Consider the following 56,529-nt stretch of genomic DNA (forward strand, 5'->3'; position numbering starts at 1 on the left):
GTTCAAGGAGGCAAAGCTGGTCTGTTTCATCACACTTCCGTCTTCACGCAATGCTGCACGGCCATCATGCCTCATGATCAGGAATAAATCAGAGGTTCCTTAAGGACGATATCTCTTTTTGGATTTGTCACCTTTTCGCGGGCGAACAGATCTTTTGCACGACGGCAACATTTTCTGGCTCTCACGTTGCTTAGATCGCGCATGCACGCATGCGGCTATCTAGTGCCCAATACGGGGCTCGTGAATGGCAAGCTGCCATAGTGCGTTGCGGTTCGATGCCATGGCCGGTGCCGTACGTTTGTGGCGGCAGCGTGGGTGTCAGGAGGTTAAGGGGGGCGGTTGTCCTCGACGCCGCCGATAATCCGGTTGGCTTCCATCGCGTCCTTTTGAAGCAGAACGTGCTCGGCGCGTAATTTGCGTCGTTCATTGATTGCAGTGATTGCGCCGCAGCCAGGAGAGTTTCAAAAGATCAGCAACTTGCGCCTAGGAGCAGTGACATCAACTCTTGGATGAAGGCTTCTGCATCTGCTTGCTGGCATCTGCTGCCATCTCCGGCGCCGCCGGGACTTTCTTGCCGTTACCGGGCTTGGTCCACACCGCGACATAGTCCACCACCATGGAATGTCCGGGTTCGGTCTGGGGTGTTGGTGTCGGCTTCCAGCCGGCCATCACGAATGAAAATCCGCCGCCCATGGCGACGTCGAGCAACATGAAGTAGCCGTGCTGCTGGGTGAGTGCGCGCCATGTTTCGGCGGGCAATTGGTTTTCTGCAACCTGGTTGACGAGCTGGCCATCCACGAACCAGCGCATCCGTTCCGGCATGACGCTGCGGTTCCATTCGAATGTGAAGGTATGGGGTCCTGCCGTGCAGGCTTCGTGCGGGCAGGGCAGACGTGCGCCGATGCCGATCGGCTCGCCGCAGGGGCCGCCCGGATTGACGCCACAATGCAGGATGCCCCACGCCGCATCGAGTCCGTTGACGCTTTCCATGATGTCGAACTCACCGGCTTGCGGCCACATCCTGTTGGTACGGAAATCGCTGCCCAGCGCCCAGAATGCCGGCCAGTAGCCGAGTGCGCGATCGCCGGTGACATCGGGCATCTGGATGCGTGCTTCCATGCGTAGCATGCCGCCATTGGGCGCGGTGAAGTCGTCGCGTACTGTCTCGATGCGTCCGGAGGTCCATTCCCCACTGGCGTCGCGTAATGGCGTGATCAGCAGATGGCCTTGGCCGTCCAGGCGGATATTGGCTGGATGGTTGGTGTAGTCCTCGATTTCCGAAGTACCCCAGTTGACCGGACCGTTCGGATAGGAGTGACCGGTATCGATGCGCCAGTTGGCTGCCGAAGGAAGCGAACCTGCCGGACCGGCAAATGAATCGCTCCATTGCAATGTCCATCCGGGCGGCGAGGGGATGTCGATGGCGGCGGCCGTGCTGGCATAGCCTGCCAGGCCCGCACCGATGGAAAACGCTGCAACGAGAAAGGGGCGGGAAAGAGATGTGATCGGCATAGACAACTGAGTGATGACGGTAGGGCGGATACGCGGCGTGCGCTCCGGTAGGCCATTACGGCTTTCGCCGGAGTGACGGTTCAGACATGAGGGATACGCGTGCCCCTTTGTTCTGTTTTTAATGTCTTCGGCTTCCAGAAGCAAATCTGTAGAACAGGTCTCACTGCTGCAAGATATCAGTAAGTGGCGGCTGCTTGGCATTCGGCAGGGAGACATCGAGTAATTTGGCGATCGTCGGCGCCACGCTCAGGTTGCTGATCGCATCCAATTTGACGCCGCGACGAATATGCGCGCCTGAGGCAATAAACAGCGCCTGCATATCCGGATCGGTATGCAGGTAGCCATGCGCGCCTCTCGCTGGTGTCACATCCTCTACAAGCGGTTCTTCGGTACCACCCACAAAGGCATAGCCGGGCTTGGCAGCCAGATACAAATCCGGTGCTTGCGTGGACGTACCGGGTGAAGGAATGCCGAGCGTTTGTGCATCTGTCCCCGTATAGGCCGCTGCGACCCCAGGAAGCGTTTCGAAATAAGCTTTCAGCTTGGATACCAACGCAGCCCGTTGCGTCGGATTGCGGTGATGAATATACAGCGAGGCTTCTCCACCTTCGGGCTGAACCCATACATCACCGCGATAACTTCCCTTTTCCTTGCGCAGCAATCCTTCGCGCACGAGCGCTACGTTGGGCCGGATCACATGCGTGTAATCGGTAAAGCCGTGATCGGAAGCGATGATGAAGGTGATGCGATCCAGCAGGTTTGCCTTGCGTGCGGCCTCGATCAGTCGCGCGATGCAGGCATCCGCATCGGCGAAGGCAGCATAAGCAGCAGGCGAAAGTGCGCCATAGGCGTGCTGCAGCGTATCGGTCTGCAATAAATGGAACAAAAGGAGATTGGGCGTGTGCCGGGTCAGGATATCGATGGCGCCGTCCGTCCATAGCTGGTCGCGCCAAGCCGGGCTGCTATCTTCAAATGTAGCGAGCTGGTCTTGCGTGACGAGTCCCTGGGCAATCAGGTCTTTGGCGATGGGACCTGTCGGTTCGGGTCGTTCGGCGAATGTCCAGCGTACGTGCTCGGCGTCGTAAATCGCTACCCAATCCACTTGGCCTGTGCTCATGCCTTTTTCGGCAAGTGCGTCATACAGCGTGCGCGCATGCACGAGCTCGGATTTCGGCGTCCAGGGCTTCACTTCCACCGCGCTGCCGTCGGATGGAAAAGTGATCAGCCCATTGGCCATGACTTGATGTACGCGAGCACTCACGCCGGTGATCAAAGCGGTGTGATTGGGCCAGGTTACGGTTGGATTGATCGGCTCCATGGCTTGCGCGTAGGCGCCATCGGCTTGCAGCTTGCGCAATGTGGGCATGGGCAATCGCGGGTCCTTTAGCGCCCGCGCAGGAAAGCCGTCAATGGTGATCAGCACTACGATGGGACCATGCGTCGCTGCCGTGCCGTTATTCGAAGGTTGCGGAGCCTGGCCATGAGCAAGGCCGCTCAAGCCGGCCGCAAGCGCAAATGCAAGAACAAAGCGATATCGCATGAATCACCATGAGCGGAGCAAACACGGCGATTCTAGCGGACAGGCGTATCGGGCATCGCAACGGTGATCAGGGCTGTATCACGGTTTCCCGGCGCAACACGCGGTCGCCACGGACCGTGTAGCTCACTTGATAGCGGCCGGGGCGCAGATAAAGCTCGCTCCAGGGCATGTCCTGTACGCCGCTATACACCGCCATCGGACCGGTCACGGCCAGTGGCGGCTGATCGAGCAGTACGCGGTCTGCCGGAATGGCATCTGGTCCTTCGTTGCTGTAATGCGCTTCGACCAGGCACGGATACTGGGCTTCGCAGTTGTCTGCGGTGACCAGATGCGGGTGGCGCAGCCCACCCAGGCTCAGCCAGGTAGGACGTCCGCGTTCGAGTTTTTCGAGCGGGAAAAATACGCTCACGCTGTAACCCGTTTTGAGTGCCCACGGCTGGCCCGCTGGTGTCACGAAGACGATGGGTGTGTCCGGATGCAAGCGTTTCATCACTTCCGTGTAATAGGGATGATCCTGCGCGGTCGATGGGTGCGGGTACATCATGATTTGTTCGACGGAGAGCATCGGCAGATGAGTGAGCTGATACAGGTGCTCGGCCATGGATTTCCCACCGAGATAGGCACCCGTCGTCAGAATATGTCCGTAGCCTGCCTGCACCACCAGCCGAGCTTGCGGATCGTGGGCGAATACGCGTTCGTACAGTTGCCGTGCCTGTTCGGTCTCGCGTGCGTCCGCGCCCTGAGTATCGTCGGAGGCTTCATAGGCAATCACTTTGAAGCCGAGTTTCAGTGCTGTGCGCACTGTTTCAGCATAGATCGGCTCCTCGGTGTAGAAGCCGCTGTCCTGTGTGGGATAACCGCGCTGCTGCAAGGCCGTATCGCTCTGCACCAGTGTTTCGGCCGCAAAATAACGGAAGCCTTCCGCGTACAGTGGGGCCAGCATTTGCACAATGAGACTGCGCGTGAGCACTACGTTGTGCGCTTCGTTGAAAAGCACGATGCGATAGTGGCGGGCCAGGTCGGGAATGGCTTCGACGGCAGGGCGGGCGGCATAGTCGCCGCCCGCTAGTGGCGAAGGCTTGTCATCGGCGCTGGGGGGCTGGGCGATCGAGAAGCTCCTTACGGCCGCCGGATAGTCGCCGATGAAGCTTTGATACCAGCTGACATACTGTCCAAAGATCAGGCGAAATGCCGGCGAGTTGTCGCGCGCATAAGCTGCACGCATCGCCATGTACTGAGCCAGTAATCCCTTATGCACCCGAACGTTGGCCATGATCTGATCGGACTTGGCCAGGGCCGCCGCCTGCTGTGCCTGCCATGTCGCCGCCGACTGCGCGCAGATGAGCGGCGCCGCGCTGAGCAACAGCCCAGCCACGCATCCCATTGCAACAGTGGTGCGCCATCTCTGCATGGGTTGTTACGGCATGTCGTGCTTCCGTATCCTCCATCGATTCGCCACGTTGTTATGGGATGCCGGCGCGGGATGGGTGTCCAGAGCCATTTTTGCGCGGGCGACTATGACCATTTCGAGATCTTGCTGCCTCGACGGGGCCTCGACACCACGCTGTGTCCCGGCACTGCATGCCTAAAAAAGCATGGGGCTCGCTCGCCGCGCCTCACGCTCTCTGGGCCGATCCTGATCAACGTCATCATGTCGCACGGGATGGCGGCAGGCTGACTCCGCCATCGTACAACGTGGAGTTTTGTGTATTTCGGCCACCTCGCGACGGTCCGATAATCGTTGTTCTTGGTTCGATAGTTCAGGAAACCGACTCATGAAATCACGTGCTGCCGTCGCTTTCGTCCCGGGCAAACCGCTGGAAATTGTCGAGATAGACGTGGCGCCGCCTCGCCAGGGCGAGGTGTTAGTGAAAATCACGCACACGGGCGTCTGTCACACGGATGCCTTCACCTTGTCCGGGGAAGATCCCGAAGGTGTTTTTCCAGCCGTATTGGGGCATGAGGGCGGCGGCATCGTGGTTGAGGTAGGCGAGGGCGTCACCACGCTTCGGCCGGGCGATCACGTCATTCCGCTCTATACAGCGGAATGCGGCAAGTGCAAATTCTGCCTGTCCGGCAAAACCAACCTGTGCCAGGCGGTGCGCGCCACCCAGGGCAAGGGCCTCATGCCAGACGGCAGCACGCGCTTTTCCTATCAGGGCGAGCCGATCTATCACTACATGGGCACCAGCACCTTCAGCGAATACACCGTCGTGCCGGAGATTTCGCTGGCCAAGATCGATCCGCAAGCCCCGCTGGAAAAAGTGTGCCTGCTCGGTTGCGGTGTCACTACCGGCATCGGTGCGGTGCACAACACAGCGAAAGTAGAGGCGGGCGCCACCGTGGCGGTATTTGGCCTGGGCGGCATCGGCTTGGCGGTGATCCAGGGCGCCGCGCAGGCGAAGGCTTCACGCATCCTGGCAGTCGACATCAATGCCGACAAGTTCCAGCTGGCACGCGAGATGGGCGCGACTCACTGCATCAATCCCAAGGATTACGACAAGCCCATCCAGGAAGTCATCGTCGAGATGACGGACGGTGGTGTCGATTACAGCTTCGAATGCATTGGCAATGTCGACGTGATGCGTGCCGCGCTGGAGTGCTGCCACAAAGGTTGGGGTGAGAGCATCATCATTGGCGTGGCCGGCGCCGGCAAAGAAATTCGCACGCGTCCGTTCCAGCTGGTTACCGGGCGCGTGTGGCGCGGGAGTGCCTTTGGCGGCGTGAAAGGCCGCAGCCAGTTGCCGGGCATGGTGCAACAAGCCATGCGCGGTGAAATCCGGCTCGATCCGTTCATCACACACACGCTTCCGCTGGAACGCATCAACGAAGCCTTCGACCTGATGCATGAAGGCAAATCCATTCGCACTGTCATTCACTTCTGACTGGAAGGAACATGACTATGGAACGCATCGAACATCGCGCTTGTTTCGGTGGTTGGCAGGATGTTTACCGCCACTCTTCCCGGGCTGTGGATGGCGAGATGCGTTTCGCGATCTATTTGCCGCCACAGGCCGAGCTGCAAAGCGTGCCGGTGCTGTACTGGCTTTCCGGATTGACCTGCACCGAACAGAACTTCATCACCAAGGCTGGCGCTCAGCGCTATGCCGCTGAGCATGGCATGGCGATCGTTGCATGCGATACCAGTCCACGCGGCGAAGCGGTGGCCGACGATCCCGCTTACGATCTCGGCCAGGGCGCGGGCTTTTATCTCAACGCCACCCAGTCGCCGTGGTCGAAGCACTACCGCATGTACGACTACGTCGTGCATGAATTGCCGGCCGTGGTGGAACAGTATTTTCCGGTGACGGCTGCCCGTGCCATCAGCGGGCACTCCATGGGCGGACATGGTGCGCTGACCATTGCATTGAAGAATCCAGGGCGTTACGCAAGCGTATCGGCGTTTTCTCCCATCGTTGCGCCATCGCAAGTGCCGTGGGGCGAGAAGGCATTTTCGGCCTACCTGGGCCATGACCGCGAAACATGGCGCGCGTACGATGCGACCGAACTGGTCAAGACTGCCAACGAAAAAATTCCCTTGCTGATCGATCAGGGCGACGCGGACGAGTTCCTGCAGAACCAGCTTCAACCGGAGCGGCTGAAAGTCGCTGCCGAATCCATGGGACATCCGCTCACATTGCGCATGCAGCCGGGTTACGACCACAGCTATTACTTCATCGCCAGTTTTATCGGCGAACATATGGCCTATCACGCGGCAGCCCTGCGTCCATAAGGTGCGGCCGTTCCTCGCGCATCTATGACGGAGCGACAGCTCATAGGCGCAAGCGACGCGCGGCGAGGGCTTTTTCGGCCAAGGCATTGAAGCGGAATCTGCCGGCCGAACATAACGGGATTATCTCGCGTCCGGGATGATGCGCCGCGCCTTACCGGTCCAGCATGCATTCGCTACCATGACCTGAGGTGGTAACCAGGGGATCGTGGGGATGCGAGCAAGGCAGGTAGGGTATTGGGCTGCGATAGTGATGCTGTTGGCACAGGGGAGCATCGACGTTGCGCAGGCAGCGACTTCCGAACAGGCGCGCTGGCGAGCCGAAGCACAAGCCGTCACCATCACGCGCGACGACTGGGGCATTGCCCACGTGCATGGCAAAACCGATGCGGATGCGGTATTCGGCATGGCTTACGCGCAAGCCGAGGACGATTTCAATCGCGTCGAAACCAATTATCTCAATGCCATGGGATGCTTGGCTGAAGCCGAAGGCGAGTCCGCGATCTGGCGCGATCTACGCATGAAGTTGTTCATCGATCCGGCCGATCTGAAGCGCGATTACGCGAACAGCCCGGCATGGTTGCAGGCATTGATGAATGCCTGGGCCGATGGTTTGAATGCCTATCTCGCCTCGCATCCGCAAGTCCATCCGCGCGTCATCCATCATTTCGAGCCGTGGATGGCGTTGAGCTTCAGCGAGGGCAGCATCGGTGGCGATATCGAACGCGTATCGCTGGATGGTTTGCGAGCTTTCTATGGACATGACGACTCGACTGTAGCGAGCATCGATACGCCGCCGAGCTGGGTGGAGCCATCCGGTTCCAACGGTATCGCGATAGCACCCAAGCTCACTGTCGACGGTCATGCATTGCTGCTGATCAACCCCCACACTTCATTCTACTTCCGTTCGGAATTGCAGATGTCGAGCGATGCGGGGCTTGATGCCTATGGTGCAGTGACGTGGGGGCAGTTCTTCATCTATCAGGGTTTCAATAAGCATATCGGTTGGATGCATACGTCCACCACCGCCGACGCGGTGGACGAATTTGCTGAAACCATCGTGCATAAGGACGGCAAGCTTTATTACCGCTACGGCGATACGTTGCGCCCCGTCGCCGTGAAGCGCATTACGGTTCCTTACCGCAAGCCGGACGGCTCGATGGCCGAACGCACGTTCACTGTTTATGCCACGCATCACGGCCCTATCGTGCGTGCCTTGGATGGCAAGTGGATCGCCATGGCTTTAATGAATAAGCCGATGGAAGCGCTGGAACAAAGCTGGTTGCGCACCAAGGCCACCGACTACGCGAGCTACATGAAAGTGGCAGAGTTGAAAGCCAATTCATCCAACAACACGATCTTCGCGGACGACAAAGGTGAGATCGCTTATCTGCATCCGCAGTTCATCCCCTTGCGCGATGATCGGTTCGATTACACCAAGCCGGTGGATGGCAGTAACCCCGCTACCGATTGGAAAGGCTTGTATCCGCTCGACAAGCTGCCGCACGTGTTGAATCCGCCGAACGGCTGGGTCATGAATACCAATGATTGGCCGTATTCCGCAGCCGGCCCGTACAGTCCCAAGCGGCAGGATTTCCCGCGCTACATGGATACCGTCGGCGAAAACCCGCGCGGCATCCACGCCACCATGCTGCTCACCGACAAGAAAGATTTCACGCTGGACTCATTGATCAATCTGGCCTTCGATTCCTATCTGCCGGAATTCGCGCGGCAGATTCCGATTCTTGTCAGTGACTATGACGCCTTGCCGGCCAGCGATCCGCTGAAGCGAAAACTGGCAGGGCAGATCGCCATGCTGCGCCACTGGAACTACCGCTGGGGCATTACCTCCATGCCGACCACACTGGCGGTGTTCTGGGGCGACATCCTGTGGGACAAGATGGACAAGGCCGACAATGCCGAAGGAGTATCGGTGTACGACATGATGGCGTCGAAAGCCGGTGCGAAGGCGCGGTTGCAGGCGCTGGTCGACGCTTCCGACCGCTTGCAGAAAGATTTCGGGAGCTGGGGCATACCGTGGGGTGAAGTGAATCGCTTCCAGCGTCTCACCAGCGACATCGTGCAACCCTTCAACGATGCCAAGCCAAGCATCCCGGTGCCGTTCACGTCGTCGCGCTGGGGCTCGCTGGCATCTTTCGGCGCGCATCGCTGGCCCGGTACGAAGCATTATTACGGCACCAGTGGCAACAGTTTTGTGGCGGTGGTCGAGTTCGGCAATCGCGTGCGCGCACGCGCCATCACCGCCGGCGGCGAAAGCGGCCACGTCGATTCACCGCATTTCGACGACGAAGCCGAGCGCTACACCACCGGCGATTTGCGCAAGGTCTATTTCTGGCCCGATGAACTGAAAGGCCACGTAGAGAGCGTTTACCACCCCGCGATTTAGCCGTGCCGGCAAACAAAACGGCTGCATAGATGGAAGCAGCCGTTCCAGGTGCATTGCGACAGTAATGCGCGGCGAAAACAGAGAGGCCTCGAAATTGCCCCTAAGCGTTCCCGCAGAAACCCGATGAAGCGTTGCGCCTTTGCCGCAGGCAGGCGGGTTTCCGCATGGTCGAGGGTGACCATCGGCCAGCCCGATGCGGGGGTGATTCAATATGTTGCCTTCTTGACATCGTTGCTGGGCCGATTTGCCAGGATGGCACTCGCGATAATCTGAAAGAGATGCTCGGCCCGTGGGGCAAATGAGGGTTGGTCGACCGCCCAGCCGATAGCCGTTATCAGGGCGAACAGGTCGTCCCCATTCATATCGGCGCGCGCCGTTCCTTCGCGCTGAGCACGGAGCAGCAGTCGCGCACCTGCTGAATGCACCGCTGCGCACGACGTATAAAGAGCGGAGTCCGGGTTCGTGTGGGCGGCCGCCATCATGGCGACAACGCCTCTATAGCTTTGGGCGAATGCCACCAATTCCCGAAACCAGGACAGAAGTGCTTCGTCAGCCGGAGTCGACGTTTCGAGTTCGTCTGCCTTCTGCGTCAGTGCGTCCAGATGGGTACACAGCAACGCTTCGAACAGGGTTTCTCGCGTCGGGAAATGGCGAAGCAGGGTGGCCAACCCGACGCCGGCCCGGCGGGCAATATCGCGCATCGACGCGTTGGCACCATGCTCGGTGACGACGTCCCGCGCGACCGTGAGAATTTGGCCGCGATTTTTTTTTGCGTCGGCTCGCATAGGAAACCTTGACAAGCGGATCAGCGATCCACATTATATGGATCAGTGGTTCGGATGCTGTAAATCAGAATCTGGATCGGTGATCCATATGATACAGCGCCTTTGTACCAAGGGAACAGAGGCGCCGTCCGACACGACGAAAGGAGAAGTTATGGGAAAGCTTGAGGGCAAGGTTGCAGTCATCACGGGTGGCGCTACCGGCATTGGCCGCGCCGCAGCAAAGCGCTTCATCGAGGAGGGAGCCTTCGTCTTCATCTTCGGCCGCCGGCAGGAAGCGCTCGACGCCGCTGTGGCCGACCTCGGGCCCAACGCCCGCGCGATGAAGGGCTCGGTCGCGAATGAGGCCGACCTCGACCGACTCTACGCGGCGGTGAAGGCCGAGCGCGGAAGCCTCGACATCGTCTTCGCCAACGCCGGGGCGGGAAGTCCGCTTCCGCTTGGCCAGATCACTGCCGAGCACATTGACGAAACCTTCGACACCAATGTGAAGGGCACGATCTTCACGGTCCAGAAGGCACTGCCGCTGATGAGCCCGGGCGGTTCGATCATCCTGACCGGATCAAGCGCCGGCACCACGGGTGCCCCAGGATTCACTGCCTATAGCGCGAGCAAGGCGGCCGTGCGCAACCTCGCGCGGACCTGGGCGGAGGACCTGAAGGGCACCGGCATCCGGGTCAACGTGTTGTCACCCGGGGCGACAGCGACCGAACTCGCCAAGGAAGCGCTGGGCGAGGAAGGCCAGAAAGCCTTCGCCGCAATGACTCCGCTCCAGCGCATGGCCGATCCGGCCGAGATCGGGGCGGTGGCCGCCTTTCTCGCGTCGCCGGACAGCAGCTTCATGACCGCCAGCGAAGTCGCCGTTGATGGCGGCCTGGCGCAACTCTGAGGAGAAAATCAAATGGCACAATCACTGAAGGGCAAGACTGCTCTCGTTACCGGGGCATCACGGGGCATTGGCCGCGCCATCGCCGAACGTCTTGCAAAGGACGGTGCGATGGTCGCGCTGACCTACAACGCCAGTAAATCCGGCGCGGACGAGGCGGTCGCGGCCATCGAGCAAGCGGGAGGCACGGCATTCGCGATCCATGCGGATCTCGTAGACCCGGCAACCATCCCGGCCTTGTTCGAAAAACTCGACGACGCGTTCATCCGGCGCAACGGAAGCAGGACCCTCGACATTCTGGTCAACAACGCCGGCAATTCCGGCTGGCTCGGCTTCAAGGACGCGACGCCAGACAGTTGGGACACCCTGATGGCGGTCTACGCCCGCGCGCCCTTCTTTATCGTCCAGGCCGCTTTGGATCGTCTCGCCGATGATGGACGCATCATCAATATCTCCTCCGCTGCCGCTACGAAGCCCGTGACAGCCGCACCCGTCTACTCGATGGCCAAAGCGGCCATCAACAACTTGACCCATGCGCTCGCGTCCGAGCTGGGGCCGCGCGGCATCACCGCGAATGCCGTAGCGCCAGGCTACACGCGAACGGATGCGAACGCTGATTTTCGGAAGGATCCCGAACTCGTCAAGGCGGCCGAGTCCCAAATCGCGCTGGGCCGCTTTGGCGAGCCTTCGGAAATCGCCGCCGTCGTGGCGTTCCTGGCCTCCGATGAAGGCCATTGGGTGACCGGCCAAACGATCGAAGCGAGTGGCGGCTACAAACTCTGACCTCGCCGAGAAAGAAGGAGAAACATATGAGTTACGCCATCATTGGCTTCGGCGAGATAGGTCACGCACTTGCCAAGGCGTTTGCCCGCAACGGCATCGAAGTGGCCGTTGCAACCACGCGCGACCCGAAAAGCTTTGCAGCCGATGCGGCCGCGATCGGGCCCACGATCATTCCCAAAACCCTGGCCGAAGCCGTCAACGCGGACGTCATCTTTCTGGCTGTCCGTTTCGAGTCGCACCCGGAGGTCGCAAAAGCGCTGCCCGACTGGAAGGGCAAGACCATCATCGACGCGATGAACACGCAGGCCCCGCTTGGTGAACTGGACGGTCTCGCGTCCTCTGCCTTCGTCGCGAAGGTGTTCACCGGAGCCAGGTTGGTGAAAGGCTTCAACCATCTGATCGCTGCCGTGCTGGGTCAGGACCCGGCCGTACACGGTGGCAGGAGAGTCGTGTTCCTGGCGAGCGACGATGATGGCGCCGCGGCGGAGGTTGGTGCGCTGGCGGAAAAACTCGGTTTCGCGCCGATCCAGCTTGGCGGGCTTTCGGACGGTGGATTGCTTGTGCACGCGCGCGGAAAAAGCTGGGGACACCTGATCTTCAAGGACTTGGTCAAGTTCGACTAACGAATCCTGATCGCAAATTTCGATGCGATCCTGCCTAAAGATCCGATCTCCAGGGGCTGATGGGAGCCATCAGCGGGAAAGCCGGAGCAAGTTTCGGAAAGCACCGAGATAGGTTGAACTCACCCTACTCATTAGATAAACCTGCTGTGTCGGGTGGTGACGTAGTCCGGTGAAGTACGGTGCCGGAGTCATCGTGAAACGGAAAAAGCGCATCGGCCTCGCAGCCGGTGCGCTTTGTTGTGCATCACGCGTGAGTTCAATGTCCCAAGAAGTGCTGGCCCTGTTTGAGCACGACACCACAAGCCTTGGTGGCAATCTTCGACTTCAGATCGCTATTGCCGCCGCCTACGCTATTCAGATCCGTCGTCTTGCCATGACTGCCTTTGAGCAGGCCGCTGGCACCGCTGAGGTAGTCGCTGTTGCTGGAGCCGCCCTTGGTCTTGCCGAGCAGCTTGCCGGCAATGCCGGATGCACCTGACTCGCCGCCGAGGTAATTGTTCTTCATGCAGTACTCCAGCAAACCGGCGACATTGCCCATGCTGCCCGAGGTCATCGAGCTGCTGCCGGGCAACATGCCGCCCAGTTTGCCGCCAAGCTTGCCGAAGTCCTGCGCTGTCGCCGTGCCGCATGCAAATCCCAGTACCAGTGCAGCTATCACCACTGCCTTACCTGCCGTTCGTGTCCTCATAAACACAGCCCTCCGTTTGCCTTCACGCATTCAATACCGAAGCTTGTTAGCAAAACGTCAGTGCTGCCACGTGGCAGAGAAGGCAGCCGTGGTTCAAAGCTGGCTCATGCCGCCATCGACGATGATTTCCGTGCCGACGATAAATGCCGACTCGGGCGCAGACAGGTGCAGCACCGTCGAGGCAAGTTCCTCGGCTGTACCAAAACGGCCCAGCGGAACTTGCGCCTGAATCTGTGCTGCCATCGTAGCCAGCGTTTCAGCGTCCATGCCGAGCTTGCCGTAAAGCGGCGTGCTGATCGGGCCGGGGCTCACTACATTCACACGCACCCCGCGCGGCAATAATTCCGCCGATAGCGTTTTCGCCAGGGAGATCAGCGCTGCCTTGCTGGCGGCATACACGGAAGAACCGGGCATGCCGATATGCGCGTTGATCGAACCGTTGATGACGATGGAAGCACCAGTGTTCAAATAAGGAAGGAGTGCCTGGATCTGGAAATAGGCCCCTTTTACGTTGATATCGAAGCTCTGGTTCCAGAGTGCTTCATCCACGTCGGCAAACGGCGCAAAGCGGGCGACGCCTGCATTGATGAACACCGCATCGAGAGTGAGCTTGCGACTATTCAATGCCTCCGCCAGCGCCTTGGCATCGATGAGCGAGCCGGCGTCGTTGCACAAGGCAATGGCCTGCGGGCCTAAGGTTGCCTTGGCCTGCTCCAGGGTCTGCGTGTCGCGGCCGGTGATAATGACCTGCGCTCCTTCTGCCGCATAGGCTTTGGCGGCACTCAGGCCAATGCCGCTGTTGCCGCCGGTAACCAGTACGGTCTTGCCAGTAAAGCGATTCATGATGTGCTCCGATGATGTCGGGTTGGGATGACGTCATCTTGAGCGCGTGGCCACGCCTTGCCGTACCATGTTTTCGACGCACTCGTTCGAAGGGGTCGAACATGTTGTCCGATGATGAATGGGCCTTGCTGGAGGCGATCCGCGCCAGCGGAAGCCTGACCCGCGCCGCCGCGAAACTGGGCAAGGCACCATCTACCGTTTCGCATGCGGCCCGCCAACTCGAAGCCCGCTTCGATGCCCTTTTGTTCGACCGACGCCGTTATCGCCTTCAACTCACACCTGCCGGTCAATTGCTGGCCGACGAAGCGGCTCGCCTGATGCAGGATGTGTCGCGCATGACACGTCGCGTAAAGCAGATTGCCAGCGGCTGGGAAGACCGCCTCAACATCGTCACCGATGAAATCATGGAATACGAAATCCTGATACCGGTGATCCGTGCCTTCGATGCGCTGCATTCCGGCGTTGCCCTGCGCATCACGCATGAAGTGCTCGGCGGCACGTGGGAGGCACTGCGCGATGGTCGCGCCGATCTTGTCATCGGAGCGACCAATGAGCCGCCGACCATGCCCAAGCTGCGCTGGTTCGAACTGGGTGTGATGGAGTGGGTCTTTGCCATATCGCCACGGCATCCGCTCGCCAAGGTAAAAGAACCCTTGCAACAGGAACAGCTGCGTACCTATCGCTCGGTAGCCGTGGCGGATTCCTCGCGCAGCATGCACATGCGCGGCTACGGTGTGCTTGGCGGCCAGCCGACCTTGGCGGTGCCCAGCATGCGCGCAAAAATTCTCTCGCAACGTGATGGATTGGGCATCGGCTGGCTGCCCCGGCAGCGCATAGCGACCCTGCTCAAGCGGGGCGAATTGATTGAAAAGCGCGTGGCTGATGCGCGTGAACCCAACGTGCTATACGTCGCGTGGCGCGGTGATCACCAAGGGCGTGCGCTCGACTGGTGGCTGGAACAGTTGCACCAGCCGCGTTTAGCCAGACGGCTGGTGCAGGGAATTGACGTGCCGGCATAAAGCCGATGCCTCGCTGAGGAATCGGTCCGCTTATGCCTCGCTCCACGGGCGGCGCGGGTGCGACGAGGCAAGATGCAAGCGATTGTGGATGTCCTTCACGCCGTCAACGCTATCGACGCATTGTTCGATACGATGTCGAAGCATCGCATCTGCCACGTTGCCTTCGATGGTGACGATGCCATCCACGACGTGCAGTGAGATATGGGGTGCATCGATATCGGAACGGCTATCGAGGGCCTGATAAATATCTTCGCGCACGCGTTCGTCCGCAGGTGTCGCGCGGCGTGTTACGTGCTTGCCAAAGCCGGGAATCTTTTCCTGCTCGAAAAATTCCGGCGAGGTTTCGGCTTGTTCGGCAGCAAGGCGAAAACCCAAGTCCGGGTCTTCGGGTTCAAAGGCGGGGCTGAGGTCGGATGGCGACAAACCATCTAGCAGTTCGCGCTCCGTGGCGTCGGCGTACTGAGGGTTTTCCCACAGGCCACCAGCCGCCGGCCCATAATGCGAGCGCGGCATGCCTTCTTCGTCCCGATAATCCGAATATTCATCGGCGTATTCGTTGTAGCCCCCTTCGGGTAGCGTGAGTCGCTCCACGCTGTAATTGGTTTCATCGAAACGCAGTGGGCCTTGCGAGGGCTCTTCCGGGTCGCGATAACTCATGCGCTCAGTGCGGCGATCAGGATCGAGGCTGCGCGGTCCGAAGCTGAGCGTGGCATCGTCCGGATCCTGCAGGCTCGGGGGTGCCGTGGTGTTTGCCGTGTTGCGTTCCTGCGCGCTCATTCGCCGTTGCGCAGGACGCGAGCGCGCTATCTTCTTTTTTGCTTGATTTGGCTTGGAGGTCATGGGGTCGCTCCATTCGTCAGTCATGAAAGAAAGCTACTGCGCGAACGGGTGGCGAGACAGTGAATCCCGCGCTAGATCCATGTCATCATCGACAGCGTCAGCCGCACATGATGCATGGTTGCGTGTTGCCGCAAGCACACTCACTGGCGCTTGCCAGTGTCATGGTTGAATGTGATACATCGCCAGTTTTCACGCATCTCTGCGCACAAACGCTTTAGAAGCACATGAACATCACACAGGCGATGGCATGTTCTTCGCACACACAGCGCTTTGTAAGAAAAGCGTTGCGACAGCGTTGCAGAGGTAAAGGCATGAGCAAAAAACAACGCGATCCAGGCAGTGGCAACATGAGTGTGCGCGAAGCAGGCCGCAAAGGTGGTCAGGCGCGCAAGGAGCAGCTTGGGCCAGAAGGTTATTCCGCATTGGGCAAAAAAGGCGGTGCGGCGCGCAAGGAAGAGCTTGGTTCGGAAGGCTATTCCGCATTGGGCAAGCAGGGCGGCGAAGCGCGCAAGCAAGAGCTGGGAAGAGCGGGTTACGCCGAGCTGGGCAAAAAGGGCGGACAGCGTGGACGCGCTTCGACCAAGCGTGCGAAGGAGTCCTCGCCATGAGGCTGTCTTTATCGCGTCGTGAATCTTGCGTGGATGTGTCAGGCAGGTGTTGCTGCCACGCGCGAGATAAGGGCTGCTGAGGAGCTGAGGTGCGAGGAGAGTGGCGATGGCGCAGATAGAAACGGTGTGGGAGTCACCGTTAGCCCGGCCTCCTAGCACGTCACCCCCGCAGGGATCGATCAGCGAGTTACGTGAAAAGGCGCGCGATTGCCACGATTGTCCATTATGGAAGCACGCCACGCAGACGGTATTCGGCAGAGGGCCGGCGCGTGCCACGATGATGTTGATCGGCGAGCAGCCGGGATTGCAGGAGGATTTGGCAGGCAAGCCATTTGTCGGGCCGGCAGGAACGTTGCTCGACCGCGCTTTGCAGGAAAGCGGGCTCGATCGCGACGAGGTGTATCTCACCAACGCGGTCAAGCATTTCAAGTTCGAGTTGCGTGGAAAACGCCGCCTGCATAAACGGGCGAACGCGGCCGAGCAGGCCGTCTGCCGCGAATGGCTTGCGGCGGAAATCCGGGAGGTGCGCCCGGAACGCATCCTTGCTCTTGGCGTCATGGCGGCACATGCATTTTTCGGTACGCATTTTCAACTTACCGTAAGCCGCGGGCGCTGGTTTCACCTGCATGGTGGCATCGATGCCATGGCGACCTGGCATCCCTCATCCGTATTGCGTTCGATCAACCGTGATACCCACGATTACCGGTTTCAACAGTTGGTCGACGACTTGCGGGCCTTTGCGGCGGGGCCGAAGCATTGAATGCGCGTACGGAGCAGACTTCGCGCTTACTGTGCGGTTTGCAGCAAGAGCTGCGCCTTGGCGAGAAGTTCGCCCATGTCGAACGGTTTGATCAAAGCTTCGATGGCACGCGCGGGATCATGAAAGTCGAGCCGATGCAAATCCGAATAGCCTGTCATCAGGATGATCTGTAATGCAGGAAAGTGCTTGCGCGCCTGCGAACATAATGCATAGCCATCCAATTGCGGCAGATCGATGTCCGATAACAGCAGATCCCAGTGTGATTCTTTGCACAGTAGCGAGAGAGCTTCCTGTCCGGAATCTGCTTCCGATACGTCGCAGCCAAGCTGGCGCAACCGGGTGGCGACCGCGTGACGAATCGTTTCGTTGTCTTCCGCCACCATGATGCGAAAACCCTTGAGATCGGGCGCCGCCTTCTTGTGATCGGAAGCAGCGGGCGTGGCGATATCGGTGTCATCGCAGGGGAGATACAACACGACCGAAGTGCCGGCGCCGGGGGCGCTGCGGATGTCGATGGCGCCGCCGTGGCGTGTCACGAATTCATGCACCATCGACAAGCCGAGGCCGGTGCCATGGCCTTCTGGCTTGGTGGTGAAAAAAGGCTCGAGGGCGCGCTGCCGGGTTTCTTCGCTCATGCCAGGGCCGTTGTCGGAAACGACAAGTTCGATATACGTCTCGTGCGAAGGATCCAGTGCTATCAGGGCATCCGTAGAGGCGGTATTGCAAACCCTGGCGGATAGGCTGATGTGGCCGTGACCGGAGATGGCATCGCGAGCATTGATGGCCAGATTGACCAGCGCACTTTCCAACTGCGCGCCATCGCAGGCGAGCGTTGGCAGCTTATCGGGAAATGAAACCGCCAGCTCGATACCGTCGCCCAGGGTCCGCTCAAGGAGCTCACGCATCGATTGCAGTACGACGGGGACGCTCGTGCAATGGCTGAGCGTGGCGTGGCGGTGCGCCAGGCACAGAAGCCGCTGGGTCAAGCGGCCGGCGCGCAAGGCGGCGTCCAGGGAAATTGTTACATGACGCTTGGCTTGATCATGATGCTGCTGGTCCAGGCACACCAGGGCGAGTTCCAATGAACTGATGATGCCTTGCAGCGCATTGTTGAAGTCGTGTGCAATGCCTCCGGTGAGTTGGCCGACCGCCTCGATTTTTTGTGCGTGGACGATCTGTGCGCGCGCTTCGCGTAGGCGTCGCTCGGCGAGTTGCTGTTCGGTGCGGTCGCGGATGATCAGGGCAAAGCCGAGCAGGCAGCCATCGGCTTCGTGTACCGCTTCCATGACGATATGGGCCGGGTAGGCTTCACCGTTCCGGCGAATGAGCTCGCAGTCGATCCAGGCGCGACCTTCCTGCTCGGTTTTTTTCAAGATGATGGATGGCAGGTCGTTGGATAATCCTTCACCGCGGAAAAATATGCAGATGGATTTTCCGATGACATTTCTTGCGGAAAATCCTGTAACGCGTTGAGCGCCGGCATTCCAATCAAGAATGTTTCCGTAAGCATCAAGCATGCACAACGCATAATCGGTCGCGGCTTGCGTAAACAGGCGGAATCGCCGCTCGCTTTCACGCAGGCGTTCCTGGGCGAACCGGCTTGGCATGATGTCGCGTACCGTCATGACGAAGCCCGGCAAATAACCGTGTTTTCCGCTTAATACATAAATGGCTATTTCGACGCGAAGACGTTGACCGTTTCGTTGTTCAAGCCAGGTCTCCCACCGCAGTTTTTGTCCTGAACCGTCCGCTTGCAGTGCCGTATTCAGGGACTGGGTGCCATGAAGGCCGCCATAGAGGCTTGCATAATGCCTGCCCAGAAAATTCTTTGGCTTGGAAGTATCGAACAACTCTTTTCCTGCATGCCACGAAATAACGTAGCCGTCCTTGTCGAGGATGAAAATCGCGCAGTCATTGGGTGATGAGCGACAAGGGTCGACGCGATGCAGAGCAGGTGGCATGGAATAACCCGAGGCAAGAGACGTTCGAAATGAGGCAGTGTCAGGCCTATTTTTGACATGCTGCCACCGCCAGATAAGGGCCAGGTGGAATCATGTTTACGAAATTTGCCGTTGCCGCCCGTTCAAGATGATCGCCTCAGCGTCGTTTAGAAGTGAACATTACGACGGGTAAAATGTGTTTAACGCGCCTATTGCAGTCATGGCAAACATTGCCATGAATAGTTTTAAAGAAAGCATATTTTCACAGCTTATGGATGAGTTCGTTGATACTTCTTACGCGAAGCTTTGCTCTGATTGCCAGCACACTCATTCCTTCCAGTATGGATAACTATTCGTCGCGGGGCGCGACGCCGGACGCACGGCCGGGATATTTGACGGAGAAATGAAAATGCGAGCAAGCGACATTATGACCAGCCATCCGCGCTGCTGTTCGGCGCGTGATGCTTTGCAGGGCGTAGCCAGGATCATGTTGGAAGAAGAGGTGGGTGAGGTTCCCGTTGTCGATGAGCAGAATCAGTTGGTAGGCGTCATTACCGATCGGGACATCGTGGTGCGTTGCGTTGCCGCCGGCGATGCGCCGGAAGCCAGCGTTGTGGATGCCTATATGACGGCACCTGCCGTGTGTTTGCCGGAGGATGCCAGTGTGGAAGATGTCGCCAAGATGATGGCGAAGGAGGCGGTCCATCGGAGTCCCATTACCGACCGGGAAGGGCGGCTACGCGGCATCGTTGCCCAGGTGGACCTGGAGCAATCGGACGCGCGTTCGCAAAAAAAAAAGGTGTCCCAGAGCGTGTCGATCCCCCACTGACGAACGAGCCTGCCCGATGAGCGAATCGATTGATCCGGCCGATGCGCGGCCTGTTCTGCCGCGCATGGTTCACCCGCAACCGGCGCCGCCTCCTGATCCGGTAAAGCCGCCGAGTCCCGCGCCGCCGGTGCCTCATCCCGAACCACTGGTTCCGCAGCCGGGGCGGCCGCCGTTGGTCGATCCGAACCCGAATCCTCCACCCATTGACGATCCCACTCCGCCGCCGAGCTGGCGACCGCTGGCTTGGATGCTGTGACGGCGTGACAACCCAGTGGCGGGGTACATGATTGCTGCAGCCGCTTCTTATTCGGCGTCGGCTTCTCGGTACCGCAGGAGTTTGTTGTAAATCGTCTTGACGCTGATGCCGAGTATTTTCGCCGCACGGGTTTTGTCATGGCCGCAATGATGGAGCGTCTGCTCAATGGCCTGGCGTTCGATCTCTTCCAGCGTGTGTGGCCGCCAGGTCCGATCTGGCCGTAGATGGCCACGCGGGTCCATTCTTCGCGTGGCGTGCCGTGATGCGTGTTCGAGCCACGCGTTCAGGTGCGTGCCGTCGAGCGGCTTCACCATATAGCCGTCGACGCGCAACCGGATCGCCGTACTGGATGTGGCCTTATCCGAATACTCCGTCACTACGATGATGCTTCCATGGTACGAGGCATCGATGTGTCCGATGACGTCCCACCCGCTTCCATCGGGCAGGGATAGATCGACCAGTATCAGGTCCAGCGACCGTTGCCGCGTGATCACCATGGACGCTTCCCGCACGGTAGAGGCCGTAACGACGGAGAAGCCCTTGCTCGTTGCATGGAGACTCGTAGCCTGCAGGAATGCGCGATCATCATCGACCAGCAACAGGGATGGCGTGTCGCGCATGAGAACCTCGGCTACCGCAGTGCGCTAGATAACTAGCTTGCCTGAGGGTGGGTAGATAAGCCGTGGATGCTTGCTTCGTACCGTAGACGGACGCATCACATCGGAGGCAAGGGCGAGGGCGACATGGGTGGGTCTAGTTCTTCGGCGAGCTTCAGATGCAGGTCGAGCGTGGGCAACTCGGCTTGGGCGAACTGACGTATGTCACGGTTGGCACTGTGCGATGCCGTCGTGAAGAGATCGATAGCCTTGCGATGATCTTGCACGATGGCGTCGTCGTAGGCGTGATCGAAGGCGCCGCCCTGCAATGCGCGTAATTGCTGTGCTTGCTTACGCACCTCATACCCTGGCTCCACAGGAACCGTCATACCGTAGCGCCAGGCGAGGCTGACCAATTTGCGATGAATGCGTGTCTGATCGTCGACGATGCGTTTGGCCATGTATTGGATGGGCGCTGCCGTGGAGGTCTTCAGCGCGACCTCGCTCAAGGCGACTTCGGTAGCGGTGACCGAAGCAGCCTGGCGTAGAAAACGGCGGTCTTCTTTGGTCATTTGGCCAATGACGTGCGAAGGATGGTTGATCCGTTCTTTCAGTTGGTAGAACACCACCAGCGTGGCAAACGCAAGAATGCCGATCAGTAACGTAGTTTGCGTCAGGTCCATACTTCTTCTGGTGTTTCGGATATCTCGTCGCGTTGAGCGCCGCGGCGGCCGAGCTCAGCCATGTGCTTGCGGTTGCTGCTGATCCTGCTGCCGCCTTTCTGTCCGGCTTTGCGTGCTTCTTCAGGTGTGAAGCGATGCGCGCGGCCTCTGGCGTGCGCGGTGCGCCCTCCCAGGCTAGCCACCTCACGGCGGCGTTGCTCATCCATGGCCGCGAAGCCGCGAAGCGAAACATCTTTGTCGTGTTCAGACATAGGGCACTCGTAGGATGTGGAACAACGATGACGTCGTCAGTCTTCCTAGTGCAACCTACTTGCGGCGTGAATGCGCGGCCAAGGGGGAGTGAAGGATTTAGCTTCCGTGCATCACGTTAAATGCGCCCCATATAACGCGGGCCGCCGACGAAAATACCGAATCTTCCGGTGGTCCTCTGCCGGGTCGAACGAACCGGCGGCTGTTGGGCATGATGGCGCCGCATGAGGCCAAGCGCGATATCTTCGTAATAGTGCTGGAGGAGTGCGCGTTGCTCGGCATGTCTGGCACACGCCTGTTCTACCGGCGCGACGAAACGATCCAGTTCCACATCTTTTATCAATGCCAGCAAGAGCCCCCAGTCGACGTCATTGCGTTGTTCCAGGGTCAGCAGGGCTTGCATGCATGGAAGAACGCATGTTTGTGGGTCCGCAGCTTGTGCCTGGGCGGCGTTAGCGATGGCGAGGAACGCTTCGATGCCGCCTTCGTCCCGATCGTTTGCCGTGCGTCCGCTTACTACGTCCATGGCCTGCGCGAGCAGATGAATGTGATCGGTCAGCGAATGACGAAACGATTCGAAGGGCGTCACATTCATGGCCCGAATGACAGGGTCCTTGTTGCTTCGGTATTTTTCGACAAAGTGTTCGTATAGGTCGGTCGTAGCGCGTTCATACGCAAGGCGCAAGGACAGCCATTGGTAAAGGGACAGGCTGTTCTCCTGCGAAAGGGGCGTGTCCGTCTGCTTTGACGAGGTTTGATCGGTCATGTCGTTCGTCCTTCTTTGTTTGTAATGGGTAGGTGTGTGATAGGGAGTTGAAAGGTAGCTGTTTGATTTTGATTATTGGCGGGTGGTTATTTGCTGGGTAATTTACCCTTGTCGTTGAGTTGATCATGTTTATTCAAACTTAAAAAAATTGCGGATCGATACAACCAGGCAAGTGCTTTCATGCCTGTATTTTTAGCTATTTTTTCTGTACGAATGACATGGGTGCGACTGATGCAAAGGTGTGTTCACGGCTGTATCAAATCGGCTTGACTCGCCAGCGCCTAGAGTGAAACCCGTTCGCTCGAAGGCGGACATTTTTCCCACACGGGAGTTATTCCATGGCTAACGAAAAGAGCAACCGCGGATTCGCCTCGGTGGATGAATCCAAGCAGCGCAAGATTGCCAGCAAGGGCGGAAAAGCCGGCGGTGGCGATCATGCTACGCATGAGCAGCATGTGGCAGCCGGCAAACAAAGCAGTGGCGGCACCCACGATCAGCATGTACGCGCTGGCCAGCAAAGCCACAAAAACACTTGATGCGTACGAGCGGCATCAGCCCCCATTTCAGGATCGAGATTCGCGCCGGCGCATGAGTGGAAGAAGTGTTGGTGTGTCGGAAGCTGTCATTTACATTCTTGCAAACATCGCCCTTCCCTACCTGCAGTAGGGAAGGGCAAGGGGATAAAACCTGCAACGGTGCATGACGATAATTCGGCGGCAAGCCTCCCTGCGAATCGGTCGCGTGAGACAGCCGCTCCACGACGCTTGCTTCACCTGAAACGACGGATAGTCGCCTCTATACGAGAGGGAGGGAGACGACGCATGAAACGCCTGTCTGAGCATCGTCTGCGGCAGCTTGAACGATTATGCGGTCAGCTGTTGGCTCAGAATCATCGCCTGATCGAACGCAATGCCGAACTGTTGATCGAGATGCATAGGCTCAAGCATCGCGACGGCCCCGCCTCGGCGTCCGGCGATGGCATCTCTGAGCGGACAACGCCTGCGCGGCGACTTTATCGGGTCCGATGAGCAAGCCTTTTGGGGTGCGTTATAACGTGAAGAGGACATCCATGCTCCAGCTTGATCCGCCATTACCGATGAACACACCCAAGGGAGAGGGCATGGCGCACGTACTGATCGATTATGGGCCGGAGTCGGATTTGTATTGGACGGTTTTCATCACCGAGACCGGTGAGATCTGGACCTTCTCTAACCGGGAGGTGCGCGCCGTCAAGAACATTACCCTTGGCCGAATCCAACCCGAGACTCCCGGGGACAGCGAGCTTGCGCAGTCACTACTATCGGCCAATGGGCGGATGAGTGTCGCGGGCAGCAGCGGATAGATCTGTCGCCGTGGTGGCAGTGGGCCTAGGGTCCCAACAGCCCGCTGAGGCATTCAAAAAGTTCGTGCAAATGCACGGGTTTTTGCAGCCGCTGCAGATGCTCATAATGGCTGGGAATGGCATCGCCGCCATAACCTGTAGTCAGGACGATCGGGATGTTGTCGGCGATCAGCCGGTCCGCAAGCGGATAGACGCGCTCCCCATTTAAATTGACGTCGAGGATGGCGACGTCCACCTTGAGCCTTTGGTCCAAAGCCTCCATGGCGCTGGCGACGTTTGGAAAAGGTCCTACTACGCGCATGTTCTCCATTTCGAAAGCGGAGCAGAGCGCATCGGCGATCAGGTATTCGTCCTCGACCATGAGCACGGATTTTCCTTGAAGCACGTTGGGAGTCATCGGCATCGCTCCCGTTCCGGGTTATGGGAGAGGGGCAGCCATGGGGACTTTTGACTGAATTTTTGCATCGTGGCGTTATCGCGCATGTTGTGGATATCTGCGAAGGGAAAACGGTCAGGCCAAGACAGGGACCGAAATGGAACAGCGCACACCGTCCGGAGTCAGGTCGTAGTGCGTCTTGGCCTTCATCTGGTAAGGCAGTGCGCGTTCGATAAGTTCCCGTCCATATCCATCCTTGGAAAGACTTCCGCTTGCATCGGGAATGTCGACACCGGTTTCATCCCAGTGCACATGGAGAAGTGGAGGCTGCCCCTCGTTGCGTTCTATCTGCCACCGCACCGTGAGATGTGCGGAAGGGCACGAGAGCGCGCCATGTTTCACCGCGTTGACGGCCAGCTCATGAATGGCCAGCGCGAAGGTCTGCAAGGTGGTGGATCGCAGTCGCACGCCGTCGGGTCCGTCCAGCGTGATCTGTCGCGCGGCAATGGCATGCGCGGCAAGTTCACTGCGCAAGAGGCCGTCGAAGGTAACTTTTTCTCCTTCTACCAGCCGCGACAGATAGGTCTGGACCCGGCTGATGGCGTCCAATCGACCGGAGAATACTTCGGTGAATGGCTCCATCGTCGTGTGCTTGGCCCGGGTGCGTTCGAACACCACCTGGATCACGCTGAGCAAGTTGCGCGTGCGATGCTGCAACTCGGTATTCAGAACCTGCAGTTGCCCGGTAAGCGCCTCGCGTAACGCGTCGCCGGCGTGCGCCCATTCCGAGTGAGAGGTGTCGAGCAACTTGCGTGCAAGATCCTGACGCTGCGCCATCAGCAGAATCATATCGGTTTCATAGCCGAGATCCGGGTGTGTTTCCGTCCAGTAATGCACGGTACGGACATAGGCGAGGAAGGAGGCGATGCGTTCGTATTCGGCGTGGCCCACGGCGTGCCGTACAGCGTTACACGCCTGCGACGATCGACCAGGCACCACGAACATGACAGTGAGTGCATCGAACAGATCTTCTTCCGCGCGTGTGCGTGGAAGGGGAATGCCGGCGGGCTGGCGGTACGCCTCGAGACGGGCAAACACAGCTTCGAGTGCTGCCGCGTTGGGAACGGGGCGGGCAAGCAAGGCCATGGCCTGCTCGATGGATTCCGGTGCGGTGGTGCGGTCGCCTGCGGGATAGCCCTTGCCGATCAGGAAGCCCACATGGCGGACGACGCAGTAGCGCACTTCGCAGAACCGGGAAAGATGTACGAACAGGCGTTCCTTGAACAAAGACGGCAGTGGATTATCAAGGTAGGCCGCCTTGGCGTATTGCCAAAGTTGCTCCGCGACATCCGGTGCTTCTTTGTTCATGCTGAAGAAATGGCACATGACGCCGAGCCGTTCTTCCGCCTCGGCGAGAACATGCTTCTTGCGCTCGCTGCTGTCGTGACCGGGCGAAGAAGCGAGGCGTCGTTCCCGCCATCCGACGAGAGACAGCCATCCTTTCATTTCTGTTGCGCCTGATTCCGCGGTATGGCGTAGCACCGGTGTTTCAAGCAACGTGCGGGCTGTCTTTTGCAATACGGCTGCAATAGTGTGCCGGCGACTTGGCATAAGCTCAGGACGATGCATGGGCTTCGGTGCCGATAGTGATATCGCCGGCGTTGTGTTGCGCGAAGATGTCCCTGGCCGCGTTGCGTTCATTGGCATTGTCGACATGCACGGACACGAGTATTTCGCCCTGGCGCAACTTGCCGTCGAAGCGCTTGGCTTCAAACTCCGGTACGCCCATGCCTACGAGTGCGCCGATGATGCCGCCTGCTGTGGTGCCTACCGCAGCGCCACTGAGCGCCGCCATGATGGGGCCCGCCGCAATAAACGGCCCAATCCCCGGCACGGCAAGCGCACCAGCGCCGGCCAGCCACCCGAGCGCGGCGCCGATGCCGAGTCCGGCAACGCCACCGGCAGTGGCGCCTTCGGGGGCCTTGGTGTTGTGCTCATAGGCGAAGTCGCGTGTGCCGTGCCGATCCGGCATTAATGCGGAAATGTTTTGGGTGTCGAAGCCGGCACGACGCAGATCGGTGACGATGGCTTCGGTCTGTTCAAGGGTTCGGGTAGTGCAGTAGATGGAAGCGCTCATTTTTCTTCTAATTTTTTCGTTGTAAAAAAACTGCGCCAGACGCAGCTCTCACCTTAGATGATGCCAAGCAGCCAAAGCACGATGATGATCACCACGATCACGCCGATGCCGCCAAAAGGGTAGTAGCCCCACGTTCGGCTATAAGGCCATGTCGGCAGGGCGCCGAACAGGATGATCAAGAGAATGATGACGAGCAGGAGTGACATGGGCTTCCTGAATCGGGCCGGCAGACGCGCGGCACTCACGATGCCGCGACTATCGCACCGCCTATCTCAACGCGGTGCACACGCATCGTGTGGAGCCGCTTCACATCCCTGTCGTGGAAGGGATGGTTGGGGATCGGTTCATTCCCTGCGGACTTTTTTGCTCGAGGCAGACAGGCGAACGTCAGCTTCCGTTGGCATTCCGCTTATCGCGCACCATCGATAATCCGTGCGTGAGTTCCGCGCCAAGCAGCACGACGAATGATGCGTAGTACACCCACGTCAGCATCACGACCACGGCGCCGGCTGGGCCATAGGCGCCACCGACGCGCGCATGCCCGATATAAAACTCGATGGCAAATTTGCCTAGGATGAACAGCACGGTCGTCAACGGCGGCCATTGCCGTGTCCAGTTGCCGTTGCCAGTGTGCGCCGAGCAGGGTCAGCAGCCACAATGTCAGAAGAATCAGCGGTGCCATGGACAGGGCGGAGTAGTAAGCGATGGCCGCCGCGTGCGTGAACAGTTCATCTTCGTTGAAGCCGGTGGCGGCATGACGAAATGTGGCGCGTAGCGAATAGTGCATCGTTTTCTCGCGGCGTCGTGGCGATCTTGGCAGGCTCTGCGTGTGACGCCTGTGGGATGCGGTATATCAGCGTGTTTTACCGGCTTTTCATGGGGCGTGCCCGGTAGAGCGCCAGTGAGCGTGCGCGCAGGCTGATATGCCCGTCCTCGGCGGGCGGCATATCCAGCGACGTGCTGATCAGCAGGCGCCATTCCATCTTGCCGGGCATCGGTGGCAATACGAAGGCGACATCTTCGAAGTAGCCGTTAACCATCAGCAGCAAGGTATTGTCTACCCCGGGACGCTTGATCCCGGTGGGCTTGGCGCGCCCATCCAGCAACATGGCCAGGCACCGCGCATGCGGATCGCGCCATTGTTCCTCAGTGAATGCGTGGCCGTCGGGACTGAGCCAGGTAACGTCCCGGACGCCTGATTCTTCATCGAGCAGCCCGCGCAGGAAACGGCTTCGCCGCAGCAGTGGATAGTCGCGACGCAGACGGGTAAGTCGACGTACGAAATCAGTGAGGTCGCGCTGCTCTGTCGCCGCCAGCCAGTCGAGCCAGGTGACGTTGTTGTCCTGGCAATAAGCGTTGTTGTTGCCGCCTTGCGTGCGCGCGAATTCATCGCCGGCCAGCAACATCGGCGTGCCTTGGGAAAACAGCAGCGTGGCAAGCATATTACGCATTTGCCGGTTGCGCAGCGCCAGGATTTCCGGGTCGTCGGTATGACCTTCCTCGCCGTGGTTCCAGCTGAGATTGTTGTCGGTACCGTCGCGGTTGTTCTCGCGATTGGCCTCGTTGTGTTTGCTGTTGTAGCTGACCAGGTCATGTAGCGTGAAGCCGTCATGGGCGGTAACGAAATTGATGGAAGCATTCGGCCGTCGCCCGCGTTGATCGAACAGATCCGCGGAGCCGGTCAGGCGGGTGGCAAAGTCAGGCAGCCATCCTTCATCGCCGCGCCAGAAGGCGCGAGTGGTATCGCGGAAGCGATCATTCCATTCCGCCCAGCCTGGCGAAAATTTTCCCGCCTGATAGCCGCCGGGGCCGATATCCCAGGGCTCGGCGATCAACTTCACGCGGCCGAGCACCGGATCTTGCCGGCACGCATCGAGAAAGCCGCCGCCCTGGTCGAAGCCGTGCGATTCGCGTCCGAGAATCGTGGCGAGATCAAAACGGAAGCCATCCACGCGCATTTCCGTGGCCCAGTAACGCAGCGAATCCATCACCACTTGCAGCACGCGCGAATGACTCAGGTCCAAGGTGTTGCCGGTGCCGGTGTCATTGATATACATGCGGCGATCATCAGCCAGCCGGTAATAAGTGGCGTTGTCGATGCCGCGCAGGGACAGGGTCGGGCCGAGATGATTGCCTTCGGCGGTGTGGTTGTAGACCACGTCCAGGATCACTTCCAGGCCGGCATCGTGCAGATGCGAAACCATTTCCTTGAACTCGGCGATGGTTGGCGTTGCCATGTAGCGCGGATGCGGCGCAAAAAAGCCGATCGTGTTGTAGCCCCAGTAATTGCGCAGGCCCACGCTGAGCAGTTGCTTGTCGTCGATGAAAGCATGAATCGGCATCAGTTCGACCGAGGTGACGCCAAGCGAGCGGATGTAATCGACGACCGGCTGTTGCGCCAGTCCGGCAAAAGTGCCGCGTAGGGTTTCGGGTACGTGCGGGTGCAGCATGGTGTAGCCGCGCACATGGGTCTCGTAGATGATAGTGCGGTCCCATGGCACGCCGGGCCAGTAGTGGTTGCCCCAGGTGAAGGCCGGGTCGATCACGCGCGACTTGGGCATGTAGGAGGCGCTGTCGCGCTCATCAAAACTGAGATCGCCATCCGGATGGCCGATGGTGTAACCGAACAAGGCATCGTGCCAGATCAACTCGCCGATGATCTGTTTGGCGTAAGGGTCCAGCAGCAGCTTATTCGGATTGAAACGATGTCCCGCTTCGGGTTCATAGGGACCGTGTACACGGTATCCGTACAGTTGTCCCGGGCGGACGTCGGGCAGATAGCCGTGCCATATTTCGTCGGTGTATTCCGGCAATGGGATGCGCTCGGTCTCGCGACCACCTTCGTCGAAAAGGCATAGTTCCACCATGGTGGCGTTCGCCGAGAAAAGAGCGAAGTTCACGCCGAGGCCATCCCAGGTTGCGCCAAGCGGAAAAGGTAATCCTTCGCGAAGGCTGGCGCTGTGGGAAGTCGTCTCCGTTCCTCGGCGTATTTGCACAGGCCTGGTCATGACGTTCATCTCTTTGCTGCCTTATGGGGTCGGAGGGGAAGCTTGTCGTACGGCGTTTCTGTTTCCTGATTAGCGTGGACACTTCGGCGGGAAGGAAGCAGTTTCAAGCCATTCGAACTTCGGCTGAGGAGTGGCGTGAGTCGGGCTCATGGTGACGCTTGCCTTCGGAGGGAGCGGAGCCGGTGTCTCGTTGCACGCCCTTCCTCGCTTATTTTTGCTCCTTGCTCGTCCGCTGCTCCTCTTTCTGTCGTGCCGCATGTCGTTCTTCGGCAAGCACCAGTTTTTCCGCCATATGCCAATGGCGCAATGCCTGGCCGGAAGGGCGCCCCTCCGATTCCCAGATGCTGTGAGCGATTTCGCTGATGCGAGCGTGCCGCTCGGCGGAGGAACGTTTGCTGTTCATGGATTGGATTCGGAAATCAGCACGGCCACCGGCCATTCGGCGAAAAGCATGCGGGCGGCCAGGCCGGACGGCTCACCCTGAAGCGTTTGATGAGTAAATAAATCAGTGAAAGTGCAGATACCGTCATGGGTAGGGCAGGCTACAGTCGTATCGCCCCAGAACGAGGGCTCAATCATGGGAAGGTCGGTTTCGCCAATGCCGCCCGCGCAAAGGCGAGGCACGGCGACCAGGAGATGGTGGCCGTTGTGGTGGCGCAGGAACGCCAGCACATGCTCGCTTCGCGCGCCGGTAACACCGAGTGGCTCATAAGCAGCACGCAGGAACAAACCGGGCCAGCGTTTTCTCGCGCGCAACAGGCGGTGAATCACTTGTTGCTTGATGATGCCGCTACGGTAATCGGCCAATAATTGCGGCGAGAGCGGGTGGCCAGCCAAGCTTGCTTTGCGCACGGCATAGTCGACGGGGCGCCGGTTATCCGGATCGACCAGCGACTGGTCCCAATATTCGGTACCTTGATAAAGATCGGGTACACCTGGCACGGTGAGGCGCAAGCTCACTGCCGCGAGGCTGTTTATTGCACCTGGCGCGTCCAGGCTGCGTGCGGCAGCATGGATGTCACGGCGCAACGCTGCCTGATCGGACGATAGCAGGATGTCGCGTACCACCTTTTTGCAAGCTTCTTCGTAGCTGGGATCGGGTGTGGTCCAGCGCGTATGCAGTTTTGCTTCGCGCTCGGCTTTCAGGAACCAGCCTTCGATACGTTCGGCGAAAGTGCGCAGGGCATGTTCGTCATCGAGACGCATGCCGAGCGGCCATGCCGCCAGCACGGTTTGCAGCAGCATCCATAACGCGCCGCGGGCGGGTTGCGCGTAGTTTTCCAGCTGGGCGAGCCATGTGCTTGCTTTGTCGATGAACCAGGCCGCGCGCTCGCTCAGCACGGCCAGTCGCGCACGAACGTCTTCGCCGCGCTTGTGATCGTGGGTAGCGGTGGCGAGCAGCGAGCGCGGCCACTGCTCGGCGCGACGCTGCATGAGCGCATGGAAGCGCGCGGGTGTGAGGGCGAAGATACGTGGATCGCTGCCTACTTCGTTGCGCGACAGCAGCACGCCATAGCGGTAGAAACCTGTGTCCTCGACGGCCTTGGCATTCAAGGTGGTGGATAGTTGCTCGAACAGGCGTCGGGCGCTCTGCAAATGCTTTCGCTGCGAGAGCGTGTTGAGCCAGCGTGTTTTAGTTTCAAGCAGGTAGCTGCGCAGATAGGCGAGGTGCGGTTGGCGGTCGGGATCACCGTACTGCACCGCCTTTGCAAAAGCCTGCTCCAGTGTGCGGCGGTCTTCGCCGCTGACCGTGCCGGTGCCGAGGTAGGTTCGATAAACCGGCATGTGTTCCAGCACGTCAGCCAGGGCGTGACGAAGTGCCAGCGGCGTGAAGTCGCCACATTCCGGCGTGTCCATGACAAACCGGTGGAAGGCACGTGCGCAGCGCGCCAGGTCAGCGGCCAGGCTGGAATCCAGCATGCCGCGGCGTGCCGCGCGTTCCTCGTCGTCAAAGCGGCCGGAGCGACCGCTCAGCACCTTCCACGCGTCGGCAAGTGGCGCGTAGCCGTTGGGGTCATGCTGCAAGGCGCCTACCTGATGCATGAAATCGTAGCCGGTGGTGCCGTCCACTCCCCAGTCTTCGCGCAGCGTTTCATCGTGTGCCAGGATTTTTTCCACGTGCAAGGTGATCCGCCGGCTCATATGGCGTGGATCGATTCGCGCTGCACGATCGCTGCGCAGCCGTAATTTGCGCAGGTATTCGCGCGGCTGCGTCAGGCCATCGATGTGGTCGATGCGCAGCCCTTCGATGACGCCTTCACGGATCAGGCGCAAAGGCAGTGCATGCACGGCATCGAAAACGTCATTGCGCTCCATCGCCAGCGCCACCAATGAATCGATGTCGAAAAAACGCCGGTAATTGACCACCTGGCTCGCACTGCGCCACCAGGCCAAGCGGTAATGCTGCAAATCGAGGAGACGGCGCATCAGCGCTTTGTCAGCATGGAACCGGGCGATGGCTTGATCGATACGCGTGCGGTTTTCCTCATCCTGCATGGTGAGGCGTATCGCGTCATAGGTTTCCACGGCCGATTTGAAGCGCGGCAGCACCAGGCCGGCTATGTCGAACAACAGGCGCAGGCTTTGTTCGGATATCGGCAGCGTGGTGCCTGCTGCATTCAGGGCGAGGGTGGTGCCGCCGACATGACGCGCGACGAGCAATTCATCACGCGCCAGGACGTGTTCGAGCGGCCCTTCGAGGATGGGCAACCACAATCGGCCTTCTGTATCCGGCGCGTTCCAGTCAATGTCGAAGTAGTGTGCGTAGCGGCTCGTGCGTCCTTGCGCGAGGACATCGTTCCACCATGGATTGGCCACATCGGCGGCCATGTGGTTCGGCACCACGTCCAGGATCGCGCCCATGCCATGCGTATTCAGTGTCTCGGCGAGTTCGGCCAAGGCGGATTCGCCGCCGAGTTCCGGGTTGACGATCAGCGGATTGATGACGTCGTAACCATGCAGGGAACCCGGGCGCGCCATGGCGATGGGTGACAGATAGATATGGCTGATGCCGAGCGCGGCGAAATAGGGAATATGCTCGGCGGCTGCACGGAAATCGAAGCCGCGATGCAACTGCAGTCGAACCGTGGCGCGCAGTTCAGTCATGCCTGCATCGTCCCCTTCAGCGACGTGTCGATGTCATGCAGTACAGGCGGGAGCATGTCGCTGGTGTCGCCGGGCAGGCGGTATCGCCAATTGGGATGTGTATCGATGGTGCCGGGCAGATTGGGTTGCTCCTTGCGGCCGAGCGCATCTTCCAAGGGAATCAACACAAGCGGCGATGGCGTTTGGGCGAGATATGTCCAATAGCGGCTGTTTGGCTGCGCTTCCCCTTCCCGCGGAAGGGGGGGCGGCATACTGGTGATGAGCTTGTCCATGCGGGTGACGTCGGCGTTGCGTGCCTGCTTATGCTGTTGAAGCGCGTCGCCATTCCAGCCATGTGCCTTGGCAAGCTGATCGATATCCGCGCCTTCCCGCCATGCTGCCAGTGGCGGCAGATCGTGGGTGGTGGTGGTGGCGACCGCATGCGTTCGCCATCGCCGCGGCGGCAGGAAATCACCCTTTTCGTCACGGGTGAAAAGCAGCACATCGATGCCGAGCACGCCACGTTCAGCGAGTTTGTCGCGCAAGCCGGCGGGCACCGTACCCAAGTCTTCGCCGATGACGATGCAGCGATGGCGCCAGGATTCCAATGCCGTGAGCCGCAGCAAATCATCCAGTGGAAGACGGATATAGCCGCCCGCCGTGGAGGCGCCTCCTTGCGGCAGCACCCATAGATGGTGGAAGCCGATGATGTGGTCGATGCGGATGCCGCCGGCCAAGGCCATATTGGCGCGCAGCAGCTCGATGAAGGGACGGAAGCCTGCGGCTTTCAATCCCCACGGCGAATAGGAAGTAATGCCCCAACGTTGGCCATCGGGATTGAACGCATCGGCTGGTGCGCCCAGTTCCAGTCCTTCCAGCACCTGGTCGCGGTGTGCCCATGCTTCGGCACCGCCGCTTTCGAAACCGACCGGCACATCGCAGATCAGTCCGATCCGTTGTCCCGCGGCGTGGGCGCCTTTACGCGCGCGGTCCCAGCAACGTGCGCTCAGCCACTGCAGGAACATTTCGAAGTCCAACGCATCAGCGTGCGTCTCGGCGAATACTTTCGCGCTCGAAGATTCCCTAGCGCGCCAATCGCCTTTCCATTGGCGCCATGAAGTGGGCTGCTCGTGTGCAGCGGCGTCCGCCTGGCGGGCGGCGATCATTGCGTAATCGTGCAGGCTGGCACCGCCTTCGCGGATGAAACGGCTGAAATCAGTGCGCCATACAGGGGTTGTGTGCACGAAGGATGCATACAGTGCACGGTAGATCATGCGGCGCATGGCATAGGCGGCAGGCCAATCGATCAGACTGGCGCGCTGCGCACGTTCCCACTCGGCAGCCACGCCGGCTTGCCTTATCGCATCATGCAAGGTCGGTATGCCCAGCAGCTCGGCCGGGTCGGCATGCATCCAGTTGAGAAAGCCGCGATGCGATGGTGAGTAGGGACTGTAATGCGCGCGAACCGGACTCACCGCATGCAGGGGACTCAGTGCAATGGCGTCGCCTCCCGCGTGTGCAACGGCACGGGCCAATTCGGCTACGGCACGACTGTCGCCCAGGCCGCCATCATGGGCATGGCGCAAAGCGTAGACCTGCGCGTTCAAGCCCCATGCGCGTTGTTTTTGTATCCCGAGCGCGTCGCCGACGCCAAAGCAACGTTTCGGCGCCACCGCCAGCGTAAAGCGATGAGAAGCCAGCGTCACCGTGTAGTAGCCGATTTCCGCCGGCGCACGGATCGTGCCGTTAGCCTCAACGGCGATTTTTCGTTCCTGCTCATGCTCGTCGCGCAGGATGGCGAACGACATGCCGCGCGGCACGACCGGTAGAACGATTGACTCGTTCGCGTCGCCAGTGATCAGTGCGGGCAGCGCCTGCGCCTGGGCGTCGATCCGTTGCCGGCTGGCATGACGGCTTGCCTGGTCGTGCGAAGGCAGACCCATCGCGTCGAGCAATCCGAGCAGCGTATTTTCGGCGAGACGCTGTTTCCGCCCCAACGCATCGGTCCACGCAACCGTGATGCCGGCAGCGTGCGCGAGTGATTCAGGCGAGGAGCCGCTCATCGGTCAACTCCCTGAATAATACGACGGCGGTATGAGCCTGCAGCACGCCGCGATCGAGTGCATCCCTCGCGCCCTGGGGTTCGATCCAGATCACATGGGTGGCGGAATCGCGCGGCAACGATATCTCGTGATCGGACAGGTTCAGTGCGATGCTCCAGTGATGTCCCTCACCCAGTCGCCAGCGCGCATAGACGGCCTTGTTGCCGAGTACTTCGCAACCTAGCGCGCAGCTCAATGCCAGATGAGGAACCAAGTGGCGTCGCCGCTCTTGAAGCAGCCCGGCGAACCAGCGTTTCCAGTCGAGCGCCTGTTCGCTGTCTTCGATACGCGGTATGGATGCCGCATAGGTGTCTAATGCATTCGGGTCGGGAATGAGCTTGCGGCGCGCCGGATCACTGAAACCCGAAAAATGTGCGAATTCCTCGCGCCTTCCGTCGCGTACCTTGGCCGCCAGTTCACCTTCGTAATCGGTGAAGTAATAAAAGGGCGTGCGGCATCCCCATTCTTCGCCCATGAAGAACAGGGGAATCATCGGGCTCAAGGCAACCAGCACCATGGCGGCGCGCAGATCGCTCTCGTTTGTCAGCGAAATCAGGCGTTCGCCGAGCGCACGGTTGCCGATCTGGTCATGGTTCTGCAAAAACAGCACGAACGAGGTGGGGCGAAGGTCCTGGCTGGGTTCGCCGCGCGAGATGCCGCGACGGTCGTGTTGACCCTGGAAAACGAGTCCTTCGGCCAGTGCTTTGCACACATTACCGGTGGGATCTTGCGCGAAATCGGCGTAGTAGCCTTCGTGTTCGCCCGTAAGGCACACGTGCAGTGCATTGTGTGCATCGTCATTCCATTGCGCATCGTAGTCGCCACGCAACAGGCTTGCGGCATTGTGCTCGTTTTCAAGCATCAGCCAGACGATGCGGCCGCGCGGCTGGCAGCTTTGACGAATGGCTGCACCCAGTTCTTCCAGGAATGTTTGCGGCTGGATGGCATGCACGGCGTCGAGGCGCAGCCCGTCAAAGCGATATTCATTGATCCACATCAGCGCATTGTCGATGAAATAGCGCGCCACCTGCGGTTTACGGAAATCGATGGCGGTACCCCAGGGCGTATGGATGTCCGTACGGAAAAACGCGGGCGCGTACTGCGGAATTTCGTTGCCGACCGGGCCGAAGTGGTTGTAGACCACATCCAGGATCACCGCCAGGCCGAGCCGGTGTGCTTCATCGATCATCGATTTGAGCGCATCGACGGTGCCATAGGACGCGTCGGGTGCGTAAGGCAATACTCCGTCGTAGCCCCAGTTACGGTCGCCGTGAAAGGACGCGACCGGCATCAGCTCGATGGCGGTGTAACCGCTGGCGGCCAATCGCGGTAACGCTTGGCAGAGAGCATCGAAACCACCTATTGCGCCGACATGTACTTCACAGATGACGGCAGTGTGCAGTGGTGCGCCGTTCCATGTGTTGCAGCGCCATGTGTAATCGCGCGGGTCCACCACCCTGCTTGCACCGAGCACGCCGCCGGGTTGCGAGCGCGAGGCAGGATCCGGTACTTGCCGATCGCCGATGCGGTAGACATAACGGGTATCCGGATCCACTTCCATGGCAAGAGTGTGGTTGCCTTCTTCGTCACGCCGCATCGGCAAGACGAGGTCGTCGATCACCAGTTCGACATGTTCGGCGGCCGGCGCCCATAGGCGGAAGCGGGTCGTGCCATCATCGAGCATTTGCGCTCCGTACGTGCAGTCATGGCAGGACGACGCGGAGAGTTTCATGAGTGTTCGATGGATGGGCATCGGGGAAATGCATCGCGAAGTTTATGCGCGCCCAGAGGCGTGCTCTTTCCTGCGCGCAGCAGGGAGAGGAGGCGTAAGGTCAAGCAACGTCGAGACAGGTTCGTGGTGCGCCGCAAGCACGGGTAACCTTGCCGTAGTTCTTCCCCGTCAAGCGGGGGCAGGGAACGCTCCTGCCAGGTAGTGTTGCGAACCGGACTAGCGATCCAGACCTTCACGCTTCGCTCCTCTCCGGCCGGAGGATCAGCGCGGCCAGCGGCGGCAGCAGCAGATTCAATGACCAGGGCTGCCCTCGGCATCCGAGCGCATCCGCGTGGACCTGGCCGCCATTGCCGAGATTGGAACCGCCGTAGTGCATGCTGTCAGTGTTGCAAAGCTCTCGCCAAAGGCCGCCTTCGGGAATGCCGATGCGGTAATTGCGGCGCACTTCTGGCGTGAAGTTGCACACCACCAGGAGTGGCGCCACGTTCTCGCCACCGTAGCGCACGTAGGCGTAGACCGAGCTATCGGTGTCGTCGCCGACTACCCATTGAAAGCCTTCCGGCTCATGGTCGCAGCGATGCAAGGCAGGTTCATGGATCAGCAGACGATTGAGATCGCTCACCAGCTGTTGCATGCCACGATGCATGGGGTTGTCTAGCAGGTACCAGTCCAGCGGACGGTCGTGATGCCACTCGCGATGTTGCGCAAACTCGCCGCCCATGAAGAGCAGTTTCTTGCCCGGATGCGTCCACATGAAACCGAAATACGCTCGCAGGTTGGCGAACTGCTGCCAGTGATCGCCGGGCATGCGCGAAATCAGTGAGCCTTTTCCATGCACGACTTCGTCATGCGACAGCGGCAGTACGAATTTTTCTGAATACGCATACACCATGCCGAAGGTCAGGTCATGGTGGTGATAGCGCCGATACAGCGGATTGCGATGCATGTAGCCGAGGCTGTCGTGCATCCAGCCCATGTTCCATTTGTAGCTGAAACCCAATCCGCCGTGAGGCACGCTGCGCGTTACCCCGGGCCACGCGGTGGATTCCTCCGCGATGACGAGTACGCCGCTCTGTTCGCGCGCGATGGTCTCGTTCAGTTCCTGCAGGAATGCGATGGCTTCAAGATTTTCGCGGCCACCATGTTTGTTCGGAATCCACTCGCCCTCGGGACGGCTGTAATCGCGGTAGAGCATGCTCGCAACGGCGTCCACGCGCAGCCCGTCGACGTGGTAATGGCGGACCCAATGCATTGCGCTGCCGAGCAGAAACGCGCGCACTTCGTAGCGGCCATAGTTGTAGATCAGCGTGTCCCAGTCTTGATGCACGCCTTCACGCGGGTCACTGTGTTCGTACAACTTGGTGCCGTCAAAGTCGCGCAGCCCGTGTTCGTCGGAAGGAAAGTGCGCGCTGACCCAGTCGATGATGACGCCGATGCCTGCGACATGGCACGAGTCGACGAAACGCGCGAAAGCCTCCGGGCTGCCCATGCGCGCGGTGGGAGCGTACATCGCAATAGGCTGATATCCCCAGGAGCCGCCGAAGGGATATTCGCTGACCGGCAACAATTCGATATGCGTGAAGCCCTGTGCTTGCACGTAGGGAATCAGTCGTGTCGCGAGCGCATCCCAATCGAGCGGCTTGCCGTGTTCATCCCATTGCCAGGAACCGGCATGAACTTCATAGATGGACAGCGGCGCGCGTTCGTAATCCATCGACGCGCGGTGTGCCATCCATGAGGCATCGTGCCATGTAATCGACAGCGGTGTTGCAACGACGGATGCGGTGGCGGGCGGTAATTCGGTTTGCCTGGCAAAGGGATCTGCCTTCAGCGGCAGAAGATGGCCATCGCGATCGAGCAGCTCGAACTTGTACAGGGCACCGCTGTTGACGCCGGGAATGAAGATTTCCCACAACCCTTCGCGATCGTGCCGACGCATCACGTGGCGGCGTCCGTCCCACTGATTGAAATCGCCGACCACGGCAACCCGCAGGGCGTTAGGCGCCCATACCGAAAAGTGCACGCCGGCGACGTCGCGGATATGCACGGCATGCGCACCCAGCAGATCGCCGGGATGGCTCAGCTCTCCGGCATGAAAGGCGCACAAAGTGCCTTCGGTAAGCAACGCTTCGAAGGCATAGGGATCGCAGATCACTTCCTTGCCGTGGGGCCAGTGAATGCGCAGGCGGTAATGGTCCGGCCTGGCGGGAAGGTTGGCGGCGAAAACACCTTCGGCCAGTTGGTGTGCGGGCAGCGCATCGCCGTCGGGAAGCAGCACGATCTCGAGGGCGAGGGCGCCGTGAGCCACGGCGGCCACATACCATTGATCGCCATGCCGATGCGGACCCAGCCAAGCGAAAGGTTCGCCGCAGCGGCCCTGGTCGAGCGCGTGCAGAACTTCTTCGGGCATAACGTCCATGCGGCGCGGCGGCGCCGCAGTGACACCTGTGTCAGTCCTCACGCTGCCGCCTGTTGCAGGAGCATGCGGTGATACAGGGCAGCATATTGCCGGCCGGGTCCATCCCATTCGTGTTTCTCCAGCATGGCCGCACCACGCATGGCATTGAGCAACTGTGGTTCGGCATAAATACGGAAGGCGCGCTGCAGGCAGCTGCGCAGATCGGATACGGAAACATGGCGGAACAGCAAGCCGGTGACGCCATCTTCGATGGTGTCTTGCAAGCCGCCGGTTGCATGCGCAATCGGCAGGCAGCCATACGCTTGTGCGTACATCTGGCTAAGCCCGCAAGGTTCATAGCGCGACGGCATCAGCAGGAAGTCGGCACCGGCAAACATGCGTCGCGCCAGCCCATCTTCGAAACCGATGTGAGCCGCAACACGTCCTGGAAAACGTCGTGCGAGCCGCATGATCGTGCGTTCGATCGACGGATCGCCGCGACCGATCAGCGCGAGCTGCCCACCGGCCGCGATGATTTGCGGTGCCGCTTCGCAGATCAGGTCGACACCTTTTTGTTGCACCATGCGCGAGATGACGGCGAATAGCGGACCATTCTGCTGGCGTAAGCTTAGTTCCTCGCGCAAATACTGCGTGTTCATCGCACGCCGGTCCCAGGCACCAATGGTGAAGGGCGCTCGCAGCGAAAGATCACGTTCTGCATCCCAGCTGGCGTCGATGCCATTCACGATACCAGTCAGGCAACCCTCCATGGAGCGTTTGCGCAGCAATGTATCCAGGCCGCAACCGTAAGCAGGTTCGGTAATTTGTTTTGCGTAGCTCTCACTGACCGTCGAGAGATGGTCAGCTTTAGCGATGCCTTCGTGCAGAAACGAGATGCGGCCGCGATGATCGTGTTCGATGCGCCTGCGCGACATGCCGATATCGTCTGCGGCGCTTGCCGGAAACACGCCTTGATAAGCCAGGTTGTGAATGGTCAAGATAGTTGGAACGGCATCGTTTCCTGCGTCGAGATAATGGGCTGCCAGGGCGCATGGCCAATCGTTCAGATGCAGGAGATCGGGGCGCCACGGCATGTGTGCGTGCTGCCGGGCGATTTCCGCGGCAGCATGGGAAAGCGTCGCGAAGCGGATGTCGTTATCGGGCCATTCGTAGCCACGCGCATCCGTATAGGGTGAACCTTCGCGCTCATAGAGCTTTGCATTGCAGAGCACGAGCACCGGTAATCCATCCTTGGTGCGGATTTCGCCGATCTCGCAGGCTGGCAGTTTGTGATAGCTGCGGATCCTGCCGATCATGCGCATGCCGGCACCGGCTCCCACGACATGCGGATAACCGGGCAACAGCACGCGCACGTCATGCGTCTTCGCCAGCGCGCGAGGCAACGCAGCCGAGACATCACCCAGTCCGCCTGCTTTCACGAAATCGGTCATTTCCGTGGTGACGAACAATACTTTTCCGCCGCGTTCGCCACGGGCGCCGGGCGGCGGAAGATCGGCCCTTCGTCTGTGCGCGCTTGGTGCCGTGACGCGTTTTTGCGCCCGTGAGGGGGGATAGGTCCTGTGCAGGGGTTTTGCGATAGTCATCCAGTCGCTCTCGATAGAGTTCCCGCAGGGCGAGGATTCGCCGGCAAAGTGCGGGTCGTTATGCTTGAGGTTAGGGCTCTGCAGATCAAACTCGCGTACATCAGACGATGTGACAAAGTGAAGATCGCGAGACGAACGGCGGTGGCGGCGTCATCGTTATTTCCACTTTGCTGTGGTTTGGTAAAGCTTTCGCAACTTTCCATGCACGCAACCTTTACAGTGGACGGTGCACGGTTGAGCGATCATTTTTTCTCGGAGGTATGGCCACCGGTGCGCTGAATGCCTAGCGCGCGGCGCCGGTAGCGTGGCGATACAACGGATTGCAGTGAACGAAGCACGCTTTCTCGCAAGGAAACAGTGCAAAGAGATTTTCAAGGCGATCGTCATTGGCCTTCTGCTGTGCACGTGCGTGGTCTTCACGCCGGTCGCTTTTGCTGATCGTCCAGTGGTGCCTGCAAGTGCATCCACGTCGAGCGCTGCGGCAGAATCCCCGTGTGTACAGACCTCGCACGCAGTGCAGGCGGCTGGCAAGGGGGCGCCGCCATCTGCCGGTTCGACATCGAGGACCTCCAGCAGCGTCGCGGTGTCGGCAGCCAAACCTGCAGCGAAGGCGTCCCCGATGGTTCCCTTGCAGGCCAATGGATTGATCGAGCGCAGCTTGCGCCAAATCGGCCAATGGCTCGACGGACTGGGAACACAATTCAACCAAGCAAGACACTCGCTGCTTGGCTTGTGGAAATTATTCGAACGTTCCGGCGGCCACATTGCCGATGTCATCGATCAACACGTGCTGGTGGTGACGGGCACGACCTTGATTGCCGTCTTCGCTACCGGCCTGGTGCTGGAGTGGCTCGCGCATCTGGCGTTGAGGCGTCCATTGCGTGTGCTGGTCGCGAAGGCCAACGCCGTCGAGTCCCGCGACCGAGCTCGCCAGGCTCACGATGACGGCGTCGCGCAACGAGAGCATGAGGCGGAGGAACGCTCCGAAAAACAGGATGCCGACGCGACGAAGGCTGCGGCGGGCGTGCAACCGGCCGCAGGCGACGTGGCGCTCGTGCAGACGCATGAGCATGGGGTGGATCGCGTCGAGCCTGTGCGAGTCGGCGCACAGAACACGGCAGGCGGCGCCCAGGATCAAGCTGCCGCGCATACGGCGGAAGATCGCCATGCGCCGCGCGATGAGCACCAGCACGCCAAGCCGGCCCGGTATGTGAATACCTTGCATCATTTGTTGTTCGCAGCCGGTGCCTTGTTCCTCAATTTGCTGCCGCTGATGATTTTTTTCGTATTCGCGGGTTTGGTGTTGCGAGAAATGGAAGGCAGCGATGTACGTGTGCATGATGTCGCAAGCAGTTTTATCAATGCCTATTTGTCCGTACGCATCACCATGGCCATATTGCGCCTGCTGGTGTCGCCCGACGGGCCGGGGCTATGTGTGCTAAAGGTCAGCCGCCAGACCACGCGGACTCTGCTCTTCTGGGTACGCTGTATGGTGATCATCGCGGCGTTCGGCATTGCACTGGGCGATACCTTGCTGGCCTTGGGCGGAGGCCATGCCAGCCGCATGGCGTTTATCAAGCTGGTTTCGCTATGCGTGCATATCGCTGCAGTCATACTGATCTTGCAATTGAGGCGTCCCGTTGCGCGGGCGATTGCCGCTGCTCCCGGCAGACAGGGTGCAGTGGCCACGGCACGAAACTGGCTGGCACGCGTGTGGGCGTTGTTTGCCATCGTGTTCGTGATGGGGGTATGGGTGGTATGGGCGCTCGGGGTGGAAGATGGATTCCCCAAGCTGCTTCATTTCATCGGTGTCTCGGCCGGAATTTTAATTGCGGCCAGAATCGTCACCATTCTCGTTCAAGGTGCGCTGGGTCGCGCCTTTCATCCGCATGAAGGCACCGCTGGGGCGACCAGTGAGGCACGCAGCCGACTCGTAAAACGCTATTACCCCGTCATCAATGGCCTGGTTTCCTTTTTTATAACGGTGTTGACGATCATTGCCTTGCTGCAGGCGTGGGGGCTGGATGCGATAGCGTGGTTTACGCATGGCACTATGGGCAAAAGCCTTACGTCCGCCGCATTGACGATATGGGTGGCCACGGCCATAGCGATTTCCATCTGGGAGGCTGCCAGTTTCAGCATTGAGCGCCGGATTGCGCAGTGGACCGATCACGGTGACCTGATGCGAGCGGCGCGTCTGCGCACGTTGCTGCCGATGATGCGCACCATGCTGTTGATTGCCGTGGTGCTGGTAGTGGGGCTGACCGCCTTGAACGAGATCGGCATCAATACGACGCCGCTGCTTGCAAGCGCCAGCATCGTTGGCGTGGCCCTGGGATTCGGCTCGCAGAAACTGGTCCAGGATTTCATTACCGGCATTTTCCTGTTGATGGAAAACGCCATGCAGGTAGGTGACTGGGTGACCGTGGCAGGTGTGTCAGGAACGGTTGAGTACCTTTCTGTACGCACGGTGCGATTGCGCGGTGGCGATGGCTCGCTGTACACCATCCCCTTCAGTTCTGTCACGACCGTCAACAACACCAACCGCGGTCTTGGCAATGCATCCATGGAAGTTCATATCGCCGACGGGGCCGATGTCGGTCGTGCGATGGACGAGCTGAAAAAGATCAATGACGAGCTGCGCGGCGATCCCGCGTTCCAACCGTTGATTCTCAAGGATATGGAGATATGGGGCGTGGATGCGATGGATGGTTCCAAAGTCGTTATCGTGGGACGCATACAGTGCATCGATGCCGGTCGCTGGGGTGTGCAGCGCGAACTGAATCGCCGCATTGTGCTCCGCTTCCGCGAAGCCGGCATCGAACTCGCCAATCCGCAAGCGGCTTACCTGTTCCCGCGCGGCGATCTTGCCGTCGCGCCCAAGACATCCGCGCAGTGAAGCGCTGGCGCAAGGCACGGTGATGAGGAAGTGACGACGGTGACATCGCCTTCATTGCTCCAACGCTAGCTTCCCTTTGGTAGATAGGAGAGTCCCATGAGCATGTTGCAGGTAGAGACGGATAGCCTGGGTCGGCCGATCGAGCTGTTTTACGAAGACATCGGTTATGGGCCGGCGGTCGTACTGCTGCATGGCTGGCCGTTCGACCACACGATGTGGGAAGAGCAGGTATTTGCCTTGGCCAGCGGAGGATGCCGCGTCATTTGCTATGACCGCCGCGGCTTCGGTAAATCATCCAAGCCTGTGGACGGCTACAATTTCAATCGATTCGCCGACGACTTGAAAAGCCTGTTGGATGCACTCGATTTGCATGACGTCACCCTGGTCGGCTATTCATTCGGCGCCGGCGAGGTCGTGCGTTATATGAGCCGCCATCTGGGTCAGCGCGCGACCCGCATCGCGCTGGTGAGCAGCGTGACACCCTCCATGGCCAGGAGCAAAGACAACCCGGACGGCGCGGACGAGGCAAGGTTTGAGGACATTTGCACACGCATACGTGCGGATCGCTTCGCTTATATCGATCAGTTCGTGGAGCAATTACTCGACGGGAAGAGCGCGAATTCCGAAATGCTGGACTGGATCAAGTCCCTGGCCATACCGGCTTCACGCATCGCCATGCTGGCATGCGTGCGCGCTTTCGCAGAGACGGATTTCGTGAGTGACATGGCAGCGGCGATCAATTTGCCTTCGCTGGTGATTCACGGCACCGAAGATCGCATTGCGCCGTTTACAGCGAATGGCCGGCGGACGGCAGATCTTCTTCCCGGATGCATTTTCAGGTCGTATGAGGGAGCATCGCATGGATTGTTTGCGACGCATGCTTCGATGTTGAGTGAGGATTTGCTGGGGCTGGTGCATACGCCGCCCTCGCAGACGTTACCGCCCCAGGTGTTTTGATTTGTCGCTACGTGGTTGTGTGTGCGGCAGAGCCGCAGACTGATGGATTGCCTGCGGCCTTCGTTCCGTCCCATGCAGCCGCTGTGCAAACGCCTGCGACTGCAAACGCTGCAGGCAAGGTTGCCTCCAACGACTACCTGCAGCGCAGCGCAAAAACCATCTCTCTCTCCGGTGTGGAGAGGGAGTAGTAGCGGAAACATCCAGCATCACAATTCGCCACGCGCAGCCAATACGCCGATCCGGTCTGCCGTTCTGCATGCTATCGCCTGAATCGTCAGCGATGGATTGACGCCGCCCACAGTGGGAAACACCGATCCGTCGCATATCCACAGATTGGGAATATCCCAACTGCGGCAGTCTGCATTGACGACGCTGGTGCGTGGGTCGTCACCCATGCGCGCAGTGCCATGGAGGTGGCAGGTGTCGTCGGTTTCGCGCCAGATATCCTTGGCGCCGGCGGCGGCCAGGGCCTGGCTCATGAAGTGGAGGGAGTGTTCGATCAGGCGGCGGTCGTTGTCGCAGTAGGAATGCGTGACGCGCGCGATGGGCAGGCCGTATGAGTCTTTTTCATCCGCGAGCGTGACGCGATTGCGTTCCTGCGGCAGCGTTTCGCCGACGATTTTCAGGCCGGCCTGGTGGTTGTAGTGCTGCATTTCCTGTAGCAATGCCTCGCCCCACAAGCCGCGGCGGGCTTCGGCCGCGGACCATACAATCGGCAGAGGGCCTTGGCTCATGTAGCAATAACCGCCAAAGAAATCCTTGCCTTTATCGGTGTAATTCCAGTGTTCGGTGATGGCGAGAGAAGGTGGCCCTTTGTAGGCGCGGATTTCTTCGTCCATCCGTCCCCACACGGCCTGGTTGGATTGCACCATGAAGTTTTTGCCGACCAGGCCGGAACTGTTTGCCAGTCCATCAGGAAAACGGCCGTTTGCCGAGAGCAAGAGCAGGCGTGGTGTTTCGATGGCATAGCCGGCGACGATGACGTGTTTGGCGCGCTGGAATTGCCAGCATCCTTCGCGGAAATATTCCACACCGGTGCAGAGGCCCGCGTCGTTTACGACGATCCGCCCGACCATTGCCAGATCGCGTATCTCCGCGCCAGCGTTCAAGGCGCGGGGAATCCAGGTGTTCAAGGTGCTTTGCTTGGCATTGGTGGCGCAACCGGAAACGCAGAAGCCACGGTATACACATGGATGCGCCAAGCCGCGTGGAGCAGAGATTGTGGCCAGGGGCGTCGGCGTCCATTTGATGCCCATCGCTTCAGCGCCGCGTGCGAGCACGAGTGCGGCAGCATTCAATTCATGTGCGCGGTAGGGATAGCGTCCACGCGGAGGACCCCATGGATAGTTGATAGGGCCGGAGATTTTCAGGGCGTCTTCGACGATGGCGTAGTAGTGCCACATCTCGCGCCAATCCAGCGGCCAGTCTGCGCCATAGCCAAGCACCGTGCGCGACTTGAACCATTCCGGACGGAAGCGTAGCGAGACCATGGCGAAGTGCACCATGCTGCCGCCCACTGCCTTGCCGCTGTTATTGTTGCCGAGCCTGACCGGATCTTCACCGTCGCACAAGCGTTCATCGGTCCAGAATAATTTTTTCTGGTGCGCTTCGTCAGAGGCGAATTCTTCCAGCGGGCGCCACCATGCACCGGCGTCGAAGGCAACGACGCTGAAGCCTTTTTCAGCGAGGCGGCAGGCGAGGGTGGCGCCCCCTGCGCCCGTTCCGACGATGACAAAATCGACGGCTTCGTCTTGCGGGTATTCGCGCATTGGCACCCAGCCGCCGAGGCGGAATACGTCGGGCGCGCGGCCATGTTTCCCGCGCGGTTCGTGTTGGGGGTCAGCGGACACGGCTGTTTTCCTGCCGCGCTTTGTGTGCTTTGCCGGGCTTGGCTTCCACCGCTTCCCACGGATCGCGGCGATTGTCATACATGCGCACGTAGCCACGGGGATTGGCGGGACCGCCGAAGCCGATCGCGTTCCATGCGTAGGGATGCGAGTAATACGCACCGCAGATGTCGGGCAGGATGCGTTGGCTGAAGAACAGCTGTGGATCCATGCCTTGCCAAGGATCATTGGCAAGTTCGCCGTGCTGCATAGCTTTCAGCAGAGCATGTTGTGCATCATGCGCGATGCTGGCGAAGGGCAATTCGTGACGGCTCTTGCTTTCTGTGTCGAGTGCGGTGAGCCCGATCTGCCATGCTTCCCGCAACGGCGGCAAGCGAGCCAGGCGAAAGCCGTCTCCCGCATTCGCATGCAGGCGCGTATCAATCATCCCCGCCAGCGGCACGCGCGGTCGGTCTGCCGCTTGCGGAATGATGCATGCACATAACGCGTCGAGGGCGCGCCATCGCACGGCGTCGAGAAAGCGCGGGTCGGATGGCGTGGCGAGGCGTTTTTCGATAACTGAGCGCGTGATAGCGTCCCACGATGGAGTGTGGCGTTTACGCAATACGTCGTAACCGGGATAACGCGAGGGAGGTATGTTCATCGTCGTTCCCTTTCTCTCAGTCGCAGTGCGGCAAGGCCGGCCAGCGCCAGTGCGGTGAAGCTTGGCGGTGCCGGTAACGGCGGACCGTTGAACAGGTTCTGGCTCCAATTGCGCCAGCCACCGTGATGACGCGCTACGCCCCGGATATGCAAGGCAGTGCCTACCCAGCCGAGCAGCCATGTCAGCCGCAACACCGCGCGCGCCAACCAGCGGGGCTGTGGCTTGGTAAGTGATGCGTGTATGAGCAACGCGGATGCTGTGGGCGGGATGCTGACGGGCGCATACATCGCTTTGTGCTGGAAGGAGCCGCGGAAATGCAGCAATGCTGCTTCGGCGGTAGTGCCTGCCAAACCGATGCCGCTAAGCAGGCCGAGCGCTCTGCCGGCCGGCATGCCGAGCAAGCGCGGTGCGCGGGTTGGCTGGTTGCGCAGGCGTTCCGCTGCGGCGCCCAGGGCACCCGAAAGTAATAAGGCCATGGGTGCGCCAAGCGGCGCTGCATAGAACAGGTTTTGCCAGCTCCAGCCGCCGGGACGCTTCATGATGTTGTAGAGATGAAAACCTGTTCCTGCGACGCCGCTGAGTGTGGCGCCCCAGTAAATGGCGTGGCGGAGTGTGTGCGTACGCGCGTGACGGTCGACGCCACCGTGCAGTCCGGCGCCCAGTGAAAACGTTGCGACGACAGGTGGCACGTACATGGCCAGGTTGGAGAACGCGCCCCGGTAATGTTCCATCGCGCTATCGGTAAGCACGGAACAGGCGAGCAAGGCGGAACTGCGGTTGAAGGCTCGCGAGGTTTCGATATGCATTTGTGGCGCAGGCTTGCGCCGCCGCGGGCGGGATGTGCGTTGAGCAATGGCCACTGCCGTGGCGACACCGGCCAGCGTGCAAGCGATGCCTGCCCATCGATAGCGTTGGGTTGTCATGACGGTGATTCGGTGCCTGCCTGGATCATCTTTTTCCCGATGGTGAGAAGCTTCATGCCGATCGACCGGCCTCTATTTTTCTTTGTCCTTGTGTCCGGGCAGCACCGCACTCAGCACCTGTCGCGCGGTATCGCGCACCATGTGCCCCTGTTCGGGATCGCCGGTCATCAGGGTGGATGTAAAGGCTTTCGCCTGCGCCAGCGTGATGTGCGGGGGCAACGGTGGAACTTCGGGATCGGCCTTCACTTCGATCACCACCGGGCGATCCGATCTCAATGCCTCGTCCCAGGCGGCGCCGAGGCGTTCGGGTTCGTCCACATAGATGCCGCGCAGACCGATCAATTCCGCGAACCGGTGATACGCCACGGATGGAATCTCCTGCGAGGCTTCGAACTTTGGATCGCCTTCCATCACGCGTTGCTCCCAGGTGACCTGGTTGAGGTCCGCGTTGTTCAACACCATGCAGATCCAGCATGGGTTAGCCCATTCCTTCCAGTATTTGGCGACGGTAATCAGTTCGGCCATGTTGTTCATCTGCATGGCGCCATCACCGACCAGTGCGATCACCGGGCGTTGCGGATAAGCAAACTTGGCGGCAATGGCATAAGGCACCGCCGCGCCCATTGACGCCAGGCCACCGGAAAGCGAACACAGCATGCCGCGTTGTACTTTCAAGTCGCGCGCATACCAGTTGGCGACCGAGCCGGAATCACTGGTTACGATGGCGTTGGCGGGAATGCGGTGCGATAGCTCCCATACGGTACGTTGCGGATTCACGCCGTTTTCGGCTTTGGCCATGGCGCGGGATTCGAGTTTTTCCCACCAGTCCGTCATCCAGTGTTCGATGTCATCGCGCCAGCTGCGATTTTCTTTGTTTTGCAGCAGCGGCAGCAGGGCACGGAGTGTTTCCGCGCTATCACCGACAAGATTGACTTCCATGGGGTAGCGCAGGCTGAGCATGTCGGCTTTGATATCGATCTGCACGCCGCGCGCGTGGCCTTCTTTCGGCAAGAATTCGGAATAGGGGAAACCCGAACCGATCATCAACAAGGTGTCGCATTCGGTCATCAGGTGGTAGCTGGGTTCGGTGCCGAGCAGACCGATCGAACCTGTTACCCATGGAAGGTCATCCGGCAAGGCGCCTTTGCCGAGCAAGGCCTTGGCCGCACCAGCGCCAAGCTTGTCGGCTACGGCGATCACTTCATCGGTGGCGTGCAAGGCGCCTGCGCCGACCAGGATGGCGATTCTTTTACCGGCATTGAGCACCTCCGCTGCGCGCCGGAGATCTTCATCGTAGGGCACCGTTTTAGGCTTGTGGTAGCCGATGCCCGAATGCACGGTGCCGTGCTTGCGTGCAGGTGGTTCATAGGGAAGATCCTGCAGATCATTGGGCAACACCATCACGCTTACGGCATGTTCTCCCAGTGCGGTACGCACAGCGCGATCGGTGAGATGCCGTATCTGTGCCGGTACGCTCGCTTGCTGCACGAAGGAACCGGCCACGTCCTTGAACAGGGCAACCAGATCCACTTCCTGTTGATAGTGGCCGCCGAGCGCGGTGCGTGCTTGCTGGCCGGTGATAGCCAGCACGGGCATGTGATCCAGTCGCGCGTCGTAAAGCCCGGTGATCAGATGCGCGGCGCCAGGTCCTGAGGTGGCGATGCATACGCCGAGTTCGCCCGTGAACTTGGCATGCGCCGACGCCATGAACGCTGCCATTTCTTCGTGCCGCGTCTGGATGAATTGGATTTTTCCCTTGGCGCGATTGAGCGCGCCGAAGACGCCATTGATGCCATCGCCCGGATAACCGTAGATGCGTCGTATGCCCCATTCGTGCAGTCGTTCGACCAGGAAATCGCCTACGGTTGGTTTGCTCATGGGCTCGAACTCCGGCGTGGTGGAGGCTGCTGGCGTGGATTCGACGGGCGCAGGCAGCGCTTGCGAAGGGATACATGGAACGTAGGGAGCGGGCTGTGGATGGGCTGTGCAGTTTTCGTGGCGGAGGCGTCACGTCCGCACAAATTCATCTGTACGTATCTCATGCGCAGCCCGCATGAAAGAGTGCCGATAACCTCAGCAAGGCGTGAAGACGTGGCGCTCAGCGCTGGAGATGCTGGTGTCGGGCGGTGTCTGCCTGCTTTTCGCAGGAAGTGTGCTGGCGGCGGAAATCGTAGTTGCCGTGCTGGCAAGGTGTTTGCCGTGCTGTGGCACGCTTGACTGATTCGGCATTCCGCGTTTCGTTTTGCCGGTCGGACGATGTGCGCGTCCCCGGCTGGCGGTGAGAAGCGCGCTAGGCGATACGCCTGAAGATGGCTGGCATGTCGCAGCAGCCGTTATGGCGTCGTCGTTTGGGCAGGCTGCGGATGGCCCAGGCAAGTCATTGCGAAATGGCGTGCGCCGACGATAGTGGCGACGTCGTTAAATACATGCTCGAGCGGTACCCGGATTTTCGACTTGTTGCGGTTCTTCAAACGGTGGACTTTGCCGGGCTCGCCCTGATGGTTGCGTGCGCGCTGCTTGGTGAAGTCCCTCGCCTTGGGCGCCTTGCCGGCTGTGCAATGTATAGCAGCGCCCTTAAGCGCGTTCCGACAGCAGGTCGTCAATCCAGCGCGGGCTTATGCGCAACAACCGTAGGGAACATACATGCGCGATCATTGATGAAGCGAATATGCGTAAACCCCACCGACTCCAGTTGCGCAAGAGTTTCCGCATGTGTACGGAACGCACTCCATCTTGCATCGATCACCCGTGCGAAGAGCATGTGCTGGAGCGCGAGTATGTCGGATGATATCGCGCTCATCTCCCAGGGGGACTGTGCCGACAAACTTGGTGGAGGGGTGAGAAAGCTCGTGACAAGCCATCCGCCGGGCTTCAAGGCGTCGAAGAATTGGCGATACAGAGCGGTCACGCGTGCCTCGTCCGGTTCATAGATGTTGAGGCCATTGCTCGTCAGCACATCCGCCTGAGCGTAAAGGTGCATATTCCAAGCGTCGACCTGTCGCAATGACAGGTGCCCGGAGAAATCCTGTTTTTTTGCCAGGGCGTGAGCACCCGTCAGTGCCTGCGGATCGAGGTCAAGGCCGATCAGCGACACTCCTGGAACAGCGGAATAATCCAACGACAACAGATCTCCCATCCATCCGCAGGGCACGGAGGCCAGAACCATGCCTGGCTTGAGCATGGCTTGTAGCTCGCGACGAAAAATGGCGAACCGTTCACGCGTGGCCAGTACGGCGGGAAGGCGCTCGAACAGCACATGTTCCAGCGGAGAGGTTTTTTCTTTCTGCAGCGATCCAGGCACGTAGGTAACGATGCGATGCGTCCAATAGGCGTCGAGTCCGCGATGGGCGAGCAGAAATCGCCCCAACTCGAAGGTGGACAATGCATCGGCCAGAGAGAGCTGCTCATCAAGAGAGCCTTCCGGCATATCGCCGCCGGCGCGCAGTCTTGCCTTGACGGCTTTCAACGTTTGCTCGTGGGAAGTGGCGGCCTTGGCGGCGACGCCATGGGAGATCAGCCGATTTGCATCAGTCATGGCAAGTACCTATGGATTTGTTCGCGAAGACGCCGCGGGAGGAGCTTGAAGAAAAATTCAGCGCCTTGTCGCGGCCATGCAAAGCCATTTGTGGGAGAGGGATATCAGTCATTTTTTGACGCGCAGACCGTTGATCACCAAGTACAAGCGCCGAAGGCAGGTCGCTCTGTGGATGTGCCCGCAGCAACTGATAGGCGATGCCGCCAACGCCCGTCATCAGGCCAGGCATGAATGCGTCGGCTGTCATGCCGCACCGGAGACCATGCTGCTCTAGACCCGTTAACCACTGCGCCAGCAACGTTTCTCTGCAGAGGCCGGTCGGCCCCAGGCCACGGGCAATGGCTGCATCCAGTAACTCCCAGGCCGAAGCATCGCCATGGCAGGCGCAATGATCCATCCCCAGGCCGTTGCGCCAAGTTGCCTTGACGGCCCTACTCAATTGAATGTGTGTTGATGTCGGCGGCATGAAAGGCTCGAGATCCAAGTGTGCGAGACCGATGCCAACTGCGCCGTGGCACCATGCCGTGGCGGTTTTGCTGCCAGCGTCGGTGCGAAGGTCCAGCCAATTACGGGCATGCGTGTCGAACAGGCTTTCTTCGAAGGCGAAGGCAGCATCGGCGAGTTTCTGATAACGCTGTTCACCGCTAGCGCGCGCCAGCTTGGTCAAGGCCCAGCCGACGCCGGTCGCTCCGTGCGAGAAGCCGCCAAGTCCATTGGGCCAAGCGTCTTCTGGCCAGTAGGCACGATCGTCTTTCCAGACTGCACTCGCGTGCAGTTGGTCGCCCAATGCTTTGGCTGTCTCCAGAACGAAGGGATCGGCATGACGCTCTGCCAACTCGAGCAAGGGCGGAATGGCGCCAGCCAGACCATAAAGCACATCCGCACTTTCGCTTGCAGCGGCAGCTTCCGGAATCAGTGGCACTAGTGCACGGGCGCGCTCCAGGCCCTCGCCCTGAAGTTCGGCCAACGTATCCAGTGTGAGCCATGTCCAGATCAGACTGCCAAGACCTGCATATCCGCCCGGGGGCAGGGGACGGATCGTGATGCGATCGGCGCGCAGTTGCTCATGCCGTGCTTCGGCCATGATCAGCGTGCGCAGAATGGCATCTTGCAATGCGTCCAGTTCTTCAATCGCATTCGCGCGGCCGGCACGCGCCTCGTGCTGGTAGGCGGCTACCAGCACGCCCACTCCGGATAAGCCGCTGTAAAGGTCCTGCGCAAGCGGACGCACTGACCATCCCGTGGCTGGATCAAAACTTGGCGCGACCCACGTCACCGTGCCATCTTCGCCATGAACAGCATGCCGTAGAAAGTCGCGCATGATGGCGCTGAGCTGTGCACGCCTACGGAAGTCCAGGTCGTCCACTCGCGGTTGCGACGGCCATAGGGATCGATGTTCGGGCATGCCGCCATCGTTGATATAAGCGCCGACCAGCGCGGCATGGATAATGCTCCGCTCCTTCTGCAGATCGGCGTTGCGCCAGTGATCCAGCGTGGCGTCTATGAGATTTGCTGGGGGCAGCCAGTGCGTGGCGCGCGGACCTTCCAACTGACCTTGCGCCACAGTCGTGGAAAAAAAGGGAATGTCGCCTTCCTTGAGATCGGCGATCTCGGCGTTGATGACCGTGATGTCTCCCGGCGCGATGGCGGTGTTGTCGGCCATGCGCGAGAGCAGGTCGCACGCTCGCTCGGTAGCATCGTTTTCGTTATGCAGGGAAGTGGGGTGCCACAGCATGCGCGCCAATTCGGCATAGGTTTCGGTGGGGCGCGTTACCACGCGAATCTGGCATCCTGCAAAGCCATCCAGTTCGCTGCGCAATGCGCCCGAGCTATCCAGCTTACGCAAAGTGAGATTGATGTGATCGAACGCATCCAGCACATGCGGCCAATAGTGGGTCAGCGCTGGCTGTGGGCTGGGGTGATTCTGCGATACCTGCACAGGGATCATGGTCATGCCCAATCGTGCTTCGTCGGTGCCTACCTGCAAAATCACGGGTTGCTGCATCATGGGTTGCTGCTCAGGAAGGGCGCCGATCGATGAAATGTCGATGCCGCGCCAGCCGAGTGCCGCGCCACGGCCCGGCAACATGCCCGTGCCAAGCACGGTACCTGAGACCCAGTCACCCGCCTTGTCCACCGCCAATCCATAACCGGAAGCTGCGGGGGGAAGCTTGGGCGTGAACAAGGTCTCGCAGTCGACGATGACGGGACAGGGACCATGGGCAATCAAGTTCTGCGCATGCATATCCGTGCCGCCTAGCAGGCGTAGTATGCCGAGCCATTGGCCAATGCCCCGGTAGAAGCATTGCAGTTCGTTATCACTCGCCGTATGTCGGTGTTCGACGAACGCCGTCCAACCGTGCTCACCGCGCGCCAGTGCGCAGGGCACCTTGGCCGTTATGATTTCCTGGTGTACTTCGGAAAGTCGATGAAGGAAATTCGCCAATGCGATATCGACGTCTACCGGGCGCGGCTTGTAGACAAGCTTGCCCCCTTCGCACGTGACGATGACCACGGTCCGTCCCTGCTTGTGACTGTCGCCCGCGTCGAAGCCCAGGGCTTGTAATGCGCCCGCACTATCTCCGCAAAGCGGACCTAGGCTTGCACGGTCGGCAACCCAGTGCCGTGCAAATTCAAGGGCAGCGGCGCAACGGTTGCGCACGATGCAGTGAACACGGGGAAGCAGGCTCGGATAATGCTGTTGCAGCGTCTTCCAGAACCCAGGCGTGGAGGAAAGATCGATGAAATGTGCCCAGCGTTGTTCGCTGGTTTTACCAACAAGAATACCATTCGCGCGCGCCGCATGAAGCTCCACCAATAAAATGCGTGCCAAGCGGCCATGCAAGGTGAATAGCAAACTATCGTTTACGGCGTTGAAGATCAGTTCGTGTTCTTTTTCCTCAAGTCCTGCAACTTGACGTAGCGGATGCCTTAGCAGGTTTTCTGCTGGCGACAGCAGTCCTTGCAGCGATCTAGAAAACGGTACGTCATTAGCGATAGTCATGATTTTTTGGTCGACATTAAGTTCATCGCGATGGGATGCCATGAAAAACCGGCATCATGGGTCCAGAAAACTCCCATGCGGATGCCGAGCCTTATGAGGAACGATGCGATATGGCGTCGAGTGCGAAGCGAGTCGATCCATTAAGCTGCCGTCAGCCTGGCTTGACGCAAGACATTCCCGTTCCGAAATATTTCAATGGGCGTCCATGCTTGAGAGCGAACGATAAGTCCACTTTTCAGGTGGAGCCGGGGCGGAGATGCGCCGCCCCGTGATGTGTGTCCGCACCAGTGCGTCGGACGTTATCGGTGCTGTATTTCAGCCACACGCAACCCTGTTATTACTGCAAAGGGTGCAGCTACTCATGGACGTATCAATCATGCGAGTACGTGTCATTTCCTCCTCGGCAAATTTGCCGCTCATGAATAACGGGCCTGCCGGGTTGCTCTCATCAGCCACCGTGCGCAACTGCTTGGCATAAGTCGTTTCCATCACTCGTCTCCTTGTATGGGGTTGTCGGTTTGCAGGATAAAAGTGCCAATCCATCTCTTCATGGACGCGCTTCGTTACCCCTGGACAGATATAAGCCATTCGGAAAGGAAATACAGCACTGTCACTTCGAATTGAGACAAAGCCAAGGGTGAATGACATTCATGCGTATGGTTGTTGCTCACACTGCTCGCCTGTACTGCGCGCGTCGCGCCACTCCGGCCGATGATCGGCGCGCTTGCTTCGTTATCATTTTGGCTGGGTCGTGACTGCATCAGAGGCAGGCACGCTGCTTTGGCTCAAAGCGTGCAACCGAGGAAGGTAAGCATTCGGTCCCCCGCGCTTTCCATTCATGCAGGATCGAAACACGTATCGATGCACTCCGTGCGTGTTTTCGGATACGGCACGGCGCCGGAAATGTCCTGCGATGCGGCGTCGGTGAATGGTGTGCCCCAGTAAATGGCGTGGAAGCAGGCTGTGGATGGGCTGTGCAGTTTGCGTCGCGGAGGCGTCACGTCCGCACAAGCTCATCATGTACGCATTTCATGCACAGCCCGCATGGAAGAATGCCGATAACCTCAGCGGAGCGTGAAGATGTGGCGCTTAGGGCTGGAGATTCTGGTGTTTGGCGGTGTCTGCCTGCTTTTCGCGGGGAGTGTGTCGGCGCCGGAAATCGTGATTGCCTTGCTGGCAGGGTGTTTTGCCGTGCTGTGGCATGCCCGACTGATTAGGCATTCCGCATTTCGCTTTGCCGGCCGGCCAGATGGTGCGCGCGTCCTGGGCTTAGCGGTGAAAGGCGCGCTAGGCGATGTACCTGAAGGTGGCTGGCATGTCACGGCAGCGTTATGGCGTCGTCGTTTTGGCCGGTTGCGGATGGAACCTGCGCCTGTGCTGGTTCGCGATAGGGATGTGCATGTCATTCCGAAACGGCGTGCGCTGGCGATACTGACGACGTCGTTCGGGCCACTGGCGTACGTTACCGAGGCACACCACGAAGCCTTGCGGGTTCATCGCGTGAATCGCACCATTCGGCCGGAGTAAGCGATGTATTGGCTAGCAGTCTTCGCATTGTTTCCACCGTTGCTCGCTGGATTGGTCGCAGCTCGACGCGGTCCGTTGCATACCCGGCCGCTGGCGATACAGTTCATCGGTACGCTGGTGGCGATCATCTTTGTGTTGATGGCATGGGCGATGCAGCAGCCTTCATACATCGATCTTGCGTTGACGCTTACGCTGCTTGGATTGCCGGGGACCCTGGCTTATGCGTTCTTCATGGAGCGCTGGCTATGACTGTGCTGACTGGACTGGCACTGGGCTTGTTGGTGACGTGTTGCTGGGTCTCTGCCGCGGCCCTGTGGCGGCTCCCCCGTGGTATGGATCGTCTGCATGTAGTGAGCTTCATGCCGCTCGCCACGTCTCCTTTGTTGTTGGTGGTGGCGATAGTGCAAACAGGGACGTCTATCGGTACGGTGAAAGTGGCGTTCCTGTGGCTGTTGAATGCACTGGTCGGCATAGGCGTGGCGCATGCGTTGGGGCGACTGATGCGGCCGAAGGAGGGTGGTGAGGCATGAAAGCTGTCGTTGCCGCCTGCCTGATAATGGTGATGCTCAGCGGCACGCTGGTGGCCGTAACGCGCCGGCCGCGCAGACAGGTGCTGATGATCAGCGCCCATGGATTGATGCTGGCCGTGTTGTTTCTGGTGCTGGAAGCTCCTGACGTTGCTTATTCGGAAATTGCCGTAGGCACTGCCTTGGTGCCCGTGATGTTTCTTGCGGTGCTTGCCAATATTCGCAGCAGTGGCCGAAGGAATCTTCCGCGATGATATCCGCAGTGCTGCTTCGTCGCCTGCTTTGCGTGATATCGCTGGTGGTCATGGCGCCGGCGATCATCGTGGTGGCATTGCATATGCCTGGATTCGGCGAAAAGCTTCCTGCCTATGGGGCTGCCATCAATACGCACGTGCCTTCGATGCGGCAGGCGACAAACGTGGTCACGGCGGTGATTTTCGATGTGCGCGGCGTGGATACACTGGGTGAGGAATTTATTTTTGTTGCTGCCACGACCGGGTTGGCGGTGTTGTTGCGGGGTGGTCGCGGCGAGAATGCCTCGGGC

The 56,529-nt window shown here is 59.7% G+C and carries 53 protein-coding genes (1 of these 53 only partly in view); 22 read left to right on the plus strand and 31 right to left on the minus strand.

What is annotated here, in order from left to right; genetic code table 11:
- Positions 1–498: 498 nt before the first annotated feature.
- The 3 genes from AC4HNJ_RS13440 to AC4HNJ_RS13450 all read right to left on the minus strand — a co-directional run bounded on the left by AC4HNJ_RS13440 (position 499) and on the right by AC4HNJ_RS13450 (position 4,463).
- On the minus strand, positions 499–1,512 hold the full coding sequence (locus AC4HNJ_RS13440; RefSeq protein WP_490480097.1) for a glycoside hydrolase family 16 protein: 1,014 nt from the start codon (positions 1,510–1,512) through the stop codon (positions 499–501).
- A gap of 160 nt (positions 1,513–1,672) precedes the next feature.
- A complete protein-coding gene (locus AC4HNJ_RS13445) occupies positions 1,673–3,052 on the minus strand; it encodes an alkaline phosphatase family protein (protein WP_490480098.1) in 1,380 nt (459 codons plus the stop codon).
- Between the two features lie 67 nt (positions 3,053–3,119).
- Positions 3,120–4,463 (minus strand): hypothetical protein, encoded by a 1,344-nt coding sequence (locus tag AC4HNJ_RS13450; protein ID WP_490480099.1) that lies wholly within the window; start codon positions 4,461–4,463, stop codon positions 3,120–3,122.
- Positions 4,464–4,827: 364 nt separating this feature from the next.
- On the opposite strand from AC4HNJ_RS13450, the gene AC4HNJ_RS13455 reads away from it, so the two are divergent.
- From AC4HNJ_RS13455 to AC4HNJ_RS13465, 3 genes are all read left to right on the plus strand, one after another.
- A complete protein-coding gene (locus AC4HNJ_RS13455; RefSeq protein ID WP_490480100.1) occupies positions 4,828–5,937 on the plus strand; it encodes an S-(hydroxymethyl)glutathione dehydrogenase/class III alcohol dehydrogenase in 1,110 nt (369 codons plus the stop codon).
- A gap of 17 nt (positions 5,938–5,954) precedes the next feature.
- A complete protein-coding gene (fghA, locus tag AC4HNJ_RS13460) occupies positions 5,955–6,785 on the plus strand; it encodes an S-formylglutathione hydrolase (RefSeq protein ID WP_490480273.1) in 831 nt (276 codons plus the stop codon).
- Positions 6,786–6,996: 211 nt separating this feature from the next.
- Complete coding sequence (locus AC4HNJ_RS13465; protein WP_490480101.1) at positions 6,997–9,189, plus strand: penicillin acylase family protein; 2,193 nt, start codon at positions 6,997–6,999, stop codon at positions 9,187–9,189.
- A 206-nt stretch (positions 9,190–9,395) separates the two neighbouring features.
- Here the strand turns inward: AC4HNJ_RS13465 and AC4HNJ_RS13470 are convergent, their stop codons facing one another.
- Complete coding sequence (locus tag AC4HNJ_RS13470; protein WP_490480102.1) at positions 9,396–9,974, minus strand: TetR/AcrR family transcriptional regulator; 579 nt, start codon at positions 9,972–9,974, stop codon at positions 9,396–9,398.
- Between the two features lie 151 nt (positions 9,975–10,125).
- On the opposite strand from AC4HNJ_RS13470, the gene AC4HNJ_RS13475 reads away from it, so the two are divergent.
- From AC4HNJ_RS13475 to AC4HNJ_RS13485, 3 genes are read left to right on the plus strand one after another with little or no spacing between them, the layout of a single operon-like run.
- The gene (locus AC4HNJ_RS13475; protein WP_490480103.1) at positions 10,126–10,860 is read left to right on the plus strand and encodes an SDR family NAD(P)-dependent oxidoreductase; all 735 of its coding nucleotides are present in this window, start codon (positions 10,126–10,128) and stop codon (positions 10,858–10,860) included.
- 12 nt (positions 10,861–10,872) lie between these two features.
- The gene (locus AC4HNJ_RS13480) at positions 10,873–11,640 is read left to right on the plus strand and encodes an SDR family NAD(P)-dependent oxidoreductase (RefSeq protein WP_490480104.1); all 768 of its coding nucleotides are present in this window, start codon (positions 10,873–10,875) and stop codon (positions 11,638–11,640) included.
- Between the two features lie 26 nt (positions 11,641–11,666).
- Positions 11,667–12,263, plus strand: coding sequence for an NADPH-dependent F420 reductase (locus AC4HNJ_RS13485; RefSeq protein WP_490480105.1), 597 nt, complete (start codon positions 11,667–11,669; stop codon positions 12,261–12,263).
- Between the two features lie 256 nt (positions 12,264–12,519).
- Here the strand turns inward: AC4HNJ_RS13485 and AC4HNJ_RS13490 are convergent, their stop codons facing one another.
- Together AC4HNJ_RS13490 and AC4HNJ_RS13495 are read right to left on the minus strand one after the other, a co-directional pair.
- The gene (locus AC4HNJ_RS13490; protein ID WP_490480106.1) at positions 12,520–12,951 is read right to left on the minus strand and encodes a DUF2501 domain-containing protein; all 432 of its coding nucleotides are present in this window, start codon (positions 12,949–12,951) and stop codon (positions 12,520–12,522) included.
- A gap of 93 nt (positions 12,952–13,044) precedes the next feature.
- Positions 13,045–13,794, minus strand: a complete 750-nt coding sequence (locus tag AC4HNJ_RS13495; RefSeq protein WP_490480107.1) for an SDR family oxidoreductase — start codon at positions 13,792–13,794, stop codon at positions 13,045–13,047.
- 101 nt (positions 13,795–13,895) lie between these two features.
- Between AC4HNJ_RS13495 and AC4HNJ_RS13500 the strand changes: the two genes are divergently transcribed.
- Positions 13,896–14,813, plus strand: a complete 918-nt coding sequence (locus tag AC4HNJ_RS13500; protein WP_490480108.1) for a LysR family transcriptional regulator — start codon at positions 13,896–13,898, stop codon at positions 14,811–14,813.
- A 30-nt stretch (positions 14,814–14,843) separates the two neighbouring features.
- Here the strand turns inward: AC4HNJ_RS13500 and AC4HNJ_RS13505 are convergent, their stop codons facing one another.
- Entirely contained in the window at positions 14,844–15,653 is an 810-nt protein-coding gene (locus tag AC4HNJ_RS13505) for a BON domain-containing protein (RefSeq protein ID WP_490480109.1), read from the minus strand.
- A gap of 311 nt (positions 15,654–15,964) precedes the next feature.
- Between AC4HNJ_RS13505 and AC4HNJ_RS13510 the strand changes: the two genes are divergently transcribed.
- Both AC4HNJ_RS13510 and AC4HNJ_RS13515 read left to right on the plus strand, forming a co-directional pair.
- Positions 15,965–16,261, plus strand: coding sequence for a KGG domain-containing protein (locus AC4HNJ_RS13510; RefSeq protein WP_490480110.1), 297 nt, complete (start codon positions 15,965–15,967; stop codon positions 16,259–16,261).
- 106 nt (positions 16,262–16,367) lie between these two features.
- Positions 16,368–17,021, plus strand: coding sequence for a UdgX family uracil-DNA binding protein (locus AC4HNJ_RS13515; protein ID WP_490480111.1), 654 nt, complete (start codon positions 16,368–16,370; stop codon positions 17,019–17,021).
- 26 nt (positions 17,022–17,047) lie between these two features.
- Here AC4HNJ_RS13515 and AC4HNJ_RS13520 read toward each other — a convergent pair whose 3' ends face one another.
- Positions 17,048–18,982: a hybrid sensor histidine kinase/response regulator gene (locus AC4HNJ_RS13520; protein ID WP_490480112.1), complete on the minus strand. Its 1,935-nt coding sequence runs from the start codon at positions 18,980–18,982 to the stop codon at positions 17,048–17,050.
- A 406-nt stretch (positions 18,983–19,388) separates the two neighbouring features.
- On the opposite strand from AC4HNJ_RS13520, the gene AC4HNJ_RS13525 reads away from it, so the two are divergent.
- Together AC4HNJ_RS13525 and AC4HNJ_RS13530 are read left to right on the plus strand one after the other, a co-directional pair.
- A complete protein-coding gene (locus AC4HNJ_RS13525) occupies positions 19,389–19,790 on the plus strand; it encodes a CBS domain-containing protein (RefSeq protein WP_490480113.1) in 402 nt (133 codons plus the stop codon).
- Between the two features lie 16 nt (positions 19,791–19,806).
- Complete coding sequence (locus AC4HNJ_RS13530; protein ID WP_490480114.1) at positions 19,807–20,046, plus strand: hypothetical protein; 240 nt, start codon at positions 19,807–19,809, stop codon at positions 20,044–20,046.
- A 47-nt stretch (positions 20,047–20,093) separates the two neighbouring features.
- On the opposite strand, the gene AC4HNJ_RS13535 is transcribed toward AC4HNJ_RS13530, so the two are convergent.
- From AC4HNJ_RS13535 to AC4HNJ_RS13550, 4 genes are all read right to left on the minus strand, one after another.
- On the minus strand, positions 20,094–20,666 hold the full coding sequence (locus tag AC4HNJ_RS13535) for a response regulator transcription factor (RefSeq protein ID WP_490480115.1): 573 nt from the start codon (positions 20,664–20,666) through the stop codon (positions 20,094–20,096).
- Between the two features lie 95 nt (positions 20,667–20,761).
- The gene (locus AC4HNJ_RS13540; RefSeq protein WP_490480116.1) at positions 20,762–21,325 is read right to left on the minus strand and encodes a DUF4142 domain-containing protein; all 564 of its coding nucleotides are present in this window, start codon (positions 21,323–21,325) and stop codon (positions 20,762–20,764) included.
- On the minus strand, positions 21,316–21,576 hold the full coding sequence (locus AC4HNJ_RS13545; RefSeq protein ID WP_490480117.1) for a KGG domain-containing protein: 261 nt from the start codon (positions 21,574–21,576) through the stop codon (positions 21,316–21,318). Before AC4HNJ_RS13545 ends, AC4HNJ_RS13540 begins: the two co-directional genes overlap by 10 nt.
- A 116-nt stretch (positions 21,577–21,692) precedes the next feature.
- A complete protein-coding gene (locus AC4HNJ_RS13550) occupies positions 21,693–22,340 on the minus strand; it encodes a hypothetical protein (RefSeq protein WP_490480118.1) in 648 nt (215 codons plus the stop codon).
- Positions 22,341–22,678: 338 nt separating this feature from the next.
- Here AC4HNJ_RS13550 and AC4HNJ_RS13555 point away from each other — a divergent pair, with 338 nt between their 5' ends.
- The 3 genes from AC4HNJ_RS13555 (at position 22,679) to AC4HNJ_RS13565 (ending at position 23,682) form a co-directional block, all read left to right on the plus strand.
- Complete coding sequence (locus AC4HNJ_RS13555; RefSeq protein ID WP_490480119.1) at positions 22,679–22,876, plus strand: KGG domain-containing protein; 198 nt, start codon at positions 22,679–22,681, stop codon at positions 22,874–22,876.
- 285 nt (positions 22,877–23,161) lie between these two features.
- Positions 23,162–23,368 carry a hypothetical protein gene (locus tag AC4HNJ_RS13560; RefSeq protein ID WP_490480120.1) on the plus strand — a complete coding sequence of 69 codons (207 nt, stop codon included), beginning with the start codon at positions 23,162–23,164 and terminating at the stop codon, positions 23,366–23,368.
- A gap of 26 nt (positions 23,369–23,394) precedes the next feature.
- Positions 23,395–23,682 (plus strand): hypothetical protein, encoded by a 288-nt coding sequence (locus AC4HNJ_RS13565; protein WP_490480121.1) that lies wholly within the window; start codon positions 23,395–23,397, stop codon positions 23,680–23,682.
- Positions 23,683–23,707: 25 nt separating this feature from the next.
- Here AC4HNJ_RS13565 and AC4HNJ_RS13570 read toward each other — a convergent pair whose 3' ends face one another.
- The 12 genes from AC4HNJ_RS13570 to glgA all read right to left on the minus strand — a co-directional run bounded on the left by AC4HNJ_RS13570 (position 23,708) and on the right by glgA (position 40,123).
- Positions 23,708–24,079, minus strand: coding sequence for a response regulator (locus tag AC4HNJ_RS13570; protein ID WP_490480122.1), 372 nt, complete (start codon positions 24,077–24,079; stop codon positions 23,708–23,710).
- A gap of 114 nt (positions 24,080–24,193) precedes the next feature.
- Entirely contained in the window at positions 24,194–25,564 is a 1,371-nt protein-coding gene (locus tag AC4HNJ_RS13575; RefSeq protein WP_490480123.1) for a sensor histidine kinase, read from the minus strand.
- 109 nt (positions 25,565–25,673) lie between these two features.
- Positions 25,674–26,195 carry a hypothetical protein gene (locus AC4HNJ_RS13580; RefSeq protein ID WP_490480124.1) on the minus strand — a complete coding sequence of 174 codons (522 nt, stop codon included), beginning with the start codon at positions 26,193–26,195 and terminating at the stop codon, positions 25,674–25,676.
- Between the two features lie 53 nt (positions 26,196–26,248).
- The gene (locus AC4HNJ_RS13585; RefSeq protein WP_490480125.1) at positions 26,249–26,401 is read right to left on the minus strand and encodes a DUF3309 family protein; all 153 of its coding nucleotides are present in this window, start codon (positions 26,399–26,401) and stop codon (positions 26,249–26,251) included.
- Positions 26,402–26,582: 181 nt separating this feature from the next.
- Positions 26,583–26,780 carry a YhjD/YihY/BrkB family envelope integrity protein gene (locus AC4HNJ_RS13590; RefSeq protein WP_490480126.1) on the minus strand — a complete coding sequence of 66 codons (198 nt, stop codon included), beginning with the start codon at positions 26,778–26,780 and terminating at the stop codon, positions 26,583–26,585.
- 278 nt (positions 26,781–27,058) lie between these two features.
- Entirely contained in the window at positions 27,059–29,203 is a 2,145-nt protein-coding gene (gene glgX, locus AC4HNJ_RS13595) for a glycogen debranching protein GlgX (RefSeq protein ID WP_490480127.1), read from the minus strand.
- A 208-nt stretch (positions 29,204–29,411) separates the two neighbouring features.
- Positions 29,412–29,606: a DUF2934 domain-containing protein gene (locus AC4HNJ_RS13600; RefSeq protein WP_490480128.1), complete on the minus strand. Its 195-nt coding sequence runs from the start codon at positions 29,604–29,606 to the stop codon at positions 29,412–29,414.
- On the minus strand, positions 29,603–32,308 hold the full coding sequence (gene treY, locus AC4HNJ_RS13605; protein WP_490480129.1) for a malto-oligosyltrehalose synthase: 2,706 nt from the start codon (positions 32,306–32,308) through the stop codon (positions 29,603–29,605). Before treY ends, AC4HNJ_RS13600 begins: the two co-directional genes overlap by 4 nt.
- Entirely contained in the window at positions 32,305–34,350 is a 2,046-nt protein-coding gene (gene malQ, locus AC4HNJ_RS13610; RefSeq protein WP_490480130.1) for a 4-alpha-glucanotransferase, read from the minus strand. The genes treY and malQ overlap by 4 nt, the downstream gene beginning before the upstream one ends.
- On the minus strand, positions 34,331–36,121 hold the full coding sequence (treZ, locus tag AC4HNJ_RS13615) for a malto-oligosyltrehalose trehalohydrolase (RefSeq protein WP_490480131.1): 1,791 nt from the start codon (positions 36,119–36,121) through the stop codon (positions 34,331–34,333). Before treZ ends, malQ begins: the two co-directional genes overlap by 20 nt.
- A 232-nt stretch (positions 36,122–36,353) precedes the next feature.
- Positions 36,354–38,540 carry a 1,4-alpha-glucan branching protein GlgB gene (glgB, locus tag AC4HNJ_RS13620; protein ID WP_490480274.1) on the minus strand — a complete coding sequence of 729 codons (2,187 nt, stop codon included), beginning with the start codon at positions 38,538–38,540 and terminating at the stop codon, positions 36,354–36,356.
- Between the two features lie 38 nt (positions 38,541–38,578).
- Positions 38,579–40,123, minus strand: a complete 1,545-nt coding sequence (gene glgA / locus AC4HNJ_RS13625) for a glycogen synthase GlgA (RefSeq protein WP_490480132.1) — start codon at positions 40,121–40,123, stop codon at positions 38,579–38,581.
- Between the two features lie 619 nt (positions 40,124–40,742).
- On the opposite strand from glgA, the gene AC4HNJ_RS13630 reads away from it, so the two are divergent.
- On the plus strand, positions 40,743–43,022 hold the full coding sequence (locus AC4HNJ_RS13630) for a mechanosensitive ion channel family protein (RefSeq protein ID WP_490480133.1): 2,280 nt from the start codon (positions 40,743–40,745) through the stop codon (positions 43,020–43,022).
- Positions 43,023–43,118: 96 nt separating this feature from the next.
- A complete protein-coding gene (locus tag AC4HNJ_RS13635; RefSeq protein WP_490480134.1) occupies positions 43,119–43,979 on the plus strand; it encodes an alpha/beta fold hydrolase in 861 nt (286 codons plus the stop codon).
- Between the two features lie 206 nt (positions 43,980–44,185).
- Here the strand turns inward: AC4HNJ_RS13635 and AC4HNJ_RS13640 are convergent, their stop codons facing one another.
- From AC4HNJ_RS13640 to AC4HNJ_RS13655, 4 genes are all read right to left on the minus strand, one after another.
- Positions 44,186–45,829: a GMC family oxidoreductase gene (locus AC4HNJ_RS13640; RefSeq protein ID WP_490480135.1), complete on the minus strand. Its 1,644-nt coding sequence runs from the start codon at positions 45,827–45,829 to the stop codon at positions 44,186–44,188.
- Entirely contained in the window at positions 45,819–46,469 is a 651-nt protein-coding gene (locus AC4HNJ_RS13645; protein WP_490480136.1) for a gluconate 2-dehydrogenase subunit 3 family protein, read from the minus strand. The genes AC4HNJ_RS13640 and AC4HNJ_RS13645 overlap by 11 nt, the downstream gene beginning before the upstream one ends.
- On the minus strand, positions 46,466–47,392 hold the full coding sequence (locus AC4HNJ_RS13650) for a hypothetical protein (protein WP_490480137.1): 927 nt from the start codon (positions 47,390–47,392) through the stop codon (positions 46,466–46,468). Before AC4HNJ_RS13650 ends, AC4HNJ_RS13645 begins: the two co-directional genes overlap by 4 nt.
- 72 nt (positions 47,393–47,464) lie before the next feature.
- Positions 47,465–49,270 carry a thiamine pyrophosphate-requiring protein gene (locus tag AC4HNJ_RS13655; RefSeq protein WP_490480138.1) on the minus strand — a complete coding sequence of 602 codons (1,806 nt, stop codon included), beginning with the start codon at positions 49,268–49,270 and terminating at the stop codon, positions 47,465–47,467.
- Between the two features lie 205 nt (positions 49,271–49,475).
- Between AC4HNJ_RS13655 and AC4HNJ_RS13660 the strand changes: the two genes are divergently transcribed.
- Entirely contained in the window at positions 49,476–49,613 is a 138-nt protein-coding gene (locus tag AC4HNJ_RS13660) for a hypothetical protein (protein WP_490480139.1), read from the plus strand.
- A 378-nt stretch (positions 49,614–49,991) separates the two neighbouring features.
- Here AC4HNJ_RS13660 and AC4HNJ_RS13665 read toward each other — a convergent pair whose 3' ends face one another.
- The 3 genes from AC4HNJ_RS13665 to AC4HNJ_RS13675 form a co-directional block, all read right to left on the minus strand.
- Positions 49,992–50,927, minus strand: a complete 936-nt coding sequence (locus tag AC4HNJ_RS13665; protein WP_490480140.1) for an SAM-dependent methyltransferase — start codon at positions 50,925–50,927, stop codon at positions 49,992–49,994.
- Positions 50,920–53,931: a type 2 lanthipeptide synthetase LanM family protein gene (locus AC4HNJ_RS13670; RefSeq protein WP_490480141.1), complete on the minus strand. Its 3,012-nt coding sequence runs from the start codon at positions 53,929–53,931 to the stop codon at positions 50,920–50,922. Before AC4HNJ_RS13670 ends, AC4HNJ_RS13665 begins: the two co-directional genes overlap by 8 nt.
- 315 nt (positions 53,932–54,246) lie before the next feature.
- Entirely contained in the window at positions 54,247–54,420 is a 174-nt protein-coding gene (locus AC4HNJ_RS13675; RefSeq protein WP_490480142.1) for a DUF6229 family protein, read from the minus strand.
- Positions 54,421–55,011: 591 nt separating this feature from the next.
- Between AC4HNJ_RS13675 and AC4HNJ_RS13680 the strand changes: the two genes are divergently transcribed.
- The 5 genes in view from AC4HNJ_RS13680 to AC4HNJ_RS13700 are tightly spaced (at most 3 nt apart) and all read left to right on the plus strand, a layout consistent with a single transcriptional unit that may run on beyond the window.
- Positions 55,012–55,458, plus strand: a complete 447-nt coding sequence (locus tag AC4HNJ_RS13680; protein ID WP_490480143.1) for a hypothetical protein — start codon at positions 55,012–55,014, stop codon at positions 55,456–55,458.
- A 3-nt stretch (positions 55,459–55,461) separates the two neighbouring features.
- Positions 55,462–55,707 (plus strand): monovalent cation/H+ antiporter complex subunit F, encoded by a 246-nt coding sequence (locus AC4HNJ_RS13685; RefSeq protein WP_490480144.1) that lies wholly within the window; start codon positions 55,462–55,464, stop codon positions 55,705–55,707.
- Complete coding sequence (locus tag AC4HNJ_RS13690) at positions 55,704–55,988, plus strand: hypothetical protein (protein ID WP_490480145.1); 285 nt, start codon at positions 55,704–55,706, stop codon at positions 55,986–55,988. The genes AC4HNJ_RS13685 and AC4HNJ_RS13690 overlap by 4 nt, the downstream gene beginning before the upstream one ends.
- Positions 55,985–56,239, plus strand: coding sequence for a Na(+)/H(+) antiporter subunit B (locus AC4HNJ_RS13695; protein WP_490480146.1), 255 nt, complete (start codon positions 55,985–55,987; stop codon positions 56,237–56,239). Before AC4HNJ_RS13690 ends, AC4HNJ_RS13695 begins: the two co-directional genes overlap by 4 nt.
- Positions 56,236–56,529, plus strand: the start of a protein-coding gene (locus AC4HNJ_RS13700; RefSeq protein ID WP_490480147.1) for an MnhB domain-containing protein. The gene runs 474 nt beyond the window's last position; only the first 294 of its 768 coding nucleotides appear in the window; it begins with the start codon at positions 56,236–56,238; its stop codon lies beyond the right edge, outside the window. The genes AC4HNJ_RS13695 and AC4HNJ_RS13700 overlap by 4 nt, the downstream gene beginning before the upstream one ends.

The sequence above is a fragment of the Dyella sp. SYSU CM1112 genome (assembly GCF_058216415.1).

Bases quoted from the DNA above. Each gene is read 5' to 3' on its own strand.
- AC4HNJ_RS13475 (WP_490480103.1), top strand. From the start codon at position 10,126: ATGGGAAAGCTTGAGGGCAAGGTTGCAGTCATCACGGGTGGCGCTACC.
- treZ (WP_490480131.1), bottom strand. From the start codon at position 36,121: ATGAAACTCTCCGCGTCGTCCTGCCATGACTGCACGTACGGAGCGCAA.
- AC4HNJ_RS13465 (WP_490480101.1), top strand. From the start codon at position 6,997: ATGCGAGCAAGGCAGGTAGGGTATTGGGCTGCGATAGTGATGCTGTTG.
- AC4HNJ_RS13495 (WP_490480107.1), bottom strand. From the start codon at position 13,794: ATGAATCGCTTTACTGGCAAGACCGTACTGGTTACCGGCGGCAACAGC.
- AC4HNJ_RS13520 (WP_490480112.1), bottom strand. From the start codon at position 18,982: ATGCCACCTGCTCTGCATCGCGTCGACCCTTGTCGCTCATCACCCAAT.
- AC4HNJ_RS13485 (WP_490480105.1), top strand. From the start codon at position 11,667: ATGAGTTACGCCATCATTGGCTTCGGCGAGATAGGTCACGCACTTGCC.
- AC4HNJ_RS13500 (WP_490480108.1), top strand. From the start codon at position 13,896: ATGTTGTCCGATGATGAATGGGCCTTGCTGGAGGCGATCCGCGCCAGC.
- AC4HNJ_RS13560 (WP_490480120.1), top strand. From the start codon at position 23,162: ATGAAACGCCTGTCTGAGCATCGTCTGCGGCAGCTTGAACGATTATGC.
- AC4HNJ_RS13530 (WP_490480114.1), top strand. From the start codon at position 19,807: ATGAGCGAATCGATTGATCCGGCCGATGCGCGGCCTGTTCTGCCGCGC.
- AC4HNJ_RS13535 (WP_490480115.1), bottom strand. From the start codon at position 20,666: ATGCGCGACACGCCATCCCTGTTGCTGGTCGATGATGATCGCGCATTC.
- glgA (WP_490480132.1), bottom strand. From the start codon at position 40,123: ATGACTATCGCAAAACCCCTGCACAGGACCTATCCCCCCTCACGGGCG.
- AC4HNJ_RS13445 (WP_490480098.1), bottom strand. From the start codon at position 3,052: ATGCGATATCGCTTTGTTCTTGCATTTGCGCTTGCGGCCGGCTTGAGC.
- AC4HNJ_RS13575 (WP_490480123.1), bottom strand. From the start codon at position 25,564: ATGAAAGGATGGCTGTCTCTCGTCGGATGGCGGGAACGACGCCTCGCT.
- AC4HNJ_RS13580 (WP_490480124.1), bottom strand. From the start codon at position 26,195: ATGAGCGCTTCCATCTACTGCACTACCCGAACCCTTGAACAGACCGAA.
- AC4HNJ_RS13670 (WP_490480141.1), bottom strand. From the start codon at position 53,931: ATGACTATCGCTAATGACGTACCGTTTTCTAGATCGCTGCAAGGACTG.
- glgB (WP_490480274.1), bottom strand. From the start codon at position 38,540: ATGGACGTTATGCCCGAAGAAGTTCTGCACGCGCTCGACCAGGGCCGC.
- fghA (WP_490480273.1), top strand. From the start codon at position 5,955: ATGGAACGCATCGAACATCGCGCTTGTTTCGGTGGTTGGCAGGATGTT.
- AC4HNJ_RS13545 (WP_490480117.1), bottom strand. From the start codon at position 21,576: ATGTCTGAACACGACAAAGATGTTTCGCTTCGCGGCTTCGCGGCCATG.
- AC4HNJ_RS13690 (WP_490480145.1), top strand. From the start codon at position 55,704: ATGACTGTGCTGACTGGACTGGCACTGGGCTTGTTGGTGACGTGTTGC.
- AC4HNJ_RS13680 (WP_490480143.1), top strand. From the start codon at position 55,012: ATGTGGCGCTTAGGGCTGGAGATTCTGGTGTTTGGCGGTGTCTGCCTG.
- AC4HNJ_RS13650 (WP_490480137.1), bottom strand. From the start codon at position 47,392: ATGACAACCCAACGCTATCGATGGGCAGGCATCGCTTGCACGCTGGCC.
- AC4HNJ_RS13540 (WP_490480116.1), bottom strand. From the start codon at position 21,325: ATGGACCTGACGCAAACTACGTTACTGATCGGCATTCTTGCGTTTGCC.
- AC4HNJ_RS13600 (WP_490480128.1), bottom strand. From the start codon at position 29,606: ATGAACAGCAAACGTTCCTCCGCCGAGCGGCACGCTCGCATCAGCGAA.
- AC4HNJ_RS13440 (WP_490480097.1), bottom strand. From the start codon at position 1,512: ATGCCGATCACATCTCTTTCCCGCCCCTTTCTCGTTGCAGCGTTTTCC.
- AC4HNJ_RS13570 (WP_490480122.1), bottom strand. From the start codon at position 24,079: ATGACTCCCAACGTGCTTCAAGGAAAATCCGTGCTCATGGTCGAGGAC.
- AC4HNJ_RS13480 (WP_490480104.1), top strand. From the start codon at position 10,873: ATGGCACAATCACTGAAGGGCAAGACTGCTCTCGTTACCGGGGCATCA.
- AC4HNJ_RS13665 (WP_490480140.1), bottom strand. From the start codon at position 50,927: ATGACTGATGCAAATCGGCTGATCTCCCATGGCGTCGCCGCCAAGGCC.
- AC4HNJ_RS13525 (WP_490480113.1), top strand. From the start codon at position 19,389: ATGACCAGCCATCCGCGCTGCTGTTCGGCGCGTGATGCTTTGCAGGGC.
- AC4HNJ_RS13450 (WP_490480099.1), bottom strand. From the start codon at position 4,463: ATGCAGAGATGGCGCACCACTGTTGCAATGGGATGCGTGGCTGGGCTG.
- AC4HNJ_RS13515 (WP_490480111.1), top strand. From the start codon at position 16,368: ATGGCGCAGATAGAAACGGTGTGGGAGTCACCGTTAGCCCGGCCTCCT.
- malQ (WP_490480130.1), bottom strand. From the start codon at position 34,350: ATGAGCGGCTCCTCGCCTGAATCACTCGCGCACGCTGCCGGCATCACG.
- AC4HNJ_RS13455 (WP_490480100.1), top strand. From the start codon at position 4,828: ATGAAATCACGTGCTGCCGTCGCTTTCGTCCCGGGCAAACCGCTGGAA.
- AC4HNJ_RS13510 (WP_490480110.1), top strand. From the start codon at position 15,965: ATGAGCAAAAAACAACGCGATCCAGGCAGTGGCAACATGAGTGTGCGC.
- AC4HNJ_RS13635 (WP_490480134.1), top strand. From the start codon at position 43,119: ATGAGCATGTTGCAGGTAGAGACGGATAGCCTGGGTCGGCCGATCGAG.
- AC4HNJ_RS13630 (WP_490480133.1), top strand. From the start codon at position 40,743: ATGGTTCCCTTGCAGGCCAATGGATTGATCGAGCGCAGCTTGCGCCAA.
- AC4HNJ_RS13490 (WP_490480106.1), bottom strand. From the start codon at position 12,951: ATGAGGACACGAACGGCAGGTAAGGCAGTGGTGATAGCTGCACTGGTA.
- AC4HNJ_RS13470 (WP_490480102.1), bottom strand. From the start codon at position 9,974: ATGCGAGCCGACGCAAAAAAAAATCGCGGCCAAATTCTCACGGTCGCG.
- AC4HNJ_RS13695 (WP_490480146.1), top strand. From the start codon at position 55,985: ATGAAAGCTGTCGTTGCCGCCTGCCTGATAATGGTGATGCTCAGCGGC.
- AC4HNJ_RS13505 (WP_490480109.1), bottom strand. From the start codon at position 15,653: ATGACCTCCAAGCCAAATCAAGCAAAAAAGAAGATAGCGCGCTCGCGT.
- AC4HNJ_RS13585 (WP_490480125.1), bottom strand. From the start codon at position 26,401: ATGTCACTCCTGCTCGTCATCATTCTCTTGATCATCCTGTTCGGCGCC.
- AC4HNJ_RS13655 (WP_490480138.1), bottom strand. From the start codon at position 49,270: ATGAGCAAACCAACCGTAGGCGATTTCCTGGTCGAACGACTGCACGAA.
- treY (WP_490480129.1), bottom strand. From the start codon at position 32,308: ATGACTGAACTGCGCGCCACGGTTCGACTGCAGTTGCATCGCGGCTTC.
- AC4HNJ_RS13675 (WP_490480142.1), bottom strand. From the start codon at position 54,420: ATGGAAACGACTTATGCCAAGCAGTTGCGCACGGTGGCTGATGAGAGC.
- AC4HNJ_RS13685 (WP_490480144.1), top strand. From the start codon at position 55,462: ATGTATTGGCTAGCAGTCTTCGCATTGTTTCCACCGTTGCTCGCTGGA.
- AC4HNJ_RS13550 (WP_490480118.1), bottom strand. From the start codon at position 22,340: ATGACCGATCAAACCTCGTCAAAGCAGACGGACACGCCCCTTTCGCAG.
- glgX (WP_490480127.1), bottom strand. From the start codon at position 29,203: ATGACCAGGCCTGTGCAAATACGCCGAGGAACGGAGACGACTTCCCAC.
- AC4HNJ_RS13555 (WP_490480119.1), top strand. From the start codon at position 22,679: ATGGCTAACGAAAAGAGCAACCGCGGATTCGCCTCGGTGGATGAATCC.
- AC4HNJ_RS13645 (WP_490480136.1), bottom strand. From the start codon at position 46,469: ATGAACATACCTCCCTCGCGTTATCCCGGTTACGACGTATTGCGTAAA.